57 protein-coding genes (2 of these 57 cut by a window edge) are annotated in these 57,671 nt (G+C 53.2%); 30 read left to right on the top strand and 27 right to left on the bottom strand.

Annotated features, from left to right (window positions below):
• A protein-coding gene (htpG, locus tag L971_RS01120; RefSeq protein WP_047373906.1) for a molecular chaperone HtpG crosses the window boundary here: on the bottom strand, positions 1-173 show its 5' portion. It extends 1,696 nt beyond the left edge of the window; 173 of the gene's 1,869 nt are visible here — the first part of the coding sequence; its start codon is at positions 171-173; the stop codon falls past the left edge of the window.
• A 277-nt stretch (positions 174-450) separates the two neighbouring features.
• Between htpG and L971_RS01115 the strand changes: the two genes are divergently transcribed.
• A complete protein-coding gene (locus tag L971_RS01115; RefSeq protein WP_047373904.1) occupies positions 451-831 on the top strand; it encodes a VOC family protein in 381 nt (126 codons plus the stop codon).
• Positions 832-856: 25 nt separating this feature from the next.
• Here L971_RS01115 and L971_RS01110 read toward each other — a convergent pair whose 3' ends face one another.
• Positions 857-1,483 carry a TetR/AcrR family transcriptional regulator gene (locus L971_RS01110; protein WP_047373902.1) on the bottom strand — a complete coding sequence of 209 codons (627 nt, stop codon included), beginning with the start codon at positions 1,481-1,483 and terminating at the stop codon, positions 857-859.
• Between the two features lie 121 nt (positions 1,484-1,604).
• On the opposite strand from L971_RS01110, the gene L971_RS01105 reads away from it, so the two are divergent.
• Positions 1,605-2,354, top strand: coding sequence for an SDR family NAD(P)-dependent oxidoreductase (locus L971_RS01105; protein ID WP_047373900.1), 750 nt, complete (start codon positions 1,605-1,607; stop codon positions 2,352-2,354).
• Positions 2,355-2,461: 107 nt separating this feature from the next.
• Positions 2,462-3,091 (top strand): DUF2185 domain-containing protein, encoded by a 630-nt coding sequence (locus L971_RS01100; protein WP_047373898.1) that lies wholly within the window; start codon positions 2,462-2,464, stop codon positions 3,089-3,091.
• Between the two features lie 28 nt (positions 3,092-3,119).
• On the opposite strand, the gene L971_RS01095 is transcribed toward L971_RS01100, so the two are convergent.
• Positions 3,120-3,446 (bottom strand): hypothetical protein, encoded by a 327-nt coding sequence (locus L971_RS01095; protein WP_024371024.1) that lies wholly within the window; start codon positions 3,444-3,446, stop codon positions 3,120-3,122.
• A gap of 122 nt (positions 3,447-3,568) precedes the next feature.
• Between L971_RS01095 and L971_RS01090 the strand changes: the two genes are divergently transcribed.
• Entirely contained in the window at positions 3,569-3,979 is a 411-nt protein-coding gene (locus L971_RS01090; RefSeq protein ID WP_052200207.1) for a hypothetical protein, read from the top strand.
• A 29-nt stretch (positions 3,980-4,008) separates the two neighbouring features.
• On the opposite strand, the gene rluF is transcribed toward L971_RS01090, so the two are convergent.
• The gene (rluF, locus tag L971_RS01085; protein ID WP_024371022.1) at positions 4,009-4,719 is read right to left on the bottom strand and encodes a 23S rRNA pseudouridine(2604) synthase RluF; all 711 of its coding nucleotides are present in this window, start codon (positions 4,717-4,719) and stop codon (positions 4,009-4,011) included.
• A 96-nt stretch (positions 4,720-4,815) separates the two neighbouring features.
• On the opposite strand from rluF, the gene L971_RS01080 reads away from it, so the two are divergent.
• Positions 4,816-5,634, top strand: a complete 819-nt coding sequence (locus L971_RS01080; RefSeq protein WP_047373894.1) for a hypothetical protein — start codon at positions 4,816-4,818, stop codon at positions 5,632-5,634.
• Here L971_RS01080 and L971_RS01075 read toward each other — a convergent pair.
• Positions 5,627-6,271 (bottom strand): C39 family peptidase, encoded by a 645-nt coding sequence (locus tag L971_RS01075; protein WP_047373892.1) that lies wholly within the window; start codon positions 6,269-6,271, stop codon positions 5,627-5,629. The genes L971_RS01080 and L971_RS01075 overlap by 8 nt on opposite strands.
• Before the next feature lie 74 nt (positions 6,272-6,345).
• Positions 6,346-7,725, bottom strand: coding sequence for a YjiH family protein (locus tag L971_RS01070; protein ID WP_047373891.1), 1,380 nt, complete (start codon positions 7,723-7,725; stop codon positions 6,346-6,348).
• Positions 7,726-7,995: 270 nt separating this feature from the next.
• Here L971_RS01070 and L971_RS01065 point away from each other — a divergent pair, with 270 nt between their 5' ends.
• Positions 7,996-8,988, top strand: coding sequence for an LLM class flavin-dependent oxidoreductase (locus tag L971_RS01065; protein ID WP_024371018.1), 993 nt, complete (start codon positions 7,996-7,998; stop codon positions 8,986-8,988).
• Positions 8,989-9,027: 39 nt separating this feature from the next.
• Here L971_RS01065 and L971_RS01060 read toward each other — a convergent pair whose 3' ends face one another.
• Positions 9,028-9,339, bottom strand: a complete 312-nt coding sequence (locus L971_RS01060; protein ID WP_024371017.1) for a hypothetical protein — start codon at positions 9,337-9,339, stop codon at positions 9,028-9,030.
• 156 nt (positions 9,340-9,495) lie between these two features.
• Between L971_RS01060 and L971_RS01055 the strand changes: the two genes are divergently transcribed.
• Genes L971_RS01055 through L971_RS01045 form a run of 3 tightly spaced genes read left to right on the top strand, consistent with a single transcriptional unit; the run spans position 9,496 to position 14,041 of the window.
• Positions 9,496-12,684: an EAL domain-containing protein gene (locus tag L971_RS01055; RefSeq protein WP_047373889.1), complete on the top strand. Its 3,189-nt coding sequence runs from the start codon at positions 9,496-9,498 to the stop codon at positions 12,682-12,684.
• A gap of 59 nt (positions 12,685-12,743) precedes the next feature.
• Complete coding sequence (locus tag L971_RS01050) at positions 12,744-13,604, top strand: MBL fold metallo-hydrolase (RefSeq protein ID WP_047373887.1); 861 nt, start codon at positions 12,744-12,746, stop codon at positions 13,602-13,604.
• Entirely contained in the window at positions 13,604-14,041 is a 438-nt protein-coding gene (locus L971_RS01045; protein WP_231557540.1) for a GNAT family N-acetyltransferase, read from the top strand. Before L971_RS01050 ends, L971_RS01045 begins: the two co-directional genes overlap by 1 nt.
• 29 nt (positions 14,042-14,070) lie before the next feature.
• On the opposite strand, the gene guaC is transcribed toward L971_RS01045, so the two are convergent.
• The 9 genes from guaC to L971_RS01000 all read right to left on the bottom strand — a co-directional run bounded on the left by guaC (position 14,071) and on the right by L971_RS01000 (position 29,975).
• A complete protein-coding gene (gene guaC / locus L971_RS01040; RefSeq protein ID WP_029333938.1) occupies positions 14,071-15,054 on the bottom strand; it encodes a GMP reductase in 984 nt (327 codons plus the stop codon).
• Positions 15,055-15,253: 199 nt separating this feature from the next.
• The gene (locus L971_RS01035) at positions 15,254-17,311 is read right to left on the bottom strand and encodes a sensor domain-containing diguanylate cyclase (protein WP_047373885.1); all 2,058 of its coding nucleotides are present in this window, start codon (positions 17,309-17,311) and stop codon (positions 15,254-15,256) included.
• A 111-nt stretch (positions 17,312-17,422) separates the two neighbouring features.
• Complete coding sequence (locus L971_RS01030; protein ID WP_029333936.1) at positions 17,423-18,607, bottom strand: MFS transporter; 1,185 nt, start codon at positions 18,605-18,607, stop codon at positions 17,423-17,425.
• Positions 18,608-18,746: 139 nt separating this feature from the next.
• Positions 18,747-19,997 (bottom strand): MFS transporter, encoded by a 1,251-nt coding sequence (locus L971_RS01025; protein WP_024371010.1) that lies wholly within the window; start codon positions 19,995-19,997, stop codon positions 18,747-18,749.
• 123 nt (positions 19,998-20,120) lie between these two features.
• Entirely contained in the window at positions 20,121-22,130 is a 2,010-nt protein-coding gene (locus L971_RS01020; protein ID WP_024371009.1) for a catalase, read from the bottom strand.
• A gap of 113 nt (positions 22,131-22,243) precedes the next feature.
• On the bottom strand, positions 22,244-24,328 hold the full coding sequence (locus L971_RS01015) for a heparinase II/III family protein (RefSeq protein WP_047373883.1): 2,085 nt from the start codon (positions 24,326-24,328) through the stop codon (positions 22,244-22,246).
• Positions 24,329-24,424: 96 nt separating this feature from the next.
• Positions 24,425-25,087, bottom strand: a complete 663-nt coding sequence (locus tag L971_RS01010; RefSeq protein WP_047373881.1) for a hypothetical protein — start codon at positions 25,085-25,087, stop codon at positions 24,425-24,427.
• A gap of 42 nt (positions 25,088-25,129) precedes the next feature.
• Positions 25,130-26,356, bottom strand: coding sequence for an FAD-binding oxidoreductase (locus L971_RS01005; RefSeq protein ID WP_047373879.1), 1,227 nt, complete (start codon positions 26,354-26,356; stop codon positions 25,130-25,132).
• 100 nt (positions 26,357-26,456) lie between these two features.
• A complete protein-coding gene (locus tag L971_RS01000; protein WP_047373878.1) occupies positions 26,457-29,975 on the bottom strand; it encodes a chitobiase/beta-hexosaminidase C-terminal domain-containing protein in 3,519 nt (1,172 codons plus the stop codon).
• A gap of 397 nt (positions 29,976-30,372) precedes the next feature.
• Between L971_RS01000 and L971_RS00995 the strand changes: the two genes are divergently transcribed.
• From L971_RS00995 to L971_RS15100, 12 genes are all read left to right on the top strand, one after another.
• Positions 30,373-31,128: a carboxylesterase gene (locus tag L971_RS00995; RefSeq protein WP_047373876.1), complete on the top strand. Its 756-nt coding sequence runs from the start codon at positions 30,373-30,375 to the stop codon at positions 31,126-31,128.
• Between the two features lie 136 nt (positions 31,129-31,264).
• The gene (locus L971_RS00990; RefSeq protein WP_052200206.1) at positions 31,265-32,956 is read left to right on the top strand and encodes an alpha-glucosidase; all 1,692 of its coding nucleotides are present in this window, start codon (positions 31,265-31,267) and stop codon (positions 32,954-32,956) included.
• 444 nt (positions 32,957-33,400) lie between these two features.
• Entirely contained in the window at positions 33,401-35,809 is a 2,409-nt protein-coding gene (locus L971_RS00985) for a Na+/H+ antiporter subunit A (protein WP_024371002.1), read from the top strand.
• Positions 35,806-36,243 carry a Na(+)/H(+) antiporter subunit B gene (locus L971_RS00980; RefSeq protein WP_024371001.1) on the top strand — a complete coding sequence of 146 codons (438 nt, stop codon included), beginning with the start codon at positions 35,806-35,808 and terminating at the stop codon, positions 36,241-36,243. The genes L971_RS00985 and L971_RS00980 overlap by 4 nt, the downstream gene beginning before the upstream one ends.
• A complete protein-coding gene (locus L971_RS00975) occupies positions 36,243-36,581 on the top strand; it encodes a Na(+)/H(+) antiporter subunit C (RefSeq protein ID WP_024371000.1) in 339 nt (112 codons plus the stop codon). The genes L971_RS00980 and L971_RS00975 overlap by 1 nt, the downstream gene beginning before the upstream one ends.
• The gene (locus L971_RS00970) at positions 36,574-38,064 is read left to right on the top strand and encodes a Na+/H+ antiporter subunit D (protein WP_024370999.1); all 1,491 of its coding nucleotides are present in this window, start codon (positions 36,574-36,576) and stop codon (positions 38,062-38,064) included. Before L971_RS00975 ends, L971_RS00970 begins: the two co-directional genes overlap by 8 nt.
• Complete coding sequence (locus L971_RS00965) at positions 38,061-38,537, top strand: Na+/H+ antiporter subunit E (RefSeq protein ID WP_024370998.1); 477 nt, start codon at positions 38,061-38,063, stop codon at positions 38,535-38,537. Before L971_RS00970 ends, L971_RS00965 begins: the two co-directional genes overlap by 4 nt.
• Complete coding sequence (locus tag L971_RS00960) at positions 38,537-38,812, top strand: Na(+)/H(+) antiporter subunit F1 (protein WP_024370997.1); 276 nt, start codon at positions 38,537-38,539, stop codon at positions 38,810-38,812. The genes L971_RS00965 and L971_RS00960 overlap by 1 nt, the downstream gene beginning before the upstream one ends.
• Positions 38,799-39,158 (top strand): monovalent cation/H(+) antiporter subunit G, encoded by a 360-nt coding sequence (mnhG, locus tag L971_RS00955; RefSeq protein ID WP_024370996.1) that lies wholly within the window; start codon positions 38,799-38,801, stop codon positions 39,156-39,158. The genes L971_RS00960 and mnhG overlap by 14 nt, the downstream gene beginning before the upstream one ends.
• 38 nt (positions 39,159-39,196) lie before the next feature.
• Positions 39,197-39,529, top strand: a complete 333-nt coding sequence (locus L971_RS00950; protein ID WP_024370995.1) for a hypothetical protein — start codon at positions 39,197-39,199, stop codon at positions 39,527-39,529.
• 64 nt (positions 39,530-39,593) lie between these two features.
• Positions 39,594-39,797, top strand: coding sequence for a YwbE family protein (locus L971_RS00945; protein ID WP_024370994.1), 204 nt, complete (start codon positions 39,594-39,596; stop codon positions 39,795-39,797).
• A gap of 1 nt (position 39,798) precedes the next feature.
• On the top strand, positions 39,799-39,966 hold the full coding sequence (locus tag L971_RS15100) for a hypothetical protein (protein ID WP_167601150.1): 168 nt from the start codon (positions 39,799-39,801) through the stop codon (positions 39,964-39,966).
• A gap of 50 nt (positions 39,967-40,016) precedes the next feature.
• On the opposite strand, the gene L971_RS00940 is transcribed toward L971_RS15100, so the two are convergent.
• The gene (locus L971_RS00940) at positions 40,017-40,988 is read right to left on the bottom strand and encodes a hypothetical protein (RefSeq protein WP_047373873.1); all 972 of its coding nucleotides are present in this window, start codon (positions 40,986-40,988) and stop codon (positions 40,017-40,019) included.
• A gap of 421 nt (positions 40,989-41,409) precedes the next feature.
• Between L971_RS00940 and L971_RS00935 the strand changes: the two genes are divergently transcribed.
• Complete coding sequence (locus L971_RS00935; RefSeq protein WP_047373871.1) at positions 41,410-42,882, top strand: sodium:alanine symporter family protein; 1,473 nt, start codon at positions 41,410-41,412, stop codon at positions 42,880-42,882.
• Between the two features lie 42 nt (positions 42,883-42,924).
• On the opposite strand, the gene L971_RS00930 is transcribed toward L971_RS00935, so the two are convergent.
• Entirely contained in the window at positions 42,925-43,725 is an 801-nt protein-coding gene (locus L971_RS00930; RefSeq protein ID WP_047373869.1) for a formate/nitrite transporter family protein, read from the bottom strand.
• A 95-nt stretch (positions 43,726-43,820) separates the two neighbouring features.
• Positions 43,821-44,207, bottom strand: coding sequence for a VOC family protein (locus L971_RS00925; protein ID WP_024370990.1), 387 nt, complete (start codon positions 44,205-44,207; stop codon positions 43,821-43,823).
• 81 nt (positions 44,208-44,288) lie between these two features.
• On the opposite strand from L971_RS00925, the gene L971_RS00920 reads away from it, so the two are divergent.
• The 3 genes from L971_RS00920 to L971_RS00910 are packed head-to-tail and all read left to right on the top strand — an operon-like array spanning position 44,289 to position 47,551.
• Positions 44,289-45,407 carry a GTPase gene (locus L971_RS00920; RefSeq protein ID WP_024370989.1) on the top strand — a complete coding sequence of 373 codons (1,119 nt, stop codon included), beginning with the start codon at positions 44,289-44,291 and terminating at the stop codon, positions 45,405-45,407.
• Positions 45,408-45,419: 12 nt separating this feature from the next.
• A complete protein-coding gene (locus L971_RS00915; protein ID WP_047373868.1) occupies positions 45,420-46,562 on the top strand; it encodes a YcjF family protein in 1,143 nt (380 codons plus the stop codon).
• Between the two features lie 26 nt (positions 46,563-46,588).
• Entirely contained in the window at positions 46,589-47,551 is a 963-nt protein-coding gene (locus L971_RS00910; protein WP_047373867.1) for a D-glycerate dehydrogenase, read from the top strand.
• A 38-nt stretch (positions 47,552-47,589) separates the two neighbouring features.
• Here L971_RS00910 and L971_RS00905 read toward each other — a convergent pair whose 3' ends face one another.
• The 4 genes from L971_RS00905 to mgsA all read right to left on the bottom strand — a co-directional run bounded on the left by L971_RS00905 (position 47,590) and on the right by mgsA (position 50,166).
• Positions 47,590-48,201 (bottom strand): general stress protein, encoded by a 612-nt coding sequence (locus tag L971_RS00905; protein WP_047373865.1) that lies wholly within the window; start codon positions 48,199-48,201, stop codon positions 47,590-47,592.
• A gap of 13 nt (positions 48,202-48,214) precedes the next feature.
• Positions 48,215-48,730, bottom strand: coding sequence for a general stress protein (locus L971_RS00900; protein ID WP_024370985.1), 516 nt, complete (start codon positions 48,728-48,730; stop codon positions 48,215-48,217).
• A gap of 118 nt (positions 48,731-48,848) precedes the next feature.
• The gene (locus L971_RS00895) at positions 48,849-49,658 is read right to left on the bottom strand and encodes a hypothetical protein (protein ID WP_047373863.1); all 810 of its coding nucleotides are present in this window, start codon (positions 49,656-49,658) and stop codon (positions 48,849-48,851) included.
• Between the two features lie 94 nt (positions 49,659-49,752).
• Entirely contained in the window at positions 49,753-50,166 is a 414-nt protein-coding gene (gene mgsA / locus L971_RS00890) for a methylglyoxal synthase (RefSeq protein ID WP_029333915.1), read from the bottom strand.
• Between the two features lie 212 nt (positions 50,167-50,378).
• Between mgsA and L971_RS00885 the strand changes: the two genes are divergently transcribed.
• Complete coding sequence (locus tag L971_RS00885; protein ID WP_024370982.1) at positions 50,379-52,160, top strand: mechanosensitive ion channel; 1,782 nt, start codon at positions 50,379-50,381, stop codon at positions 52,158-52,160.
• 118 nt (positions 52,161-52,278) lie between these two features.
• Entirely contained in the window at positions 52,279-53,757 is a 1,479-nt protein-coding gene (locus L971_RS00880) for an HD-GYP domain-containing protein (protein ID WP_024370981.1), read from the top strand.
• 43 nt (positions 53,758-53,800) lie between these two features.
• Here L971_RS00880 and L971_RS00875 read toward each other — a convergent pair whose 3' ends face one another.
• Both L971_RS00875 and L971_RS00870 read right to left on the bottom strand, forming a co-directional pair.
• The gene (locus L971_RS00875) at positions 53,801-54,103 is read right to left on the bottom strand and encodes an AzlD domain-containing protein (RefSeq protein ID WP_024370980.1); all 303 of its coding nucleotides are present in this window, start codon (positions 54,101-54,103) and stop codon (positions 53,801-53,803) included.
• Positions 54,100-54,831, bottom strand: a complete 732-nt coding sequence (locus L971_RS00870) for an AzlC family ABC transporter permease (RefSeq protein WP_029333911.1) — start codon at positions 54,829-54,831, stop codon at positions 54,100-54,102. The genes L971_RS00875 and L971_RS00870 overlap by 4 nt, the downstream gene beginning before the upstream one ends.
• Positions 54,832-54,944: 113 nt before the next feature.
• On the opposite strand from L971_RS00870, the gene L971_RS00865 reads away from it, so the two are divergent.
• Complete coding sequence (locus L971_RS00865; protein ID WP_029333910.1) at positions 54,945-55,646, top strand: CBS domain-containing protein; 702 nt, start codon at positions 54,945-54,947, stop codon at positions 55,644-55,646.
• Here L971_RS00865 and L971_RS00860 read toward each other — a convergent pair.
• Both L971_RS00860 and L971_RS00855 read right to left on the bottom strand, forming a co-directional pair.
• Positions 55,629-55,964, bottom strand: a complete 336-nt coding sequence (locus L971_RS00860) for an antibiotic biosynthesis monooxygenase (RefSeq protein ID WP_024370977.1) — start codon at positions 55,962-55,964, stop codon at positions 55,629-55,631. The two genes, L971_RS00865 and L971_RS00860, sit on opposite strands and share 18 nt — an antisense overlap.
• An 81-nt stretch (positions 55,965-56,045) precedes the next feature.
• Positions 56,046-56,882, bottom strand: a complete 837-nt coding sequence (locus L971_RS00855) for a M15 family metallopeptidase (RefSeq protein WP_024370976.1) — start codon at positions 56,880-56,882, stop codon at positions 56,046-56,048.
• Between the two features lie 200 nt (positions 56,883-57,082).
• Here L971_RS00855 and L971_RS00850 point away from each other — a divergent pair, with 200 nt between their 5' ends.
• Both L971_RS00850 and L971_RS00845 read left to right on the top strand, forming a co-directional pair.
• Positions 57,083-57,301, top strand: coding sequence for a hypothetical protein (locus tag L971_RS00850; protein WP_024370975.1), 219 nt, complete (start codon positions 57,083-57,085; stop codon positions 57,299-57,301).
• A gap of 58 nt (positions 57,302-57,359) precedes the next feature.
• Positions 57,360-57,671 carry the 5' portion of a hypothetical protein gene (locus L971_RS00845; protein WP_024370974.1) on the top strand. It continues 165 nt past the right edge of the window, so 312 of the gene's 477 nt are visible here — the first part of the coding sequence; the start codon lies at positions 57,360-57,362; its stop codon lies beyond the right edge, outside the window.

The following is a 57,671-nucleotide window of genomic DNA, read 5'->3' as shown; positions in this document are numbered from 1 at the left end:
TCCTTGTTGAAGTCGAGTGCCTCGTCCGAGAGGGCCCGGTAATACATCTTGTCGATGGCGTCACTCGCGTTCGAGATGAGCTCACGGAGGAAGATGTCCTTATGCGTATAGATTGAGTGGACCATCAACTCTAAAATTCGTTTCGATTCGGCTTGAAACTGTTTCTTTGTCATGATCGTTCTCCTTTATTCGTTCGATTTTGGCACTCTGTATATAAGAGTGCTAACACTATTGATTATCCTAATTTTTAGAAAGATGTCAAGACGCATCAAACAAAAGATTGACGCGGGGCTCGGATTCGCCTATAGTTGAGTACATGCGATGAGCTGGTCTATGTAAGACGGCGGACATTCCTTTTAGGAGCACGTTGTGGAGCGTGGTTCGACGCGGTAGACTTTTCGAGAGCACCTCTAGTGAGAGGTGCTCATTTTTTGTATATGGGGGATGACTATGAAGCTACATACCATCCATCACGTGGCGATTATCGCCACGAACTATGAACAGGCGAAACGGTTCTATGTCGACATCCTCGGATTCGACGTCATCCGCGAACATCATCGACCGGATAAAGGCGACCATAAGATCGACTTGCATCTTGGTACCTATGAGCTCGAACTGTTCATCAAACCGGATAGCCCGAAGCGACCGAGCTTCCCTGAGGCGTGCGGGCTGCGCCATCTCGCCTTCAAGGTCGACGACATCGAGGCGGTCGTCGCAGAACTGAATGCGCATGGCGTCACGACGGAACCGATTCGTCGTGACACGTTCACGGGCGAGAAGATGACGTTCTTCTTCGACCCGAACGGTCTGCCGCTCGAATTGCATGAATAAACCCCTTCAGGCGAAGGGGTTTTTGTTATGGCCGTACATAAGCGAGGAGCATCTCTTTTAACACCCGCTGCTGAATGAACGGTTCGATGTCCTCTTCTAAGTAGCTGATGTGCGACTTTAAGATGATATTATTGCCGAACGTCCCGAACGCGTTGATGATCGTGACGACAGTCGCTTTCACGTCGAGGTTGCCTCGAAGCGACCCGTCCGTCTTCCCGTCTTCGATGAGCGGCTCGAGCGTCTTCATAATCTCACACTGTAAATCGATATAGTCGTCGATGTCCGGTAACGGACTCGTGACGAACGAGGCATAGCTTTCGAACGCCTCACGGAAGCGGGAATGGTTCGTCTGTTTCATCTGTTGCTCGAGCAAGTAATCAAGGATTGCCTCGAGTCGCGTATAGGCGTCGCCAGGCGTCGTCGTCAGTTGTTTGAATGTTTCGAGTGTCGGGGCCAAGTTGCGTACAGCCGCAGCGACGATCAGTTGGTCTTTCTTAGGGAAGTAGCGGAACAGCGTCGCGACGCCGATTTCGGCCGCATCGGCGATATTCTGCATTTGCACCCGTTCAAAACCGTCCTTTAAAAATAGGAGTTCGGCTTGCTCGATGATGCGATTCAATCGTTCTTCTTTGTTTTGTTGTCGTTTGTTCATACGATCACCTCTTTGTTGTGTAGCTATTATACCGTGTCCAGGCAATTTCGTTGAGATTCAAATGTGCACCGACTAATATAGTGATAGTTATACTATCAAAATAAAGATTGGGGATATTCACATGCGTTTACGAGGGAAAGTTGCGGTCATCACAGGGGCAGGTAGCGGTATGGGCGAATCGACGGCCAAGCTGTTTGCGAAAGAAGGGGCGACGGTCGTCGCGACTGATATTAATCTAGAGGCAGTGCAAACTGTCGTCGAGGCGATTCGGGCAGCTGACGGGGAGGCACTGGCGATTCAACACGACGTGACGTCACGTACGGATTGGGAGAACGTCTATGACGAAGTGCAGGCGACATGCGGGAAGCTCGATATCCTCGTTAATAACGCCGGCATTGCCCTCGCGAAACCGTTCTTGGAACAGACGGAGGAAGACTGGGCCCGGACGTACCGGATCAACATCGATGGTGTCATGCTCGGGACGCAATATGCCATCCCGATCATGGAAGCGAACGGTGGCGGCTCGATTGTCAACATCTCATCGATTTCGGCGCTCACAGGCATGGCCGGTGCGGGTGCCTATACGGCTTCAAAAGGCGCGGTTCGTTCTCTCACGAAAGCAGCGGCCGTGGATTATGGGAAGCAAAACATTCGGGCGAACTCGGTGCACCCGGGCTATATCGTGACGCCGATGAGCGCACCGCACATGGAGCATCCGGATTATAAACAACATTTCTTGAATCAAATCGCTTTGCCGCATCTCGGTCAGGCCGATGAAGTGGCGGCAGCCGTTCTCTTCCTCGCGTCAGACGAGGCGAACCATATCACCGGCATCGAACTTCCGGTCGACGGGGGCGTCACGGCGAAATAATAGGATTGGGGATTTAGTTCTTACAAGGACTAAATCCTTTTTTGCCTTTCGTGTGTAGCAACTCTTATACTGACTAGAGGATACGTTCACGATCAAGGAGGGGTTGGATGAATTGGTATTTAGATGACGTGCGCGAGATGCACGAGGCTGCACCGTATACGTTTTACATCCCGAGCGAAGAAGTACTTAGTCAATTGAAAGTCGGTGACTTCGTAAAATTGATTTTCACGAACGAAGAGGCTTCGTCTGATGGCTATCGGGGTGAACGGATGTGGGTGAAAATCACAGCCATTCATGGCAATCAGTTTGAGGGTGTGCTCGACAATGAGCCATATTACTTACCAATCGAAGTCGGCACAGAACTTTCATTCGGGATGGAGCACATTTGTCAGACCGAGTATGAGGAGCCGGACGGGGACAAACGGGATTATTATACGGATACGTTCGTGATTATCAGTGCGGACGTGTTGGAACGAGAAGAGTTTCGTTTCATGTTGCGGGACGAGCCTGACGAGGAAGGAGATCCAGAATGGTCTTTCTTGAGCGGGTATGAGGACGATGAATATTTAAGTGATACCGAGAATTTTCTCATCGTGTCGATTGGAGTCGTGTTGAATATGGATGACTCCATCCTACCAATTCTCCAACAACCCCCGCTTTGTGCATACGAACGGGATGAGGAAGGAACGTTTCAAGAAATCCAAGACTACGATTGGGATGGCTATTTGAACGGCTAACAAAAAGGAGCGCCAGGCTCCTTTTTGTCTACTCTAAAATTCCGACGAGTTCCATGACGAGCAGGACGAACAGTCCCGAACCGAGGACGGCGGCGAAAAATACGAGCACGGCGTACTCTTTTTGTTTCAGGATGGCCCACCAACCGGTCACGAACGCCCCGAGTCCTAGCGCCGAAAACGTGGTCATGTAGCTGAGTCGAAGCATGTGTGCCGTCGTATCACTCCATAATGTCGACGTGAACGTCGTATCGAAGTTATCGAGCAACAGGAACGGCACGTACATGGCGAGGAACAAGCCGATGAGCAGGATGGACCACTTTCCGACCGAGGTGCGGGGGAACAAGGCGCCATTCATGACGATTCACCTCTTTTCCGTGCAACATCATCTGTACCTTATCTATTCCCGTTTTTGCCCAAAACGATTGGTCGATTCACTGAATTGTCATGGTATAGTCAGAAAAAAGAGGTGATGGGTTGATGCATCAATTGAAGTTGAAGCGGATGTGGGAAGATGCGCTCGAGATAGATATCGTATTGACGCTAAAGGCGAAGTGGTGCGAGGTCACGGTGAACGAGTACGTCACCATAGCCGATATAGAAGCGCTCGTTTCCTCATTACAAGCGTTTAATACATACAATGGAAAATCACCCAAGAGGTGGACACTCGATGTCCCGCTCGTCCATGTTTCCTTGGCATTCGAACTTGCGAATGCACGAGGGACCGTTCAAGTTAACGCCGTAGTCGAACAGATGAAAGGAGATGGCGGAGATATGAAGGCTGCTTTCTCGTTCGAGACGACGATGGGCCAGCTCGATGACTTGAGCAACCAAATTAAACGTTTCATCCGTCGTGAGATTGATCATGTCGAATCACTTCGGCCCGAATAAAAGTAGCCTGAGACATCTCAGGCTACTTTTTAGTACCATTCTTTCGGTTCGTAATTCAATTCGCGGAACAACTGCTCGCGCTCTTTCTTCGAGAGATCGCGCCACTGTCCGGGTGGGAGTTTGCCGAGTGTGATGTTCATGACACGGACACGTTGAAGGCGATACACCTCGTAGCCGAGCTCTTCACACATGCGACGGATTTGGCGGTTCAGTCCTTGCGTGAGCGTGATGTTGAAGTCGAACTTCGACAGCTGGTGCACTTTACACGGCAACGTCTTCTGGCCGAGGATTTTGACGCCGGCTTCCATCTGCTCGACGAATTCCGGTGTGATCGGTTTGTCGACCGAGACGATATACTCTTTCTCATGTTCGCCCTCTGCGCGAAGGATCTCGTTGACGATATCTCCGTCGTTTGTCATCAAGATGAGCCCTTCCGAATCTTTATCGAGCCGTCCGATGTTGAAGATGCGGAGCGGGTGGTTGACGAGGTCGACCAAATTCCCTTTTACTTTCTTCTCGGTCGTGCTCGTGATGCCGACCGGTTTATGGACGGCGATATAGACGTTGTTGCGTGCGACACGGGCGGCTGATCCGTTGACGAGCACCTCGTCCCCAGGCTTCACTTGGTCGCCGATTTTCGCTTTCTTCCCGTTGATGGTGACCCGACCCTCTTCGACGAGGCGGTCGGCTTGGCGGCGGGACGCCTTGCCAGATTCACTGATGAATTTATTGATACGCATAGACCCACGTCCTTTACTTGGCTTCGTCCTCTCACTATAACGTATTTTACATATGGCTGAAAGCGGGAAACGAACGGAGAGAAAGGATGTGACACGATGGAGATGGCACGAGATCTATTAAAAGACGCGATTCGGTTTCAAGAATGGCTCATGACGTCGTCCTTTCAAGAGGAGCTGATCGATGGGGCATCGCCAATTCTCTGGTATGGTAGGCCAGGTCAAAATCAATGGCTAACCATCGGGACGAATCCATCGCGAGGCGAGTTTTTTGAACGGAACGGCACCGTCAGAAGAGGGGACGCGCAGAAGTTCTATTGGCGTGGCCGATTCTTTGAGACGTATCGACAGGACGAAACGGCGCTCGAGGCGACACTTGACTACGCAGCGTCCTATTTCGAGGCCGAACGGGCGACGACGAGCTGGTTCGGCAAGCCGGGCGGGGCGAAGCTTGAAGCGCTCCTTGAAGGGATGGACCGATCATTTTACGACGGGTCCGCCATTCATATCGATTTTTTCAAATACGCGACATATCGACAAATGGGACAGATTCGAGACGGGCGTCGCTGGATGGAACATCCCGATTCGCTTGCACTCCTAGACCGGACGATTCGTCACATCCGACCAGAACGTATACTCGTGCTCGGTCGCGACAACTGCGTGGCCATGAGAGGATTTACCGAAAAACGGACAATTGCAGACTATCCGAGCGCGGTCTACGAGCTCGGCTTTCACCTAGCGGGCATTCCGATGGTCGGCCTGCACTTCAAACCGTCCGAAGTGTTCGTCGGCCTCGGAAACGGCGTCGACTTGAACGGGTTGCATCACGGGTCGTACGCGAAGCGGGAGCATTTGCTGCGAATCGGGGCATACTTACGTCACGAGATGGACCGATTCTTTTCACAACGCCTCATTTAGCGGGCGGGTGGACGCGCGTGATGCTGCCCCAAAAGTTGAACTCGTTGAAATCGATGTAACGGATATCTTCGGATCGGTTGTCGAGCACCTCGAGCAAGACGACGTCAGCGTAGCCGGGCTTTTTATAGATGATATAGCCGATCCCCGTGACCGAATGATTTTTATAGAACCCGTTCGCCATGTTCAAGATGAACGGACGATTGGCGAGGAGCTCGCGCTCGAACGTCGACCATTTCCATAAATAGCGGGAACTGCCCCGCCCGGTGTAGCCGTATCGTTCCCACAGTTTCGTCACGATCGCACCGATACGCGTTGGCGGTGTACCTTTCTCGTCTTTGAACTGATGTCCGACGGCGATGTCGCGGGCATCTTGTTGGATCACAAACACGTCCTCGGGGATGTTGGGATAACCGTGGTCCCGGTAATAGCGGAAGATTGCCGTGATCGAGGTAAGGGTGCAGTTATTTTTCCCGCCGTTGAACGTGCGTTGCAACAGAGCCGGAACCCCATCGATTCGTTTCTCCTCTTTTACGGTCCAATGGCCGTGATAACGGTCATCTACATAAACTTGTGGGTTAACGATGCCTGCATAGCCTTTCTTTGCGGTTTCCAATTGTCCGGCAAAGTGCTCTTCCACGGTCAATCCCTCCTTTTCTTTCATTATACAAACAACGCCTCTTCCCAGGAAATAAGAGAAGAGGCGTTCTGTCGTCAAAAGACCAAATGGGCGATCCCGACGATGATCGGGAGCGTGATGAACGTCCGGAGCAAGAAGATGAGGACGAGGTCGACGAATGAGATCGGAAGTTTTGAACCGAGGAGCAATCCACCGACTTCCGACATGAAGATGAGCTGTGTGACCGAAACGGTCGCGATGATGAAACGAGTCATCTCGCTCTCGATGCCGCTACCGAGGACGGCCGGCAAGAACATATCGGCGAAACCGACGACCATCGTTTGGGCGGCGGCTTCCGCTTCTGGTACTTGGAGCAACATCAAAATCGGTTCGAACGGTTTACCGAGAATCGTAAAGAGCGGCGTATACTCTGCGATGACGAGTGCGATCGTCCCGACGGCCATGACGATCGGCAAGATGCCAAGCCACATGTCGAGCACGTTTTGAAAACCGTCTTTCAGCGTGGCGATGAAGCTCTTACTTGAGCGGGACTTGAGCAACGCTTGGCGAAGTGCCCATTTTGGCATCGAGACGTTTGCCGGGACAGGCTCTTCCGGTTTCAGCTCGGTCTCTTCGTAAGGTGTGTCCGCCTTCTTCGACAGCGGATAAATGCGCGGCATGATGAGCGCTGCGACGATACCGGATATGATGATGGCGCCGTAATACTGCAAGAAGTAGGCGTCGAGTTCCATGTACGACAAGATGACGATCGTGAACGTGATCGAGACGACCGAGAACGTCGTGGCGATGACGGCGGCTTCCCGCTTCGTATAGTAGCCGTTCTCATATTGTTTCGTCGTCAACAGGATCCCGATCGTCGCATCCCCGACCCAAGACGCGAGCGAGTCGAGCGAAGCGCGGCCCGGCAGTTTGAAGAGCGGGCGCATCACTTTGATAAGCATCGTCCCGACGAACTCGAGCAGACCGAAGTTCAAAAGGAGCGGGAGCAACATCCCGGCAAATAAGAATGTCGCGAACAAGATAGGAATCAAGTCGTACAGCAATAGTCCGCCCGTGTATTCGGATGTGATCATCGCCGGACCGATGACGAGCAGCGTCATCACCCCGGCGATGAAGCCGACGACCCGCATCCCGAACCAGAACGGTGTGATGTTTAACAGTGAATTGAAGTGCGGCCGTTCGAGGACAAACGCCGGTTTGGCCATATACGTCCAAAGTGAACCGAGCACCGAGATGCCCATCATGATGACGGCGAGTGTCGGTACGACACCGCCAATCAAGTCAATCAGCTGATTGGATAAGAAGGCGACCGGGATGGTGAATCCGTCATCGGTCGGGATCGGCACGATGAAGAACATGAGACCGATCAAAGATGGAATTAAAAATTTCAAAAAATCATTGGACGTGAATGACGAGGTTCCGTCCTGGCCAGGCCTGTTTGGTGGCTGATTCATGTTGTTTACCCCTTTTCCCCGAGAGTATTGTGGGCCGCTCACGTGTCCCCATCACGCGTTCGGCGACTTGCTATGAAGGAATAACGTCTTCTCATTCATTATAGAGAAGGGGAAGCTGGACAAGCAATAACTCGTTGCAATTTTCTGAAAAAAGAACGTTGTCTTTTTGAGCGTCCGACTCGTATTCTTTTCCACACTTTAGTATGATGACGGCGAGTCTTACAAATTCGAGATATTCACCATATATACTATAGAAGTGGAGAGATGGACATGAGATTAAGTGTACTCGATCAAGCACCGGTCACGTCCGGGCATACGTCAGAACATGCCCTAGAAAGCGCGGTCGAGCTCGCGCAAGTAGCCGAAGAGCTCGGTTATCACCGGATGTGGATGGCCGAACATCACGGCGGCATGTCGTTTGCGAGTTCGGCACCGGAAGTGATCAGCGCCTACATCGCGGCCAAGACGGAGCGGATTCGGCTCGGTTCGGGCGGAATCATGATGATGCATTACTCACCGCTCAAGATGGCCGAAGTGTTCAAGACGTTGAGCGCGCTCGCGCCAGGACGCATCGACTTTGGCGTCGGACGGGCGCCGGGTGGAGATGCCAATGCCATCTACGCCATGTCGCAAGGCCAGAAGCCGATGATGGACGGGCTATACGAAAAACTTGAGACGACGCTTCAGCTCATCAACGACGAGACGCCGGAAGAGCGCTGGTATAAACACACCCCGGCTGCGCCGACCGGTGTAATTCGTCCGGAGGCTTGGCTGCTCGGGTCAAGTGGGAACAGTGCCGTCCAAGCCGGGCGGATGGGCGTCGGCTATTCGTTCGCCCAATTCTTCAATGGAGAATTGAGCACCGATGCACTGGATGCGTACCGGCACAACTTCCGTCCGTCGGCGTTCATGGAGAAACCGGACATCAACGTGACGTATCTCGTCACGACGGCCGAGACGGAGGAAGAAGCGGAATATTTGGCCCGTCCGTCTGACCTGTCCCGCTTGTTCTTGATGCGCGGTCAGCTTCGTCAACTGTTAAGTCCGGAGGCGGCGCACGAGTATCCGCTCACCGAAGTCGACAAAATTCACATCGCCAACAACCGGGCGATTCACCTCGTCGGGACGCCGAAGCAGATCGCGACTCAGCTTCAAGAAGAAGCGGAGCGCTATGGATTCGATGAGGCGATGATTTGCAGCATTCAACACCAACAGTCCGACCGGTTGAATGTCTACCGCCTGCTCGCGAACGAATTACTCTGACGAAACGCTCCTTCTCGCATTGGGAAGGAGCGTTTTGAGTTAGCGGAACAGTTGCATGAGCACGAACAAAGCGACGAGCCCCCCGAGCGACGCGGTGAAAAAGACGGCGACCGAACGCTCTTGGTTGCGAAGGATCGTGTACAACCCGACACCGAAAGCGCCGAGCGCGGCAGCTAAAGCCGCCATCGACCCGATGGTCGCCCACGTGTTGTCGAAAAGCGCATTGAAGTTGAACGGTTGGCCTGACTGGACGATGAGGGCAGAGGCGATCAAGAGAAGAAACACGGCGAGCAACAATCCGACCGACCATTTGCCGGGACGGGTCTGTGGATAGACGTTTCGACTGAGCATGATGGTTCACCTCGCTTCAGGACTAGATTCATTACTCTTTACCCGATTTTCGGGGGAAACGTTGAAAAAAGTTTCCCCTTTTTTGAAACGGTTTTGTGAACAAAACGAGTTAAAAGTTCTACACTAGAGGAAACAGACATTGCTTGGAGGTACAGTATGCAACAGATGAAGGCCGACCCGCATTATTTATTCGATGTATTCGTTCGTTTGTATCGCATGGTCTTTTTAATGGAAGTGACGCCAGTCGGATATCGTTATGTCCGTGTCAGTGAGCAAGGGAAGCTCGCCTCGATGCTACCAGACGATGTGGCCGGCAGCTACTTGCACGAGATGTACCCGGCCGACGTCGCGGATGAACTGATCGCGCACTACGATGCGGTGACCGTCACACGTGAACCGGTTTATTTCATGTCGAAGATGAACATCGATTCGAACACGGCCCGTTTCGCCTCATCTGTCCTTATGCCGCTCGAAGACATACACGGCGAGGTTCGTTACGTCCTCGGTTTGACGACCGATTTGTCGGAAGAAGCGGAGATGAAGCTATTGTCGAGTATCGAGCACATCGATTATTTGACGGGAATGCCGAACTTGATGAAAGTGAAGCTCGAGCTCGAGAAGCTGTTCACGCAGGAGAACGGACGTGAACTGACGAGCATCATCCGGCTTCACATCAACCGCTTTAAAATCGTGCTCTCGCTCCAAGGGATTGAACAGTCGCATCAACTCATCAAAGACATGACGCGCCGTCTGTCGGATATACTACCCGTAGGATCGATCATCGGGCGGGTCGACGGGGAAGATTTCATCGTCGTGCTGCCGCACACGCCGATTGAGACGGCTTACCATCACGGAGAGTGCTTGCTCGCCGCCATTGCGGACTACACGTACGAGGTGGCCGAGACCGAGTTCGCGCTTTCAGGTTGCATCGGGCTCAGTGCCGGATATGAGAATGCGGACCGTGTGATCATGAACGCGTCGACGGCACTGCTTGAGGCGAGACAAGCAGGCAAACAAATGATTCGGGTGTATGAAAAAGACGATTACGTCCAACATTATATCGACGAGATGACGATCGAGATGGAACTCGTCAAAGGATTGAAAGCGAACGAGTTGAGTGTCGTCTATCAACCGCGTATCAGTTGTCATGACGGGACGATCCATTTTGAGGCGCTCGTAAGGTGGCGTAGTGCCGCCCTCGGGAACGTCTCGCCGGAAACGTTCATCCGCATCGCTGAAAAATCGCTCTTGATCGAGGACGTGACAGGCTTCGTCATCGGACAAGTTTGCCGGGATATGATCGAACAGCCGGACGTATTCAACGGTCGCCGTGTCGCAATCAACATCTCCCCGATCGTCTTCCGTCAAACGTACATGCGTGACGTCTTGACTGTTTTGACGTCGCACGGCCTGACATCGGATCAATTCGAGTTTGAGATCACGGAGCATACGCTCATGCAGGAGCCGCTCGTCGGCATTCAGACGGTCGATTATTTGAAGACGAAAGGGTTCCGCATCCTTATCGATGATTTTGGCGTCAGTTATTCGTCGCTCAACTATTTAAAAATGTTTGATATCGATGGAATTAAAATCGACCGCTCGTTCATCAGTCAGCTCGATAAAGGCAACGGCTTAAAAGAGTACGAGATCGTCAAACTGATCATCTCGCTCGCTAAAAAGTTGAACCTCGAAGTCACGGCCGAAGGTGTGGAGACGGAAGAACAGTATCGTGCCATCGAGCGGCTCGGATGTGACGAGGTGCAAGGTTATTTCTTCAGTCGGCCACTGGCGCGATCAGACGTCCAAGCCGCGCTCGACGCACTCGAGCACCATTTCGCTCTGTTGCGTCACGACGCATCAGAACGTCAGGAGGCAATCACTTCGCTCGACGAGAGTGAGGCGGAACGGTTGAAGGCGGTCCTTCGTCTCGAGATCCTGCATTCACCTCGGGAAGAACGTTACGACCGCATCAGCCGACTCGTGGCGAGAACGTTCGATATGCCGGTCGCCCTCATCTCGATTTTGACGACGGACCAACAGTGGATCAAGTCGTGCCAAGGGGCGGCCCTTGATCGGCTGCACGTCGATCGCAAGTTCACGCTCTGCGACCGCGTCGTGCTCGGGAAAGAAGCGCTCGTCATCGAGGACGTCGAGTCAGCCGAATCATCGGATGACAATCCGCTTCTTGAAGGCGTCGGGTTTTACGCCGGGGTGCCGCTCATTACACGAAGCGGTCATGCCATCGGAACGCTCTGCGTCACGGATCAGGTGGCGCGCACGTTTGACAGGGAGGCGCTGCGGACACTTGAGGATTTCGCACGCTGGGTGATGGCTGAAATCGAGCTGACGGAACAGACGAGGGCGGAGACACGGCGTCAACAGACGCTCGAATCGCTTTACGAAGTGACCGCGCTCCATGCACCGTTCCCGGAAAAGCTGAAGCGGATTCAAGTGTTGTTGCGGGAATGGATCGGTTATTCCCATGCCGTCGCGTTTACAGTGGAGAGCGGCTATCACATCCTTTCGTCAGACGGGGACACGTTACTCGAATGGACCGACGAACGTCTCCATCAAGTCGAGGAGCTCGTAAAAAACGGGCATCAAAAGTTAGGACGCGCCGAGCTCGTCATCGATGGCGTCGAACTCTCCGCGATGATCAGCGTGCCGCTTGTGAACGAAGGGAAGACGTTCGGGTGGTTCGTCTTTCTTACCGAGCAAGGAAGCCTTGAGGACGTCATCGATCAAGTCGCAAGGCAAGAGATGACGGACACGATCTTGCTCGTGACGCGTTGGATGGAGAACGAGATTCGACGCGAACGCAAGCACCAGGAAGTCATCGAACTCATCACGAAGGACGGATTGACGAAGCTCGGAAACCGGCATTCACTCATGGCGGATCTGCGTCAAAAAATGAACCGCAAGCAGGCCGTCGCGCTTCTGTTCATCGATTTGGACGACTTTAAGCGAATCAACGACACGCATGGGCATCTCATCGGGGATGAGGTGCTCGTCGAGACGGCGAAACGGATCCGTTCGTTCAGTCGTTTCCATGACGGCAAGGCGTATCGCTTTGCCGGCGATGAATTTTTGATCGTCATCGAGGGAGAACAGAGCTCGCTAGGGAATGAGGTGTTTGAACAGTTGACCGCTTTGATTTCCCAGGAAATATTGGTCGAGGACGAACTTTTCCTCCGCTTGTCGGCGAGTATCGGGGTCGCTTATTCATCGGCAGAACTCTCGTCGCTCGATGCGCTCATCCATCACTCGGATGCGGCGATGTATGTCGCCAAAAATTGTGGGGGCGATGGGTTTTACGTGTATGATTCATTTCAAGAGTACGACTGAGCGGACCGCCAGGCGAACGCCTGTCTGAACTGGTCCGACGAGTGAGGAGAGGATTTGATTTGCAGAAGTTAGAGAGACATTCGCCGCGTTTTTGGTATATGACATCTGTCGCGGAGACCGATCGGCCGATTTTAGGAGTCGTCGTCGGTGATACGCACACGTTGTTGATTGATGCCGGAAACTCTGAGTCCCATACGAACACGTTGCTAGACGCCTTGGCCGAGAATGGGCTAGATCGTCCGACGATCGTCGCGTTGACACATTGGCATTGGGATCATATTTTTGGACTTTCGGCGTTACCTTGGACCGTCTCGATCGCGAGTGTGGAAACGAAGAACAAAATGCAACGGCTACTGCCGTATGAGTGGGATGATACGTCGCTCGATGAACGCGTCGAGAGCGGGATTGAGATTCCGTTCTGTGCCGACGCCATCCGCCTTGAGTTCGGGGAGGCACGCACGATGCGCGTCGTCATGCCGACTTTGACGTTCGACGATTCGCTCACACTCGACCTCGGCGGCGTGCACGTCATGTTGAAGCATGTCGGCGGCGACCATTCACCTGATGCTGTCGTCGCGTATATCCCGGAAGAGAAAGTATTGTTCCTCGGAGATGCGCTCTATGCCAATCTATACGCACCGTCCTGGCGGATGACAGCGGACGAGACGCTCCGGCTGCTCGCCTTGTTGGACATGTTTGACGCGGATGCGTATGTGTGGTCGCACGGCCGTGTCGTCTCACGTCCAGAATATGAGAAAGATCGTGATGTGTTGCGCGCGTTGGCAACGATCACGCTAGATTTCCCAGGAAATAAAAAGGCGATAACGGCTCAATACGAACGCCTGACAGGTCGTGCTGTCGAGGAAGAAGAAGCGGAACTCATCACGTTCTTTGTGAACGGTTCAAGGAGGGACACATGATGGAAATCGAGCAGGTCGTGGCGGAAGATGAGTCATTCCAACAGTTGTTGACGGAGCGTCTGCGCGCCTTCAACGACACGCATTCGGTCCATCATCGAGCTATTCGGAATGCCGACGTCCCGGTCGTGCAATTCAAAGTGGAGCAAAACGGTGAAGTGATCGCCGGGTTGTTCGGAAGCGTCTATTGGGGCTGGTTCGACCTCGACCGGCTGTGGGTCGACTCGGCTCACACCGGTACGGGTCTTGGATCACGGTTGCTCGAGGCGGGGGAACGTGAGGCGATCGCCCTCGGTGCGACCCGAGTGAAGCTGACGACGTTCTCATTTCAGGCGAGAACGTTTTACGAACGCTTCGGCTACGAGGTGGCAGGTGTCCTCCGTGACTATCCGCCCGGTTCGGATTACTTCATGATGACGAAGCAGCTAACGGATGATTGAAAAAAGGCGACTCACGCGAGTCGCCTTTTTCAATATACTTTATCCCCGTTAAAGATTGAGTTTTTCACCATGACGTAATCGACAGTGCGCAACGCATCAAGATTGTCCCCACCCGAGTATGAGATGGCCGATTGGAGGTCTTGCTCCATCTCGGTCAACGTGTCCTGAAGCGCCCCTTTATGCTCCACGAACACTTTCTTGCCTTCGACGTTCTTCCGTTCCCCTTTTTGGAATTCAGATGCCGATCCGAAATACTCTTTAAGCAGCTTCCCGTCCTGCTCAAACGTCTCTCCCGGAGATTCGTCGTGACCTGCGAACAGTGAACCGATCATGACCATCGAGGCGCCGAAGCGAATCGATTTGGCGATGTCCCCATGCGTGCGAATGCCCCCATCCGCAATGATCGGCTTTGTTGCCGCCTTGGCGCACCAGCGGAGGGCGGCGAGTTGCCACCCGCCTGTCCCGAAACCGGTCTTGATTTTCGTGATGCATACTTTTCCTGGCCCAATCCCGACTTTCGTCGCGTCGGCCCCTGCATGCTCGAGTTCGCGAACCGCTTCCGGCGTCCCGACGTTCCCGGCGATGACGAACGATTGTGGCAGATGGTGTTTAATATGCTGAATCATCCGGATGACCGCGTTCGAATGCCCGTGGGCGATATCGATCGTGATGAACTCTGGCGTATGACCGGATTGAGCGAGCATCTCGATGAATCGATACTCGTCCTCTTTCACACCGACGCTGATCGAGGCGTAAAGACCGCGTCCGTGCATGTCTTCGATGAAGCGAAGCCGAGAGTCTGGGTTGAAACGATGCATGATATAGAAATAGCCGTTCTCTGCGAGCGACAACGCCACGTTCTCATCGACGATCGTCTGCATGTTTGCTGGAACGACCGGAAGGCGGAACGTGAACCCGCCGAGCGTCACGCTCGTGTCACATTCCGACCGGCTATCGACGACACATTTTGCGGGAATCAATTGAATATCTTCATAGTCAAACACTTTATCCATAGTCTAACACCCCTATTTACGAACATTTTAATTGATGATGTTGGAAATACTTCGTCCATTCGGTAATGTAACGCAAATATCTCATAAAGTCAAAGGGTTAGAGCAAGAAAGTTCGATTTTTCTTTATATTTAACCTTAATAAAGATTTAATGTTCGTGTTTCAGTCGATAACTTAAATGTTTCACGTGAAAAAGACCGCTCATAGGCGGTCTTGGAACAACGTATAGCGGTTTCTGCCGTTCGATTTGGCCTCGTACAAGGCGAGATCAGCTTGTTTCAATAATTGTTTCGGGGTCACCCCCATATCGCAACAGGCGATCCCGATGCTCGACGTCGTCACGAATGTATGCCCCTCGATGCGCCAAGGCTGCTTGAGTGAAGTCAGTAGCTTTTCAGCAACCCGGTGCGGTGCGACAGGATCGTTATAGCGAATCAACACGGCGAACTCGTCTCCCCCAAAACGCGCGACGACGTCTTGCTTGCGGAGGGCGGTTTTCAGGCGAGAAGCGAATTGGCGCAACAGTTCATCGCCGACATCATGGCCGAGGGTGTCATTGATTTGTTTGAAACGGTCGAGATCGAGCGAAAGGATCGCGAGCGCCTCTGTCTCCTCTTCGATCCGTGCGAGGGACTCCTCGAGATAAGCGAGGAAGTAACGGCGGTTCGGCAAGTCCGTCAACGTATCGTGGTAAGCCAAGTGGCGTAACTGCTTCTCCACGACCTTGCGCTGCATGATCTCCCGGGTGACCGTCAAATAGTGAAGCAATTTGCCATCCTCGCTATAAATCGCTTGAATCTTCGTCTCGAGCCAAATCCAACGACCGTCGTCATGGGCGTGACGAAATTCGAGCGTGAGCGGCTCGCTCCCATGCGCTGACGCGTGGAGTTGTAGGCGTGTCAGTTCGACGTCGCGAGGATGGATGAAGTCCAGTGTATTCTTCCCTTCGTAGAACGATGGGGGATAGCCGAGCACGTGGAGGTGGGACGGACTCGCATAACGGACCGTTCCGTCCGACTCGAGCATACAGACGAGGTCGCTCATATTCTCGGTGATCAACCGGTAGCGCATCTCGCTCTGACGGAGCGCTTGTTCAATGTCCCGCTTCTCCGTGACGTCGCGAAGGACGCTCAAGATGGCGGCTGTCCCTTCGTAGTCGATGACGAGGCTGGCGACGTCCATACGAAAACTTCGTCCATCGCGGGACGTGACGACGAGTTCCATCTCATGTACCGCGTCATCAAGACGCATCGAGGCGAGTCGCTCGGCAGCCGCCTCACGATACTCTGGCGCAATGAACGTGAAGATGGACATGCCTGTGATCGTGGATTCACCGATTGTCTCGAGCGCTAACGTATTGGCGTACACGATTTCCCCTTCCCGATGGACGATGATCCCTTCAGGAATCGTCTCGATCAATTGACGGTAACGTCGTTCACTCTCTTGAGTCGCTCGTTCCGCATCTTTCTCGGGTGTGTGGTCGATGATGATGGCGAACAGCCCGTTGATGTGACCACCGACCTCGATCGGGATATTCAGGATTGCCAGGTCGAGTGGCGTCCCCGACCGTCGGTGTCCCCGAATCTTATACTTGTGCGGTGATCCCGCCATGGCGTGCTCAAGCCCGGCTTGAACGGTATCACGTTCGGACGGGTCGACACAGTCGATGAATGAACGGTCAATCAAATCGGCCTCGGCATAACCGGTGATGGTCGTCACGGCTGGGTTGAGCGACTTGATGCGAAACTGATGGTCGAGGACGAAAATCCCGTGCGGGGAGTAACGTCGAAGTGATTCGTGTTGGTCATATAAGATGGTCAGTTCGAGCTCTCGGCGTTTTCGTTCCGTCACTTCCCGGACGACGGAAATGACGTGGGTGCACGTATCTCCCTCAAAGACGGGCGTCACTTCCGACTCGAAGTAATGAAGCGGCAGCGAAAGGACGTCTGTCGCTTCGAGCGTATCCGTAAAGAACGAATCGGCGAGACGATAGTCCTCGAAGACGACACTCTTTCGATCACGGACCGCTTCGTCGTAATGTCGTCTAATCAACAGCGCCGTCTCGGGCGGGACCAAATCCTCGATGCTTTTCCCGAGGTCGTCTTCTTTCCAACCGATGGCGCGTTGCCCTGGTTCGTTGACGAAGGCGTACCGATACGTCGGACCGTCGACTTCCATGAAGAACACGTAATCTGAAATTTTATCGAACGTTCGGAGCAAGGCGGCATAATGTTTATAAATCGTCTGGTCAGCGTGCATAATGTCCCTCATTTCAATCCAAAGCGTTTTGACACGTCATTTTTATATTACCGTAACCTCAATCCAAATGTGTGAACATTCAAAAAAAAGACAGGACTTTGGAAAGTCCTGTCATGCTGCCCGTCGCAATTGAGCCCGTTCCTGGCGCCCGTTCATGACGTAATATAAGAAAATCAAGAATGCCACGACGCATGCGAGTCCGAGATAAAGTGTCGAGAAGCCGGTCAACGGAATGATGAGTCCGATAAAATAAGGACCAAAACCGAGCCCGGCGTCGAGCGCGATGAAGAACGTCGAGGTCGCCATCCCCATCCGTGCCGGAGACGCCGCCTTGACGGCGATCGCTTGTGTCCCAGATTGAATATTACCGAAACCTAGTCCGATCAGCGCACCGGCGACTAATAAACCGACAGCGGTCGTCGTTTGGCTCAACACGAGCAAACCGACGGCGAAGACGGCGATGGCTGGATACATGACGATGTTCGCGCCGCGTGCATCCATGAGCCGTCCCGTGATCGGACGGGAGATGAGGACCGAGATCGAGTAGACGAGGAAGAAGACACTTGCCGCTTCGACGAGGTCGAGTTCAGTCGCGTAAAAGTTAATATAGGACAACACGCTCGAGAAACTGAGCGCGGCAACGGCGACGATGAGCGCGATCGGGAGCGCCTTCGGTTCAACGAAGGCGTTCAGCGAGAATCCGCGGATGACGGACGGATTGTGTGCTTCCGGCACGTTGACGAACAAAGCGCTCACGAGACTGACGGCACCGATGACGAGACAGCTGAGAAAGATCACCGAGAAGCTCGTGTACTGACTCATGAGCAGACCGACGAACGGACCGATGGCCGTCGCGAGTGTCGAACTCATGCTGTAATAGCCGATGCCTTCTCCTTTTCTCGAGGCCGGGATGACTTGGGCGACGATCGTTCCGGTCGCCGTGCTCGATAGTCCCATCCCGAGCCCGTGCACGAAACGGGTAAACAACAGGAAGCTGACTCCGAGGTCGACGAAATAAAGTAAAATCGTCGCGGTGAAAAACGTGAGACCGATTAGTAACGTTTTGCGTCGGCCGATCGAATCGATGAGTCGGCCGATGAAGAGACGGCCGACGAGCGTCCCGATGATGAAAATACCGGTGACGAGACCGGCCTCGCTTGTCGTCGCCCCGTATGTCGACACAGCATGGACCCCGATCGTGACCATGAGCAAAAAGAAGATGAGCGTCAAGAAGAAGTTGACGAGCGAGATGATGAGGAAGTCTTTCGTCCATAATTTTTGTGCGGTCAATTGCATCGGCGATGACGCCTCCTTATTTGTTCGAATCCGAATAGTTAGTAAACATAACTAAAGGAGTATAGCAAATTGAGAGGAGCTTGTCAGAGGCGACGCATTATGCATAAAAACCGATTCACGTGAGCGAATCGGTTCATCGTCAAATCGATTGGCGGCGATACCAAAGAACGAGTGGGACGAGGACGAGCGACACGATCCCGCCGAGGAGGGACAGCGTCAAATAGCTCGACTGGGATGCGATGACCCCGGACAACATGCCGCCCGATGCGCCCGACAAGGCAATCCACACATCGACCGACCCTTGCGTCTTCGCTCGAGTCTCAGGCGTCGTCGCGTCGACCAAGATGGCGGTCCCGCTGATCAAGCCGAAATTCCAACCGATGCCGAGCAAGACGAGACCGACAATTAGCAACAAGAGTGAGTCGGCAGGGGCGAAGGCGGCGACGATCCCTGCGAAGAACAACGTCACGCCGGAAGCGATGGCCATGATTTCGCGGCCGACTTTATCGACGAGCACACCGGTCACGAGCGACGGCAAGTACATCGCGCCGATATGAAAACCGATGACGAGACCGACCGCACTCAGTTCATGACCGTGATGTCGCATATGGACGGGGGTCATCGTCATGATGGCGACCATGACGATTTGGCTGAGTACCATGACGAACGCTCCGACATAGACGCCGCTTCGGTTATGTACGTCTTCCGATTGAGGTTGTGCCGCATCAATCGAGGCTTTCCGTTTCGATTCGATTGCCCGGGCGACGAGGAGCGGGTCTGGATGTAAAAAGATGAGCAGGATGAGTCCGGCCACGAAATAAGCGACCCCTGCCAATAAAAACGGTCCCGTGAGCGTGGGCAGTCCGATGCTGTCCGCGACACGTCCCATCGGTTCCACTAAGTTCGGTCCGGCGACGGCCCCGAACGTCGTCGACACCATGGCGATACTGACGGCTGTCGCTCGCTCGGTCGCATTCGCTAAATCCGTTCCGGCATATCGCGCTTGGAGATTCGTCGCCGTCCCGGCCCCATAGATGAGAAGCGCGGCGAACAGCAACGGCACACTTTCAAGCGTGGCAGCGAGGATGACGCCGAAGGCACCGAGCGCCCCCGTCATAAAACCGGTGGCGAGCCCGAATCGGCGACCGACACGCTGTGACATGAGACCGATCAAAAAGGCTGCCGCGGCAGAACCGAGCGTAAAGAGTGCCGTCGGGACCCCGGCGTAAGCGTCGGTGCCGAGCAAGTCACGGGCGAGCAACGCCCCGACGGTGATGCCGGCGGCAAGGCCGGCGCCCCCAAAAATTTGCGAGAGCACGACGACGAGGAGCGTCCGCTTATACAAACGCCGCTGTTGATCCGGGTCGTCTACGTATGACATATGTCTCATGAAGTGATTCCTCCCAGATTGATATATACCCCACCAAGTATAACGCGGCAGTATGAAAAAAGGAAAGGTACCTCAAAAAGGACTCGCCCGATTGAACGGGTCGAGTCCTTACATCGTTCACATTTACGCCCGATCCCAGAATCGGCCTTTGGCAATCCCGTCGATAAACGTATCGAATCCGTCGAGACTGTGTTCCGGGAATGTGAACACCCCGGGTTGGTCCGTCTTCACGCGGCATTTCGCGAGCGCTTCGTCGTGATGCAGATGCAACGCGAGCGGCTTGAAGTGCTTGTACGTGTTCTCGATAAACTCGAGGACGTCATCTTCGACCGTGGTCGTGGCACTGACGAGGAAAGCGGCGTCGAACAGGCTCGAGTCGACCGTGTCGTACGTCTCTTTCACTTTCATGTCGCCGAGCGTGTACGCTTTCTTGCCGACGAGACTGTAGTTCACTTTCTTGTCGGCAAGTTCTTGTACCCAAGCCTTCACTTGAGCGGCATCGACGTCGCCCGCTAAGAGCACGGCCACGCTCTTCGTGTCTGGTTTCATGACGGTGTCGGCCATGCTGAGAGCCGGAGACGCCTTGTCCGAGACGACTTCATTGTTCTCGGCCGGTAGCTCGACACCTAAGTTGTCGGCGACGACCGAGGCGAGCGAACGATCGATTCGGTTCAACAAGTCGACGGCGTTCTCTTTTACCATGTCCGAGTCACATTTGCCGAGCTCGAAGCTGTAGGCATCTTGGATGTGCTGTTTCTCGACGTCGGTCATGCTGTTGTAGAACATTTTCGCCTGTGAGTAAAAGTCGAGGAAGCTGTCGCTGCGTCCGCGAATCTTATGACCGTCAACTTTCTCTTGATAGTGCTCAAATCCGCCTTGGTCGGCTGGGACAGGTTCCGGCTGATTGTTGTTGAGCGCATTTTTATGGTAGCTCGTCTGGCCTTTGTGGACGGCCATTTGATGCATCCCGTCGCGCTGGTTGTTGTGGAACGGGCAGACCGGCTTGTTGATCGGGAGTTGATGGAAGTTCGGTCCTCCGAGACGTGACAACTGGGTATCCGTGTACGAGAACAGACGCCCTTGGAGGAGCGGGTCGTTCGAGAAGTCGATTCCCGGCACGAGGTGGCCAGGGTGGAACGCGACTTGTTCCGTCTCGGCGAAGAAGTTGTCGACGTTTCGGTTGAGCATCATCTTGCCGACGAGTTTGACCGGTACGTCTTCCTCTGGCCACAGTTTCGTCGGATCGAGGATGTCGAAGTCGAACTTGAACTCATCCTCTTCCGCGATGACTTGCAGCCCGAGTTCCCATTCCGGATAATCACCTTTATCGATGGCTTCATACAAGTCGACACGATGGAAGTCAGCGTTCTTACCGAGTGCTTTTTGTGCCTCATCCCATACTAGCGAATGGACGCCGAGCTTCGGTTTCCAGTGGAACTTGACGAAATGCGCTTTCCCTTCCTTGTTGACGAGCCGGAACGTGTGCACGCCGAATCCTTCCATCATACGCAGGCTGCGCGGGATGCCCCGGTCGCTCATCGCCCACATCACGTGGTGAGCCGTCTCATGGTTTTGGCCGACGAAATCCCAGAACGTATCGTGGGCGCTGCCGCCTTGCGGCACTTCCGTGTGCGGCTCCGGTTTGACGGCGTGGACGAGGTCCGGGAATTTGATGGCGTCTTGGATGAAGAAGACCGGCATGTTGTTCCCGACGAGGTCATAGTTGCCTTCATCGGTATAGAATTTGGTCGCGAATCCACGGACGTCGCGTACGGTGTCTCCCGACCCACGCGAACCTTGCACCGTCGAGAAGCGGACGAACACCGGTGTCACTTTCGACGGATCGTTCAAGAAGTCGGCTTTCGTATATTCGGCGAGTGGCTCATACACTTGGAACTCCCCGTGCGCCCCGACGCCGCGTGCGTGCACGATCCGCTCTGGGATTCGCTCGTGGTCGAAGTGCGTCATCTTCTCGCGGAAATGGAAATCCTCAATCAGCGTCGGTCCACGTCGCCCGGCTTTGAGCGAGAACTCATCCTCGGCCATCTTCAAGCCTTGATTCGTCGTCAGCCCTGCTCGTTGTTCGTTATCAATCGTATGTTGTTTCAACTGCTCTTCTTTTTTGTTCCCCATGTTGTTGCCTCCCCTTTAAGTATGCGCACACGTCGTAAGCCACGATTTGGCCTACTTACCGAGTTTTCCCTAACCGAACGAGAAAAAACCCTCTTTTGGAAAAGAGGGGAAAGTTAACGGAGCATCGACAGCGTCTTCGTCGTCCCGTCAGACAAGGTGTAGCGGACGAGATAGTGCCGAGACGTCGTCTCTATTTTATACGAGCTGATTTTTGTCGGTTTGTCGCCGAGGTGAAGGAGCGTCAAGTACGTCACACCCTTTCCGTGCTTCGTCGTCGCGACTTGGTTACGGCGTTGCCAGTCATAATCGTGATACGAGACGTGGCTCGAGCCGATTGCCAGTTTCGGTGTGGCGCCCACTTCAAGCTGCAACACATGGAGCGAGCGTCCTGCCGCATCTTTGAAGTAGGCGTAACGACTGCCGCTCTCGACCCGGTTCAGCCCGACACCGAGATGGAAGCGTTGGACGAACGAGGCGGTGACCGGACTCGTGATTCGATCATAGACGAGAATCGTGCCGTCTCGGTCGTAGGCAAGGCGCCGCGTGTGGGCCATGCCGTTTCCAATCAAATGGCTCGTCCCGGCAGCCGTCCACTGTGTCGAGGCGGCACCGACCGACGTGATGCTGCTCCGACCCAAGTTACTCGGCGTCAAGTTGAAGCTCTTGCCGGATACATGGACCGTATTGTGGGCGGCCGCGTGCAGGACGCTTTGGCGTTCGGGACGGTTCGTATAGGCGTAACGACCGCTCTCGACGATAAAGTCACGTCCGTAACCAGATACGTCGAGCGACAAGTCATCGGCATGTTTGTGGACGTTGCTATGATAGCCTGCCGTCATCATGACATGGACCGCGTCTTGGAACTTACCGGCACGTCCTCCCCAATGTTGACGGAAAAATGCGTATTGATCCGATAGTCTCCCGACACGTGTCGGCGGAGCCGTCCCGAGCGTCCCGCCGCTCATCGCGTAGCGAAGATGAGGATACCGCTCGATGTGGGGGATGGCCTCTGGCCGATGGACGAGAGACGGGGTGTCCCCAAACATCGGCAGCGTGCCGTTCGGTTTAAGCATGTATGTCAGTGCGTTCGGCATGTCCCTGACGTCCCGCATCCGGTTCGATAACGTGAAACGGTTGGCCGCCGCCCAATCGTTGAAGCGGCTGAGCGTATCATACATATAGATTTGATAGAACGGCGAGTGTTCGAGATGAACCCCGTCGGTGCTCAAACTATGGTTCAGTTGTTTCGTGAGCCGTGTCGTGGCGAGGGGACGCCAAGCGGCAGAGCGGTCGAACGATGGATGCGTCTCGGCGACCGCGGTCAACGCCATGTCTTGAAAGATACCGTGATTGTTGTTCGGCTTGTAAAAGCTAGGGGTCGATAGTAGTGTCGCATGCTCATATAACGTCTTGGCGAACAATTGGGAGAAGGCGGGGTCATCGTTCACGCGCGATGTCCGATAGACGTTCCAAAAGTTGAGCAGGTGAAACGTCCGAATGGCGGTCCCGTGGTCGTGATACGGCCACGGATGGCGTTTATAGTCCTCGACCGGATATTGTTTCGTCCAACTTAAGATGATTCGTTTCCCATAACGGAGATAATCGTCCCGCCCGTTTACCGTATACGCTTGGGTCAACTGGTTTAGTGTCGTGAAGTAATGAATTTGGAACTTGAACGAGTTCGAGTCGACGTTCGGAATCGAGGTGTCGAATCGGTATGTATCGATATTCGGGACGCGCAGTTCGTAAGGAGGGGAGGGGATATACCAACTCCCTTTCAGCGCGGCATCAGCCCGGATGACTGCGGTCGACGGTTTAAGCTCATCATAGGTGTAGGGGGTGTGGCCACGTGGAAGCGTACGCATATACTCGTGGGTCAGTCGCGCGTATGAATTTGCTGAAAGGATCGAGCGGGACAGGTTCGTCGCTTGAAGCGTGCCGTCTTGTTTACGGACGTACCACGTCGTCTTGCCGTCTAGCACACGGTAATAGCTGCCGGACGTCGTGACGGCATGGAACGTCTTGGCGCTTTTGAGCGTCGTCTTCGGAGTGAGCGTCTTGCCGACGAATTGGTAAAGGACAGCACCGGTGCGAACGTTCAGTTGATAAGGAGCGTTCGTGGCGGCTTCAGTGGTGGCCGGGGTGAGCGTCGAACCGATGAAAAACAGAGCGATCCATACGAACAAGTGTCTTTTCATAGATGTCGTCCTTTCTGCGTGAGCGGTGCACAAAAAACCTTCCCTTTACAGTTAGCCGAAAGGGAAGGAAAGTCCTGCATGTCATATGAAAGGGCGTCACAACGAAGCCCAGACGTTTTGTTTCAAGACGATATGCTGCACGTCTTCCGGTTCGAGCCCATACTTCGTCGAAATGGTACGGGTCACACGCGATCGAATGTCGGGATGGTCCGAATCTTTCTCTTCATAGACGTCGTTCCAGGCCCGCCAGACACGTACCTCGTCCTCGGACAGTTGCGTATCCCATTCCTTCTCACGCAGTTGCCATCCGAACGACATCTCGTCGTAATCCCCGGGTTCTACCGTGCCGGCAAGTCCCCAATCCCCTCCGGGACCGAAGACGGCTTGACCGAGCGGTGAATCCGTTCCGATATACGCCTCATGATCATAGAACTGAATCAATGCGGCTTGAAACGTGTCACGCGCTGTGACCTCGTCGATGACATCATGGCTGATCGCCTGCAACGCCTCGACGTCCGGTTGGCCGTGGACGACGACGTCGTACTCGTAACGGAGCGAATCAGTTTCTTCTACGGCCCGACGTTCTTTAATGGTATACGCCACATCGTTCGTCGCTTCAGACGTTTGGACCGTCTCAGTCTGTTCTGATGCGGGTTCGCTCGGCCAGGCGTAAATGGCGAAAGCGATGGCTGGGAGGAAGAGCAGCCCTCTCCGTAAGCGATATACCCAGCGTGGTTTTTGATTTCGATTGATTGTCATGTCGTTCACTCCTTGCCTATGTATAAAAAGATCCCCTGAGCGTCAGGGGAAGGTCGTGTCTGATTGACGTACCCGGTCGAGTCGGACGATGCGTGCATCTTCATTCTCGACACCGCGCACGGCGTCACTCAACATTTTAGATCCGAGCATACTATACACGGTGCCGTTGCCTCCGTAACCGAGCAAATAATAGAGGTGCGGTCGATCGGGATGCTCCCCGATGAACGGCAACTGATCGACCGATTCCCCGAACAATGCCACCCAAGCGTATTCAACTGTCAATTCGTACATCGGGAACAGCTCCTCGACCGCTTGGCGGATGCGCTCGGCCCGTTTTTGAATGAGCGCTTCGCTGTGCGGGGTCTCCGGCTTCTCCTCGTCGAGTCCTCCGGCGATGATGCGTCCGTCGGTGGTCGTCCGCACGTACAAGTACGGCCGTTTCGTCTCCCAAATGAGGGCGCGGCCGTCCCAGGAACGGAAATCATCGACCGGATTCGTGGCGATGGCGTACGAGCGGTTCAGCTCGAGCCGATGGGAGTCGAGCAGAGGAGAAGTCCCATACCCTGTCGCGAAGATGACATGGTTCGCTTTGAACATGGCCTCTGGCGTCACGACGAGCCAACCGTTCCCATCCGATACGACATCTGTGACGTCGGTCTCTTCGAAAATCGGGACGTTCGCCTGTGACAAGTGACGGACGACTTGACGACTGAGCGTGAGCGGGTTCACTTCAGCGTCGCCTTTCGTGACGAGGGCGGCCGGCTTGTCGAACGGGAAACGCGCCTTCAATTCGTCGCGGTCGAGCCATTCGGCCGCGAAACCATGTTTCGTTAGCATCTCATATTCACGTCTCAATTTAGTGACATCTTCGTCACAGCTGGCGAAACAGAGACTGTCCCGTCGGATGTAGACGTCTTTCGCACCGACCGTCTCGGCCACCTCGTCGAGTGAATCGACCGCCTCCGCGCAAAGCTTATAAAACCGGACGGCGTCGGCCTCGCCGATTTGTGCGGCGAGCTCATGTAACATGATGTCGTTCGAGTATTGGATGAGCCCGGTGTTCGCGGCCGTGCTCCCGGCCCCGACTTTTCCTTTGTCGAGGACGGCGAAATCGACACCATCTTGATGGAGCGTGTACGCGGTCAATGTGCCGGACATGCCGGCCCCGATCACGAGTACGTCATAGCGTTCTTTTTTTTGAGGTCGCGCGAGGACGACCTGTTCTGATTCTGTCTTCGGCCAATACAGTTCACCGTTGTGCATCTCCATCTTGTCTGCCTCCACTTCGTTCACATCTCCTTTTTAATCCCCGAATTTCAAAAAGAAAAACACAAAAAACCGCAGACGAGCTCGTCTGCGGTCAAATGCGTCATTTTGTGATAACGACTGTTTTAGCGGAAGCACCTTTCGTATACGTGATGCGCTTGACGTTCTCTGCGCCCCGAATCTCAGCGAGGTTCGTCCCGTCGACGATCACTTCTTTGACGGTCGCGCCTTTGAAGTCGATGATGGCACCGGCCTTCTCTGGCTTCACTTGCACGACGATGTTCTTGAGCGGGTCACCTGTCAATTCCGTGTGGACGCCACGGACGAAGATGCCGTTCTTGAAGTTCGTCCCTTTGCCGATCGTCACACCGATGTAGTCGTCTTGAAGGACGAGACGGGCGGCCGGGTGGTTCTCGACCGTGTAACGTTTCAACTCGACTTCTGGCGTTTCTGGCTCGGGCTTGAGGTCGATTTGAACGAGTACCGGATCGTGGTCACTCGCGCGGCCCGACATCTCTGTGAAGTCGGCGTTGACGTGGATCATGTCAATCTCAGTCGAAGCGGCGAGACGGTTCGACACGAGGATGTGGTCGAGCACTTGCGAGTTGCCTTGGTAGATGTACGAGTAACGGTCGACGGCCGGCACTTTCTCGACCATGTTCGTCATCAAGTCACCTTTGAAGATTTGCATGGCGTCTGAGAACTCGAAATCGTTGAAGTCACCGAGAGCGACGACGTTCGCATCCGGGTTGTCAGCTTTCACGTCCGCCACGAAGTCGTGGACGATTTGGGCGATTTTCTTACGTTGGACTTCACTGCCGAGCACGACCGGTTGCTGCGAACCGAAGAAGCCTGTGTCGCCGCCTTTCGAGTTCCAATGGTTGGCGATGACGATGACGTTCTCGCCTTGGAAATCGAACTGGGCCGCGAGCGGTTTACGCGAACTGTTGAACGCCGGGTTGAGCGGGTCGATCCGGCCCGGGTTGTGGGTCAACTTCCCGTTCTCGTAACCGACAGCCGTCGTCGCGTCACCTTCTGGCGCGCCTTCTGTGAGCGAGACACGCTCTGGGTCATACAAGAAGCCGACACGGATGTTGGCGTTCGGTGCGCCGCCATCCTTGTTGTTTTCGGGATCGATGTTGACGTATTTGTACGTCTTGCCGCCGACGGCGACGATGTTGTCGATCAAACGCTGGTAGCTTTGGTCAGCCGCCGCGTCTCCTGTGCTTTGTCCATTGTTGTCTTGGACTTCGGTCACACCGATGATGTCCGGGCTGTTCAACTCTTCGACGAACGCTTTCGCGAGCTTGAGCGCCTTGTCGTCCGACGTCTCTTTTATGTTGTTCGAGAAGTTCTCGAGGTTGTACGAGGCGATCGTCAACTTATCTTCTTCTGCTTGGATGAACGTCGTCTCACGTTTGGCATCGCCTTTGACGAAGGCAGACTTCATCTCGTCGAGACCGACTTGAATCTTATAGTTGCCGAACGAGTAACCGACGACACCGACGATCGGTCCGTTGAACAAGTCACCCGTCGCGACGTCGAACTCACGCGCTTCGACGTTCGGTTCGAGACGGAACTGGATCCGCTCGGCGTTAGCGTCATCTTTCTTCAATAGAATCCCGCCGTTGAACGTCTCTGTCGGTGCGCTCTCGAGTACGGTGACGAGGTCACCGTACTGTTGCGGAGCGACCGATTTGAGGTTCCCTGTCTCGACACGCATCCCTTCAAGGCTCTCCCAGAAGTCGATCGCATCTTTGTCCGGGTTGAAGATGGCGAGCGCATCGCTGTCGATGAACTCGGTCGGCAAGTTCGACTCGTCAATCTTGACCGGTGTCGGGAGTTTCACGCCGCTCTTCAAGACGTCGACTTTTCCGTTACGTGTGTCGATTTGCGTCATCTTCATGTCTGTCTGCTGGCGATCGCTGTAGCCCTCGATCGCATATTCGCTGACGAGACCTTTCACGCTGACGAGGTCGCCGACTTGAATGCCAGGAATCGATCGTCCGCCGTACAAGACGATGGCTTCAGACGTACGTGGGTCCTGGTCTGCTTCCATGTCTGGCGTTTGGATGTAGTAGTACGTCGTACCGTTTGAGACGAACGAGTACGTGACGATGCCTTCGACGCCTTCGACCGTCTGTCCGTTCATCGGTGACGTATGGCTTGCGCCTTGAATGTCGTGGATGCGAATCTTGTCCGTGATCTTATAGTCGTATGTCGTCACGGCGCTGAACGTATCGTTCGATTTGACGGCCGTCTTCAACGTCTTCGATGATTCGATGCGAATCGGTGCCGTGTAGCGCGTGCCGTTTACTTTCGGGTCCGAGCCGTCAAGCGTATAGTAAATCTCCGCATCGGCCGTCGTCGTCGCAAGCGTCACGTCTTGTGGCCCGATGAACGTGCCCGCACCTGGTGTCGCGATGGCTGGACGCAGGACCGAATTGTCGATCACTGTGTCGGCAGCGCTGCGCGGAATGATTTGATACGTATTGTCGAACTGCTGAACGATTCCAGTGATTGATGAATAGTTGACGTCCGTCTGGAGGTCGAGGATGCCACGCTCATCACGGACGACGAACTCTTTTGTGCCGTCTGTCGCCGTCAAGTTTTGCCCGCTTCCAGAGAGCGTCACGTTCTTGACGGTGACGAGTTCAGACTCGACGTCTTCATTGATCTGCTCGCCGGTCAACACTTGCGGGGCCGGTACGGTCGTCGTTTGCTTCGAGACGACGACGGCGTTGTTCAATTGAAGAAGTTCACGGTACGAACCGAGCGCGCCCGTGACGACAATTTCATCACCTACGTTGACCGCGAGAGACGTCGGGCGAATCGAGAGACCGCCTGTCTCGTCTTGGATGGAAATCGTGTTCGCTAGCTTCGCTGTGACCACGCCTTTGACCGTCACTGTCGCGCCATCAGCTTTTGTCCGGGCATCTGCGATTGAAATCGGTGTCGCTGGTGCCGGAGGCTCTTCAATTGTCCCGCCGTCACCGTATACGACGCCTTGGAACGTGTGCGACCCGAGGTTCGTGAACGTGTCGATTGGAAGGCCGTTCCACTCGTCGGCTGGTTCGAACGCGTCGCTACCGTTCGTGTCGCCAGTCGTAACCGTGTCTTTACGGACGAGCGTCTGATCGACAGATGAAACCGTTGTACCCCACTTCGGTGAAGGACGGAAACCGACTTGCCCGAACACGTCGAGGACGGTCGACCCTTTCTTCAAGACGAGTGCATCGTCACCATTGAAGTTTGTCACGCCGCTCGTGACATTCGCCTTCGCTTTAAGGGCATCGCTCGCGCTTCCGTTGACAATGACGTACGTCGCCCCTGGTTGCAACGTCCCCGTCAAATTCAACGTCGTCCCGACGGTCGCACTTCCGTTCGTATACAGTTCGAGCTTGTAGTCCGCAAGGTTGATGACCGAGCTCGTTCCGTTGAACAGTTCGATGGCTTTGTTGTTGCTCGAGCCCTCCACGTACTCCGAGATGAATAAGTCTGTCGCGTTAAGTCCTTCTGCTTGAACGTTGGCCGCGATCGGCGTCAAGCTGCTCGCGATGAGCCCTGCCGACAAAGCTAGCCCTGTCATTTTTTTGAATGAACGTTTAGGATGATTCCCCATGTTTTTTCGTCTCCCTTTGACTTATGTAAGATGTCCGATACGATGTCCCACTTCGTTGTCGTCGCTCGTTGAGTCGGTTAGCCCCCTCCATAAAAACACACAAGAAAATGATAGCGCTTACATTAATCAACTTGGCGATGCGCCGATGCGTTTACACTCCTGGATGGTTTGGTGTATTTCGCTATCATTTACCAACTTTTTAACTACATGTTAAACATAACCAAGCAGACGTCAGAACTCAATCCTCTTAACGCGAAGTTCATATTACATTTTGATGACAAAGGTAAATCGGTTTTTAGTTTGTCGAATAGTGTTGACGGAATCAAATGCAACTCTTACAATTCTCTAATACAAATTAAATGTATCGGTGAACTGAGGATTAAAAAGGAGGGCATGAATGACGACTACAACTTACCCGGTCATCCCGGGAGCTGGCGCATTTTATTATGAAGGAAACGAGACCGGTATCCTGTTATGTCATGGATTTAACGGGACACCCCAAAGTGTCCATGATGTCGCCCTCGACTTGATGGGAAATGGATTTACGGTGTACGCACCGCGTCTCACCGGACACGGCACCGACCCAGAGGAATTTAGACGGTCGACGCGGGACGATTGGTACGAGACGGTCATCGATGGGGTACGTCTTCTACGGGAACGATGTCGTCACGTGATCATCGTCGGACAATCGATGGGTGGAACGCTCGCACTGAAGGCCGCGCTCGCAGGTCACGTCGACGCCATCGTCACGATTAACGCCGCGTTGTCGGTACCGGGTTATGCCTGCCACGCCGCGGACGGGATTTGTCGATTTATCGACGAGGACGAACCTGACATTTTGGCGGAAGGAGTATATGAAATCGTCTACGACAAAGTGCCGACATCGGCGATTCGACAGCTGCTCGCGTTAATCGAAGAGGTCCGCCCGCACGTGTCGCGCGTGTCGGTCCCGACATACGTCATCCACTCTGCGGTCGACAACGTCGTTCCACCGGAAGATTCGATGTGGTTGCATGACCAGATTCGGGCGCCAAAGCGGCGAGACGTGCTCGAACGATCCTATCACGTGGCAACGATGGACCACGACCGTGAGCGGCTGTCACGCCTCATCGCGTCGTTCTGTGAACAAGTTGCGACTGTCACGAAAATGTAGTCTACGGACTGCATTTTTTTGTGCCGTCTCTATTTGCAAACGCTTGCACTAATGCTATTGTAGGATTAGATTCATGTAAAAACAGGTATGTACCTTCTTTATAAATCGACTACAATCTCTAGGGGGAAATTGACGTATGGAGACGGCGTTCAGACGAGTGGAGCAACAAAGGGTCACACGGGCATGGTGGAAAGAGGCGATCGCCTATCAGATTTATCCGCGTAGTTTCAAAGATTCAAACGGGGACGGCATCGGTGATCTTCGTGGCGTGATCGAGAAGCTCGACTATCTCGAAGACCTTGGCATCGACGTGATCTGGATTTGTCCGATGTATAAGTCGCCGAACGATGATAACGGTTATGACATCTCGGACTACCAAGATATTATGGAAGAGTTCGGCACGATGGAAGATTTCGATGCGCTTCTGAAAGCGGTGCATGCGCGCGGGATGAAGCTTTTGCTCGATCTTGTCGTCAACCACACGTCAGACGAGCACCCGTGGTTCGTCGAGTCGAAACGGTCGAAAGACGATCCGAAACGAGACTGGTACATTTGGCGTGATGGGGAAAACGGCGGACCGCCGAACAACTGGGCGAGCATCTTCGGCGGTTCGGCGTGGGAACTCGACCCGGAGACGGACCAGTATTATTTGCACGTGTTTTCAAAGAAACAACCCGACCTCAACTGGGAGAACGGGGAAGTACGCACGGCAATCTATGACATGATCAACTGGTGGCTCGAAAAAGGCATCGACGGGTTCCGCGTCGACGCGATCAGCCACATTAAAAAGAAGCCGACGGACACGATGCTGCCGTCGCCAGAGGGGAAGAAACACGTGACGGCGTTCTCGATGTATTCGAACATCGAGGGAATCCATGACTACCTCCAAAAGATGAAGCGCGAAACGTTCGCGAAATACGACATCATGACGGTCGGCGAGACGAACGGCATCGAGCCGGAAGCGGCGGATTTATGGATGGGGCCGGACAACGGGGCGATGAACATGGCGTTCCATTTCGACCACGTCGATATTATGCGCAAGTCGCGCCTTGCCCCGCTTGACGTCGTGGAGCTGAAGCGAATCTTCGATAAATGGCAGCAAGGGCTCCTCGAGACGGGGTGGAACGCCCTCTACATCGAGAACCATGACATGGTCCGTGCCGTTTCGCTCGTCGGGGACGAGAACCACTATTGGCGCGAGAGTGCGACCGCGCTCGGGATGATGTACTTCTTCATGCACGGGACACCGTTCATCTATCAAGGGCAAGAGATCGGGATGAAGAACGTCCCGCTCCCGTCCATCCATGATTATGACGATGTCGCCACGAAAAATGAGTACTTCGAGCGCATCGCGAACGGCATGAGCGAGATCGATTCGATGCAACAAGTGTGGGGAACGTCCCGTGACAACGTCCGGACCCCGATTCAGTGGGACGCCTCACCTTACGCCGGTTTCTCGACGGCAGCGCCATGGATGCCGGTCCACGAAGAGTATGAGACGCTCAATGTCGAGGCGCAGACGAAAGACGCCCATTCGATTTTGTCGTTCTACAAGGCGATGATTCGTCTTCGCCGTACCGAAGAGACGTTCACATACGGAAGTTACACGGACGTCTTACCGGACCATACGCAAGCGTTCGTGTATGAACGCACGTTCGAAAACACGCGCTTCATGATTGTCGTCAATTTGACGGCGAATCCGGCTATCGTCACGCTTCCGGACGTTGTTGATGCGACGCTCGTCTTGACGAACGAGACCGACCCGGAACCGATTGACACGGAAACGTTCACGTTGAAGCCGTTCGAGGCGAGATTGTATCGTCTTTAAACGAATAGAGAAGCACTTTCCAACGACGCGGAAAGTGCTTTTTTTGTTGAATGCAGAGAGTCTTAGGATGTAACAGGTTTGAAAATAAAAGATTTTAAAGAGCCATTTATGGTTTAAAGAGTAAAATAATTTACAATAAAAGGGTTTTAAAAATAGGCGAAAAAATAAAAAAATATTGCGTTTCTTCTTATTAACAAGGTCACGTGAATTTGAATCAGAGAGAGCGGGAGAGATGAAACAAACGAAAAAGTGAGCTATACTGGGAATCAACAACATATCGAGAGAGCATTCAAAATAATGTCCAAGGTTGAGGGGTTGAAAAATCGGGTATGAAAGTTTAGAAAACCGAAACGATCACCCGCTCCTTAGAAAAGGAATCTACATTCACTAATGTAAAAGATTACCTTACAAGGCATATTGAGAAAAGTTGAAGGAGGGAACACATTGTCCGCACTGCATTGGGTGATTTTATCGCCTTTTTTATTCGCGCTCATCATACCGTTTCTGTTTAAGTACGTCTCAAAGATTCACACCGGTTGGTTCGTCTGGCTGTTGCCGACGGCACTGTTCGTATACTTCATGAACTGGTTGCCGGTCATCTCGTCTGGGCAAGTCGTCGAGACGACCGTTTCCTGGATTCCGGCGCTCGGCATTGATTTCACCGCTTATTTAGACGGATTGAGCATGCTGTTCGTGTTGCTGATCACGGGGATCGGCTCGCTCGTCGTGCTCTATTCCATCTTCTATCTGTCTAAAAAAGAGCGTCTCGGTAACTTCTATGTATACTTGATGCTCTTTATGGGGGCGATGCTCGGTGTCGTCTTATCAGATAACTTGATCGTCTTGTACGTGTTCTGGGAAGTGACGAGTATGGCGTCAGCGCTTCTCATCAGTTACTGGTTCCACAAGGATAAGTCGACGAAAGGTGCTCAAAAGTCGATGCTGATCACCGTCGCGGGCGGTCTCGCCATGCTCGGTGGTTTCGTGTTGCTCTATCAAATGACAGGCACGTTCAGCATCCGGACGATTATCGCGAACGTCGACGTCGTCCAAGCGAGCCCGCTCTTCGTTCCGGCGATGATTCTCGTCCTTCTCGGGGCGTTCACGAAGTCGGCCCAGTTCCCGTTCCACATCTGGTTGCCGGACGCGATGGAGGCACCGACCCCGGTCAGTGCGTACTTGCACTCGGCGACGATGGTCAAAGCCGGGATTTATCTCGTCGCTCGGATGACACCTGTGTTCGGCGGCTCGAACGTTTGGTTTTGGACGCTGTCGATCGTCGGACTCGTGACGCTCCTTTGGGGCTCGATCTCGGCCGTCCGTCAAAAAGACTTGAAAGGGATTCTCGCTTTCTCGACAGTCAGTCAACTAGGTCTCATCATGTCACTCCTCGGTGTCGGTTCAGCGGCGCTGACAGGCGGTGCGGATGACCCGATTTACTCGCAAGCGATTCTCGTCGCGGTCTTCCACTTGTTCAACCACGCGACGTTCAAGGGCGCACTCTTCATGGCGGTCGGGATTATCGACCACGAGACGGGGACACGGGACATTCGCAAACTCGGGGGCTTGATGACGGTCATGCCGATCACGTTCACCGTCTCGCTCATCGGTCTTGCCTCGATGGCAGGATTGCCACCGTTCAATGGTTTCTTGAGTAAAGAGAAGTTCTTCTCGGCGATGTTGAACGTTCGTAATTTTGAAGCGTTCGACGTCGGCTCGCTCGGGTTCATGTTCCCGCTCATCGCCTGGATTGCGAGTATCTTCACGTTCCTCTACAGCTTGATCATGTTTTTCCACACGTTCCGTGGAAAATTTGAGCCGAGCAACTATGAACGGAAGGTGCACGAGGCACCGATCGGGATGCTCATCAGTCCGATTATTCTCGTCGTACTCGTCATCGTCTTCGGCTTGTTCCCGAACTTGTTGTCGTACTCGATCATCGAACCGGCGAAACAAGCGATTTTACCGACGGTCTTGCCGGAAGGTGAACAGTTCGTCGTCGACATTAAGATTTGGCACGGGGTCAACACAGAGCTTCTCATGACGCTCGGTGTCGTCTTGATCGCCTCGTTCTTGTTCTATCTCATGCACCGTTGGATGAAACTCGCGATCTACAACCGCGAGCGTGACCCGTTCAACTGGTTCTATGACAATGCGCTCACTGGCCTCACGTCAGGTTCACAGTGGATCACGCGTCTTCAAATGACGGGACTGTTGCGCGATTACTTCGCGTACATCTTCACGTTCATGCTGCTTCTCGTCGGTTACACGTTCTGGCGTTTCGATGCCTTTGCGATCGATACGGCGAACACGAGTGTGATTGAACCGTTCATGTGGATTTTGATCCCGCTCCTCATCGGGGCGATCGTCACAATCCCGTTCTTGAACCACCGCATCACGGCGGTCATCGTCGTCGGTGTCATCGGGTTCTTGCTCGCGCTCTTGTTGATCGTGTTCCGCGCACCAGATCTCGCCTTGACGAAACTGCTCGTCGAGACGGTGACACTCGTCATTTTCATGCTCGCCTTCTATCACTTGCCAGAGATGCGCAAAGAGAAGTTCACCCCGCGTTTGAACGTGGCCAACTTGTTAATCTCGATTGGCGTTGGGGTCATGATGACACTCGTCGCCCTTAGTTCGGCGGCGCTTGGAAACGAGGCAGGCTATGAGTCGATTTCAGATTACTTCCTCGAGAACGCGAAAGAACTCGCAGGCGGCTACAACGTCGTCAACGTCATCCTCGTCGACTTCCGTGGGCTCGATACGCTGCTTGAAGTACTCGTGTTGGCGGTCGCCGCCCTCGGGATTGTCACATTGATTAAATTACGCTTGAAAGGAGGAGAAGACGTATGAAGAGACATGTGAGAGCGAGCAACTTGATGCTCCACAGCATCACCCGGGTCGTCACATTTGTCTTACTCGCGTTTTCGATTTACTTGTTCTTCGCCGGGCACAACAACCCTGGCGGAGGGTTTATCGGTGGATTGATGACGGCGAGCGCGCTTCTCCTCATGTATTTGGGATTTGACATGAAGCGCATCAAAAAGGCGCTTCCGTTCAACTTTACGACGATGATTGCCGTCGGCTTGCTCGTCGCCTTGTTCACGGGTGTGTCGAGCATGTTGTTCGGTTATCCGTTTTTGACCCAGTTTTTTGACTACTACGACTTACCGGTCCTCGGGACGACCGAGCTGTCGACGGCGCTCCCGTTCGACCTCGGTATCTACTTGGTGGTCGTGGCCATTGCCTTGACGATAATTTTAGCGATTGCGGAGGATGATTCGTAATGGAAATACTCATGTCGATTACGGTCGGTGTCCTCTTCATGGTCGGCACTTACCTGTTACTGACGAAAAGCTTGTTGCGAATCGTGCTCGGTTTAATCCTCTTGTCGCACGGGGCGCACTTCTTACTGTTGACGATGTCGGGACTGCAGAGCGGGACGCCGCCGCTCCTTAACTTAAATTCAGAAGCTTATGCCGACCCGTTGCCGCAAGCACTCGTCTTGACGGCGCTCGTCATCAGTTTCGGGATGACTTCATTTTTACTCGTCCTGTCATACCGGACGTACAAAGCGTTCAAGACGGACGATTTAGAACAATTGAGGGGGTCGGCTGATGAATAACTTGCTCGTACTCCCATTCCTAATTCCGTTCGCTGTCGGAGCCATCTTGATTTTGTTCTCGAAGCGAATCGGACTACAGCGTTTCTTGAGCGGGTTGACGGCCATTCTCATGCTCGGCGTCGCGATTTACTTGCTCAGTGTCGTTCGGGCCGAAGGGGTCGTCGTTCTCGAAGTCGGGAATTGGTCGGCACCGTTCGGGATCGTTCTTGTCGCCGACTTGTTCGCGGCCATCATGGTGCTCATGTCAGCGATCGTCGGATTGCTCTGTCTCTTCTTCGCATTTCGGACGATCGCACCGGAGCGCGAGAAGTTTTACTTCTATCCGTTCTACTTCTTCTTGTTGACAGGGGTGAACGGGGCGTTCTTGACAGGTGACATTTTCAACTTGTTCGTCTTCTTCGAAGTGATGCTCATCTCGTCTTACGTGTTGATCGTCATGGGCGGGACGAACTATCAGCTCCGTGAGTCGCTCAAGTACGTCGTCATGAACATCTTCGCCTCAATCTTGTTCATCGCGACGATGGCGTTCACGTACGCCGTCACCGGTACGCTCAACATGGCGCAACTCGCCGAGCGTGTCGCCGAGCTTGAACAAGTCGGGGTGCTGAACGTCATTGCGATGTTCTACTTCATCGTCTTCGGGATGAAAGGGGCGTTGTTCCCGCTTTACTTCTGGTTGCCGCGTTCGTATTTCGGACCGCCGGCCGCAGTCGCCGCCTTGTTCGGCGGACTGCTGACGAAAGTCGGGATTTACGCGATCATCCGGACGTTCACGCTCATCTTCCCGCATAACCAAGAGTTCACACAGCCGATCCTCATTTGGGTCGGGGCGATCACGATCGTCATCGGCGGCCTCGGTGCCGTCTCGAACTTCGACTTCAAGCGCATCCTGTCGTACCATATCGTGTCGCAGGTCGGCTATATGGTCATCGGTCTCGGTCTGTACACGAGCCTGGCGGTTGCGGCGGCGATTTATTATATCGTCCACAACATCATCGTGAAGACGGCGCTCTTCCTCTATGCCGGGACGGCGCAACGCATCACCGGCACGACCGACCTGAAACAGATGGGCGGACTGTTGAAGACGCACCCGCTCCTCGGGTGGATGTTCTTCATTACCGGGATCGCCATCGCCGGCATCCCGCCGTTCAGTGGATTCGTCAGTAAACTGTCGCTCGTCGTCTCGAGTTTTGAGACGGAGCAATACGTCGTCGGTGGGATCGCGCTCGCTGTCGGCATGTTGACGCTCTTCTCGATGATCAAAATCTTTATGTACGTGTTCTGGGGCGAGCAAAAGCATACGAAAGCCCAAGGCAAGACGAAAGTCGGAGACTTGTTGCTGCCTGCCATCCCGCTCGTCATCTTGACGACGGTGCTCGGTGTCGCGGCCCAACCGATCCTTTCGTTCTTCCTCGAGGCGTCGAACCAGTTGCTCGACCCGTCGATTTATATTGATTCGGTCTTGAAAGGAGGGGGCGCATGACGTTCCAAGTCGTTTTAAACACCGTCATCGCCATCATGTGGGCGGTGCTTTGGAATAGTTACACCGGCGTCGATTTCCTGCTCGGCTACATCGTCGGGATTTTCATCTTGTTCGTCTTGCGTCGCTTCCTTCACTTCGACTTCTATATGCGCCGCGTCTTCGCTGCGTTCAAACTGATCGCCTTGTTCATCAAAGAGTTGATCATGTCGAACATCGATGTCGTTAAAGTGCTCCTTAGTCCGAAGTTCGACATCGAGCCAGGCATCATCGAAGTCCCGACCCAGCTCAAGTCAGATTGGGAGTTGACGCTCCTTGCTTCACTCATCAGTCTGACGCCGGGAACGTTATCGATGGATTTTTCAGAAGATAAGAAGTCGATCTTCGTCCACTCGATTCACGTACCAGACAAGGAACAGATGATACGCGAGATTCACGACACGTTTGAAAAAGCGATAATGGAGGTGACGCACTGATGTTTAAAGTGTTGCTTATGATCGCGTTGTTCTTCATGTCGATCTCACTTGTCATCTCGTTCATCCGGACCGTGAAAGGGCCGACGATGCCAGACCGTATCGTCGCGCTCGATGCGATCGGGATCACGCTCATTGGCGTCATCGGGATTTTGATGATCCTCCAAGAGACGATCGCCTACGCCGAGGTCATCCTCGTCATCGGGATATTAGCGTTCATCGGGACGATTGCCTTGTCAAAATTTGTGGAGAGGGGGGATATCTTTGACCGCGATTGAATGGATTGTTGCGATTCTTTGTCTGATCGGAGGATTCCTCAGCCTCGTCGGTGGAATCGGTTTTATCCGGTTCCCGGACGTGTACGGGCGGACGCACTCGGCGACGAAGAGCGCCACGCTCGGCGTCATCACTGTTATGGTCGGGACGTTCCTCTACTTCTTGCTCGCGGAAGGGATGTTCTCCGGAAAGATTTTACTGACGATTCTCTTCGTCTTCTTGACGGCCCCGCTCGCCGCACTGATGGTATCCCGGGCCGCATACCGGACCGGTGTCCCACTTTCTAAGTTGACGACACAAGATGACTTGAAGAAAAAATATCCGGAAGCACGAAAAGACGTACACTGACACTCTCCGTTTCGGGGAGTGTTTTTAGGAGGGGTTCGATGCATCAAATTGAAATCGGGAATGATGTGGAGACACATCGGTTGACGATCATACGAGCCAGCCGAGAAATCGTAGCCATCGAGATCTTCGGGCACGTCGAAGCCGTCACGACAACGGATTATGTCGCCTTTGCCCGGGCGCTCACAGAAGCCTATCATGCACTTGACGGCACGGCACGACTCTTCAATGTAGGCGGACAGGCGATTGTGACGTTGACGTTCAAACGCGGCGGCGTCGACGTCAGCATTACGCGTGGCGGAGCTGTTCGGACGTTTCGTACCGACCAAAGTTATATGACTCCGGCACTCGCTCAAGTCGGCGTCATCGAATAGGTTGTGACAAAAACGGGAAAAGAGCATATGATAGAGGTTGACTATACGGAAAGGGGTGTCGGGTATGGATGGCACGAAACGCGCGGACATTCGACCAGGGCTCCACGTCCAGATTGTCCTAAAACAAGATCAGCGGAGTGGGAAGTTGACGAAAGGCGTCGTCAAAGACATTTTGACGAACTCGCCGCGTCACCCGCACGGCATTAAAGTACGCTTAAGCGATGGACAGGTCGGTCGAGTGAAAGTGATCGAAGCTGGAGGTGAATGACATGAGTGAAAAGAAAATGAGTTTTCAAGAGGCGATGAAACAAAAACTCGCCGAGAAGAAGCAAAGTCAGACGAAAGTGCCGACAGGTCTTCATGGGACGAAGCAGAAACCGTTGACGAACCAGTTGACGAAGAAGCCGAACAACCAGAAGAAACGGACAGGCGTTTAAAAGGCAGCCGCTCAATCGAGCGACTGCCTTTTTTCTTCGTTCACACCTGTTCAGTCATGCGACGTACCGATGAAAAGCCCGTTATTGAAGTCATCGAGAAGTTTTTGGTAATACTTCATTTGGTCGATGTTTTTACTTGAAAGCGCTGCGTCCGCACCGGCAATCATCTCACCAACTGTCAGACCGACCTCGACTCCGCTGTCTTTGTAGACGAGATCAAGGTTTTGGAAATCAGCGTCGTTCAACAGGACGTTGATTTTCGCGGCCGTCAGCTGCATGATCAACCGTTTCTCTTCCGTCATCCCTTTTTTCGCGGGATCCATGAGAAGGGCGAGTGCCGCGCGATCGTGAATCACACTGTAATCTTTTCCATCAATGGTGATGACTGTGCCGTACGAGAACGTCACTTTGTCGAAATTGAAGATGTTTTTCCAGAATCCGATGGTGAACACATCATAGTCGTCCATTGGTGGCGGTGGTGTGCATTCTTCCACCGTCAACGTGACGTAGCGGACCCATGGGTTGCCGACCCCCGGATCACCCGGATAGGCGGTTTCGTCAGCGCCATTCACTACTGTGTCCAAGTGAAGGAAGACATTGAATTGGAAACCGTCAGAAAAGAGTGTCGAAACATCTACTCCGAGATAACTTGCGAGATCCGCATACGAAATCACCAAGTGTGTCGGATCGACGTTCGAGTACGTTTTAAAGTCGTATGCCCCTGGGCTTCCTCGTTCAAGGGAATCGCTCAACAGACGAAAATCAATCTTGACGTTTTCAGCGGCATCTTTGAGCATGACCCCGTCATTCAAATCAATGACGATTTTCAGCCCGTTTGCGACAAACTCAAAGTCGACCGTACCGATTGGAATGTGTTGTCCCGCATAAATCGTCTTATCCGACGTCGTCGAGACACACCATTGTTGACTACTCTCTTCCGCGACTACTCCTTTCATTGGTAACAGCGACAGCACGAACATGAGCACGAACAAAAGCGACCACCATTTGCGATGCTTCTTCATCTCATTCCCTTCTTTCTTCGTGATGACTGAACGTGGTGTTGTAGAAGGCGCGCACCTATAGTTATTTATTACCCGGTAGGTCGGGATTCATTCGAGAATCGGGAAATATTGTCATACTATATTGATAGAACGGCGATCAGATTCACAAACAAACCTATTCACAAAACGAATAGTATGAAACAAGTTGAATGAAATCCTCGAAATCAAGCCGGGAAATATAGATTTATAATTTCTTTTGAGACATTATGTAAGCGCTTCAAGTGTCGGTTTTTCGGGGTTCGTGTCGAATTTCATGTGAACTTTCTGTGAACCAACCTATAAAAAAATTATTGCTAATTGTCAGAATCTTTGTATAATTCAAAACAAGACATTATAAAAATCTTAACAACTTCAGATTCACACAACAGGGAGGAACTTATTCATGGAAGCCGTACAAAACTTATTGCAAGGAAGCGTCGACTTTTTAAACAACATCTTATGGACGTACGTGTTGATTGTGGCGCTCGTCGGAGCAGGGATTTATTTCACGGTCAAAACACGATTTATGCAATTCCGTTACTTAAAAGAGATGTTCCGTGTCGTCACTGACAAATCAGACGTCACACTCGCGAAAGATGGCAAGAGTATCAGCTCGGCGAAGTCGTTCTTCATCGGAGCAGCGACACGAATCGGAACGGGTAACTTGGCCGGTGTCACGGTCGCCATCACTCTCGGGGGTCCGGGTGCCGTCTTCTGGATGTGGATCGTCGCGCTTCTTGGTGGAGCGACAGCGATGATCGAGAGCACGCTCGCTCAAGTATACAAAGTGAAAGATGACGTCGCATACCGCGGGGGTCCAGCTTACTACATTGAAAAAGGTCTTAACAACCGCGTCCTCGGTATCGTCTTTGCGGTGTTGATCGCCTTCACGTTCGGTCTCATCTTCAACTCGGTTCAATCGAACACGATCGCGGCAGCGTTCGACAACGCGTTCGGTCTTGAAGCGGCTATCGGCGGAGCTGTACTCGTCGTGTTGACGGGTCTCGTCATCTTCGGCGGCGTGCAACGTGTCGCGAACTTCTCAGCAATCGTCGTACCAATCATGGCAGTCCTTTACTTGATCATCGCCCTTTACGTCGTCGTCGTGAACATCACAGAAATGCCAGCTGTTCTTGGTATGATCTTCCAAAGCGCGTTCGGTCTCGAGCAAGCGTTCGGCGGATCGGTCGGAGCTGCTATCATGATGGGTGTACGTCGTGGTCTCTTCTCGAACGAAGCCGGTATGGGTTCGGCACCGAACGCCGCTGCGACAGCAGAAGTGTCTCACCCGGCGAAACAAGGTTTCATGCAGACGCTCGGTGTCTTCTTGGACACGTTGATCGTCTGTACAGCAACAGCAGCGATCGTTCTTCTTTCGGACAGCTACGCGGCTGGTAACGGCGAAGGGATCGCACTCCTTCAAAATGCGTTGGCTGAACAAATCGGATCATGGGCACCTGCTTTCATCGCCATCAGCGTCCTCTTGTTCGCCTTCAGCTCAATCGTCGGCAGTTACTACTACGGTGAGACGAACATCGAATTCATCAAGAAGAGTAAAGGTGCCGTCTTCGGCTTCCGTCTTCTCACGATGGGCTTCGTCTTCCTCGGATCGGTCGCAAGTCTCGGCTTCGTCTGGAGTCTCGCCGACTTGTTCATGGCCGGCATGACACTCATCAACTTGGCGGCAATCACACTTCTCGGCGGTGTGGCCTTCAAAGTACTCCGTGACTACGAAGAGCAACGCGCTCAAGGTCTCAACCCACGCTTCTCGGCCCGTAAACTCGGCATCGAGAACACAGAGTGCTGGGACGTCGAAGAAGAAGAAGTCGCGCAAGGTACGGTCCAAGCGGCCGCAGCCGACTCATCAAAAGCATAATCATTACAACAACAGGGGCCCTGCTCATCGGGGCCCCTGTCTTTATGCGTTCTGGCGGATAGATTTGATGGTGGTCGAGGAAGATTGTGCGTTCAAATGGACATACGTGCCAGCGACGAACAAGGCGCCACCGACGATGTTACCGAGTGTGGCGAAGAGCAAATTATTCAAGGCGAGGCCGATGTTGATCATTTCCGAAGGCGCGTAATACAGTGCAAGCCCGAAGATGCCCATGTTGGCGATCGAGTGTTCGAAACCGGCGGCGAAAAAGACGACGACCGGCAACATCGTCAACATGATCTTCGCGACATCGTTCTGCGTCTTGAGCGGCATGAAGATGGCGATACAGACGAGGATGTTACACAGAATCCCTTTCAAAAAGATGGCGAACGCGTCACCACCCATTTTTTTGGCGGCGACGACGGACAGTAAATGATCACTTCCGACTTCACCCATACTGTGGGCACCGATGACGAGAACGACGAGTAAGAGCGCACCGACCAAGTTGCCGATCCAACTGATGCCCCATACGTTGACGAGATCACGCCACGCGACCCGGTTTCGTTTCGCCCCGGTGTACAAGTACATCGTGTTGCTCGTGAACAGCTCCCCGCCCATCCAGACGATGAAGACGAGAGCGACAGAGAAACTCATCCCGGCGAACAGCATCGTTCCAGGGACGTCGATGAACATGTTCCCGACAGAGAACGCGAAGACGACCCCGATCCCGATTAAAAATCCGGCGACAATCGAGCGGAGTGCGTATTGGCCAAAAGAATGACGCAACAGCGTCGCCTTTTTGTACGCCGCTTCTTCCATATACTCAACAACTTGTTTTTCCATTCGAAAAGACCTCCTTAGACACTTTTAAGTCTAGGAGGTCCGATAAAAGTTTGCAATTGTTTTCACAAACTTTCGTTAGGCGTCCGTGCAATCGTTCACATCGTTGCCACGAGTTCCACTTTCATCCGGTCCGGGTCCTCGAAGTAGAGGGCGATATAGTTCGGACCGCCGGCATGAGGGAAGCGGTCGGCATACAGCTCGGTGAACCCGTGGCGAGACAATTCTGGCCGCAGCCGCTCGAGCTGGTCGCGTGACTCCGCATGAAAGGCGATGTGGTTCAAACCGGTCTTCTTGCGATGGTAAGGCGGCTCGAGATGTGCGGCCTCGGTTTGGACGAAGACGAGATACGTGTCACCGAAGCGGTAGCTTTGGCCATGCTCCCATTGTTGATAGACGGTGTAGCCGAGTTCGGTGAGGAGCCAGTCCCAGGCTGTGAGGCTTTTTTTCAAATCGGAGACGTACAGTTCGAGATGGTGCAACATTTGTCTCATCCTTTCGTCGGACGTTTCAAACCTGTCCATTTAGTATAATGGTAATTATACGATGAAGGCAGGGGGAACGATATGGACAACACGGGGCTTGTCTCGAATATATTAATCGCGGGGAAGACCGGGGTCGGGAAGAGCGCGTTTTTGAACTACATTTACGGGCGTGACGTCGCCGAGTCGCGGGCCGGTAGACCGGTGACGGCTGAAGGGCTGCATGAGTATGAATATTATGACCTCGAGCGCGGAATTTTATTCCGCTTCTTTGATACATGGGGGCTTGAGGCGGATCGGTCGGACGAATGGCATGACGCGATTTTATCGATCGTCAATGAACGGGAAGGTGCGCTCGACATCGCGGACTGGTTTCATACCATCTATTACTTATTGTCCATCAACTCAGGACGTGTCGAGGCGTATGAGCTGGACTCGATTTTAAAGCCGCTCTACGCGAAACGGAGCAACGTCACAATCATTTTAACGAACTACAATCCAGACAGCGCCATGAACGTCGAGAAGGCGGAGGCGATGGAAGCTGTCTTGGTCCGTGAGCTCGGTGTGAGCAGTGAAGCGATCATTCGTGTCAACAGCGTCGAGAAGAAGTTACTGAGCGGGCAGGTCGTCCCGCATATCGGTTATGAGGCCGTATGGAACCGGAACCGGACGAATTTATGGCGCGACGTCGAACGGAAGTTGCCGCTCAATTTGACTCGACACTTATTGGACGAGCTCGATTCGTGGCGTCAACGAAGCTATCGCTCGGCTGAAACGATCCGGATGATCACGCCACAGGCGATGATCAGTTGGAAGGCGAGAAACATCGAGAAAGATTTAGAGCAGACGCTCGAAGCAGCCGCGGAGACGACAGAAGAGGCGATGGCGCAAGGGATCCGCCACTACATTCAACTGATGCAACGATATCCGCTCGTCGGGGCGCCGTCTGACCTCGTGTTCAACACACGTCGAGTCGAACTCGGGTTTGACTACTCGTTCAAGCGGACGATTCGCAAGATGGTGCTCGGAATGATTCCTGGTGTCCACTTCATCTATTGGGCGTTCAAACGACGAACGGCGGAGCGAGGGATTAAAAAGGCAGTCGATCAGCAATACGAATTGGTCAAACAGACGATTGAATTGGACGTCCGCCGCGGTTTCGAGGAAGAGATGCGCCGCCTTGGCCGGACGCTCAGTCAATGAGGAGGGACTTATATGGAGAAGAACATACCGTTCAACTTAGACACGTATGATTTAAAAGAAGAATTGGATCGGCTACGTGGAAAGGTGAAAAAGCCGAACATTTTAATCGCCGGGGCCACCGGGTCGGGGAAAAGTTCGGTCGTCAACCACGTGTTCGGACGGGATTTGACGAAAGTCGCGGCCGGTGAACCGGTCACACGTGGGATTCATCAGTTTATGAGTGACGATGTCGCCATCGTCTTGTACGACAGCGAAGGCTATGAGATCGGGAGTGCGCGGCAAGAGGCGTATGCGGACGAAGTCATCGGGTTTGTGGAGCGGGCACAGTCGAAAGGCGCTGCCGAACAAATCCATCTCGTCTGGTACGCCATTAACGCGTCGATGAAACGCGTCACCCCGCTCGATCGAGCACTGATCAAACGATTGAATGCCGTGACCGCGGTCGCGGTGTTGTTCACGCAAATCGATCAAGTCGACGTCGATGAGTTGACGGCGTTACGGGAGGAACTGACGGACATCGTCCCGGACGAGGCGGTGTTCCAACTCAGTGTCGCCGAAGAGCTGTTGCACGACGAGGAACTTCGCGCACATCTCGACTGGGAGCGTCTTGTCACATGGTCCGTCGATCAACTCGACCAGTCGCTTCAAGAAGGACTGCTTATGGAAATTCACGCCGAGAGCGAAGCGATGCTCAAGTTGAAGCGGAAAAAAGCGAACCGGATCATTTCGGGCTACGTTGCCAGTGCGGGGACAGCGGCCGCCGTGCCGCTCCCGTTCGCGGACGCGATCGCATTAACACCGATTCAAGTGACGATGAGCGTCCATCTGTTCCGATATTGGGGGGTGAAAGCGAACGACGACATGTTGAAGACGTTAATCGGGAGCACGATCATCCCTCAAATCGGACGGGCGCTATCAAAGACGATCTTACTGAACGTGTTGAAGTTCTTCCCAGGAGCGAACGCGGCGGCGAGTGTCATCAATGCGACGGTCGCTTCCGGGATCACATGGGCGATCGGTCTCGCCATCAACGAGATCGCTTTCCGGAATGCGATGGATTCATCGAAGACGATCGAACAGTTGCTCAACAGTGATTTCGGTTCGCTATTTGAACAGTTCATGGAACAGAATCCGGTGACGAAAAAGAAAGATTGAATAATATAGAGACGAGGAGCGATTGGATGAGAAAACGAATTTATATTACGAGACGCTTACCTGAAGAAGCGGTGGCCCCGCTACGAGAGGATTATGACGTACGGATGTGGGAAGAAGAAGCGGTGAGTGTGCCGCGTGACGTCTTGCTCGAAGAGGCAGCAGCGGCCCACGGGCTGTGGACGATGCTGAGCGATACGGTCGATCGTGAATTGATCGAGCAAGCCCCGCACCTCGAGGTCATCTCAAACTTGGCGGTCGGCTACAACAATATCGACGTAGATGCGGCGAAAGAGCGGGGAATCATCGTCACGAACACACCGGACGTGTTGAGCGAGACGACAGCGGACCTCGCCTTCGGACTGATGATGATGACGGCACGTCGTCTCGGTGAGGCCGAACGTGATTTACGGGCCGGAGAATGGAAGTCGTGGACGCCGATGGGGTACGTCGGGATGGATGTATATCGTGCCAAGCTCGGGATCATCGGAATGGGACGAATCGGCGAAGCTGTCGCGCGACGGGCCCGCGGTTTTGATATGGACGTGCTGTATCATAACCGGACGAGGCGGCATGAGTCAGAATCGATGTACGGTTTCGTTTATGCTGAACTCGATGAACTCCTCACCGATTCCGACTTTGTCATCGTGCTCGCGCCGCTCACGGAAGAGACGCGTGGCATGATCGGTGCCGCGGAATTCGGCAAGATGAAAGAGACGGCTGTGTTCATCAACGTCGCCCGCGGTGAAATCGTTGACGAAGAAGCGCTATACGACGCGTTGAACGAGAAACGAATCTGGGCGGCCGGACTCGATGTGTTCGCGAAAGAGCCGATCGAGATGGAGCATCCGCTGTTGACGCTTCCGAACGTCACGACGCTCCCCCATATCGGCAGCGCCTCGATTCGAACACGTCTCGCCATGATGGCACTTAACCGAGAGGCGATCATGAATGTGTTGGCAGGGATAGAGCCGAAAAATCGACTAACATGAAAAAAAGGAGTCTGACAGTTGTCAGGCTCCTTGCTTTGTTAGAAGCGACGGATGTTATCCGGGTCTTCATGGTCGTTACGAAGCGCCCGGTCGTCGAGACCACGGAGCTTCGCTTCTTTGTCGTTCAATTTCGCTTTTTCATCCAATTTGTCTTGCTCAGGATCAACGGCCCGGTTCGGATTGTCTCCGACCGATTCGTTGAACGGTTTCGAATCGATCTCGAGTCCGTCCGCCGTATGATGCCCTTGATGACTCGTGTCATGCTTTGAGTCGTTATATGGCGTCGAGTCGACCGTCAGTCCTTCATTGTGGCGACGTTCAAAGTCTTCATCGACATAGATCAGAATCTTTCCGTCTTCGACGTCGCGATAGTGGCGATTGACTTCTTCTTCGCTGAGTCCCATGTTGCGAAGGCCGCTATGGACATCTTCATGGCCGCTTAGGAAAGCGCGGACTTTGTCGAACCAGCCCGTCTCATGCGACGCTTCTGTGTGGACGTCGGTTTGTCGACGCAAAATCGAGACGCTATCCTCATGCTTGGCGACGACGTAAATGTCTGAATCCTTATATCCTTTGGCACGCAGTTCCTCGACTTTGCCGAGGGCTGACTGTTGGGTGTCGAACATGCTGATAAATCGTTTCTCACTCATGTGTGGATCCTCCTTATAATCGGCGATGGTCTTCTAGCCCGGAATGCCCGCGGACAATCGGGTCGTCTTTCGTACCGCGTGGTTCTTCATCGTGGTCGTTAAACGGTTTGGCGTCAAATGCGATGCCGTCCGCTTCTTCCCCTTTTTCATGGTCGAGCTCACTATCTTTTTTATACATATTCGGATAGCGATCGTAGGAATGCTTGTCGACGTAGAGCAGCAGTTTGCCGGCGTCGATCGCGGTGTAGTACTCTTCTGCCTCGGCGTCACTCAACCCCATATTGCGTAACTCGTCGCGAATCCGGTCGCTGCCATGAAGGAACGACTTGACGCGGTCGAGCCAGTTCACGTCGCGAATCCCTGCTTCGGCGTTGACGTCGGTATGGTAGCGCAATGCGGAAATTTCCCCATCCCGCTTGGCAACGACGTGCATGTTCTTCTCGGCTTCCCCAGCCGTTCGAAGCTCATCTACTTTGTCCATTACTTCTTGCTCGCTTGCAAACAGCCCGATAATTTTACGGTCAGACATATTGTGCCTCCTTCGTTATGTTGTCGTATTTTACAAATTGGCGTCACGCTATTAGTAATTTCCGTTCTTCGCTAGATTCAAACAAAAAACGCCTTCTCGTGAGAGAAAGCGTGACGTTTTAATAGTAGAGGATGATGTCGTCATTGCCGAGCCGGCAACGGGTATTTCGCCAGACGAACTCGATGAGGGTCCATAACGCCATGAATCCGCTAATACCGAGCAGGACGAGCGCGTAGATTGGGGTCAATTGGATCAAAAACGACCATTCGAGCGCCATGAGCAACGGTTGGGTCAAAATGACGAAGCCGATATAGACGAGCACGATGAAGAGCGCGAACAAGACGCGTCGCCCGAGCGTTTGAAACTGGTGACGGAAGCGGGTCAACATACCGAAGACGGCCCCGGTCAACAGAACCGGAAGCACGAACCCGAAGTAGTCGATCGCATACATAGCGGTCGGGGCGGTAAAGAGACGCAAGCTGAACAAATCGTCCATGACAAGCAACAGGTTCGCATAGGCGAAGGCGAGAATCATGCCGAGCAGCCATCCGAACTGATTCCAGGCACGGCGCGATGATTTCATCGCCTCGATTTTCGTGTAAGCGAGGAATGAGACGTCGCGCATCTCGATATCTTGCAACTTTAATTTCATCTCGTTCAAGCGGTCGATCGCCCAATCGAATTCGCGGGTGACTTGTGTCTTTTCGTAAGGCTTGAGTTCATCGGATTGTTCGACGATCGTATGGTATCGCCGTCTGAACTCCTCATTTGTGGATGGTTTTTCGACTAGAAATGCCGCGTATTCGCTCGGGTGCTGTTTTAATAGCCCCACAAGTGATTGACCGTTCTTCTCGGCTTGATGGATGTATCCGGCCAAGCTATCGAGTAACCGCTCTGCTTCTGCCTCGTCATCGACGAGCTCCAACAAATGAGTGCGGACTTGATCATAATAGGCTTGGAGGGCCGGATCGTTAAATACTGGTTGCTTCAGAATGATCCCTCTCTTCTTATCATTATATGTTTCATAGAGGCGGTTCGTCGTTATGGTGGAGCTGGCGCGCCTCGAAATCACCTTGTTCAATGCTGCGAATCAAAATCTCGCTTCCTCCCATGTTCGTGGCGAGAGGGATTGAATAGACGTCGCAAAGCCGCATGAGCGCACTCACGTCAGGTTCATGCGGTTGGGCCGTCAACGGGTCGCGGAAGAAGAGAATCATGTCCATCTCTCCACGCGCGACGGCAGCCCCGATTTCTTGGTCACCCCCGAGTGGTCCTGACTTAAAACAATGAACCGAAAGGCCGGTCGCCTCAGCGACACGTGCTCCTGTCGTGCCGGTCGCGAACAGTTGATGGTGCTCCAAAATATGGCTGTACGTTTTCACGAGTTGAATCAAATCATCTTTCTTCTTGTCATGGGCAATCAAGGCGATGTTCATTTTGACTCCTCCTAAAAAAGATTTTCCTACTCATTCGTACCACATTTGATTAGGAAAGACACGTCTTCTTTCTAATGAAAACAAAATCGATCATTCTTGAATCTTTATCGCGCTATATGAAACAGGAAAGGTTTAGGCGTCTGGAAATGTTGGTATTAATACAGAGAGTCAATGTTAACCAAAATTTAAAAGAGATAGGAGGAAGATGTTGGATGGATAATACAACATACAATTTCAACACGTTCATGTCATGGTTACCAGATCTTTTACTTGCACTTCTAGTCCTCGTTGTCGGTTTTATCTTAGCGAAAGTTCTGGAAAACGTGACACGTAAGGCGCTCCGTAAAGCTCGCCTTGACGAACGCGTTGGTGTCAAAAAAGAAGGAGAGCCAGGTAAACCTGGAAGAGAGGAGAAGCGGTGGACGCCTGAACGGATTATCGGCAAAGTCGTCTTCTTTGGAGTATTGCTCCTCGCCTTCTTAATCATCTTTGAATTTATGAACGTACCTGCAGTGACACAACCGTTCAGCCAAATCTATGCTGGACTCTCTGGTTTGATCACAGGAGTCGTTAAAGCGGGTCTCATCTTACTCGTAGCCTGGATTATCGCGACATTGTTGAAAAAAGCGATTCAAATGGCAGGTCATCGTCTCAACTTGAACAAGTTGATGGAAAAGACCGGACAAGAGTCGACGAGCGTCAATCAGACGAAATGGGTCGATACGGTCGCGAACATCGTCTTCTACCTCGTCTTGCTGTTAGCGCTCCCAGCCGTCCTTGACGCCCTCGGATTACGCGGAATCAGCGGACCGTTCGAAGACTTGTTGAACAGCTTCCTTGCTTTCATTCCTAAACTCGTTGCGGCCGCTCTCATCTTTGCGATCGGTTACATCGTGGCGAAGATCGTACGTGACATTTTGACGAAGTTCTTGGAGGCGGCAGGGTTAAACAAGTTTGCCGAGAAGCTCCACTTATCGGATTACGTCAAAGGGTCGAGCCTTGCGAAAGCAGTCGGCACGATCGTGTTCATCTTGATTATGATCCCGGTCACGATTTCAGCGCTTGAAGCGTTGAACATCCGCGGGATTTCAGATCCAGCGATTTCGATGCTTAACAACATTTTGGCGATGATTCCAAACATCATCGTTGCCATCGTCTTGATTCTCGTCGGTGTCTTCGTCGCCAAGTGGCTCAAAGGTGTTGTCGTTTCACTCCTTGAGAACTTAGGCGTCAACTCGCTCGCTGAAAAGATGGGCTTCGGTGGCCGTTCTACGTCATCGACGTCGGTCGCCCAAGTGATTGGGACGATCGTTCAAATTATCGTGATCTTGTTGTTCGTCTCTGAGGCGCTCCAAGTCGCTAACCTCGACTTCATGGCGTCACTTGCGACAGCGATCTTCGCTTACTTGCCAATGGTCATCGCGGCCATCATTATCTTGGCCGTCGGTTTCTGGCTCGCCAATATGGCAGAACGTCTCGTCGGCAGTGTGCTCGTCGATGGAGCAGGTCAACCGAGCGTTCTCCGTCACGTGGCAAAATATGCGATTCTCGGAATTGCCTTCTTCATGGCAATTAGCCAACTCGGCATCGCGCCGATGATTGTCAACACAGCATTCTTGCTCATCCTCGGTGCAGTCGCGCTTGCGTTCGGCCTTGCCTTCGGTCTCGGTGGACGTGAAACAGCGGCCCGTTACTTGAAGAAAGCTGAGAAGAGCATCGATGAGACAGAAGTCTCGAAAGAAGGGCTCGAGCAAGAAAAAGCACAAATGAATCAAGAAGCCGAAGCTGCAAAACGTGAGGCGAAACAAGGTTTGGATCAATCGAAACGTGAAGCGAATCAAACGAAACAAGAGTTGAAGCGTGAAGCGGATCGGACGAATATGCCGAACCAAACGAACGTAGACGGTCCAGAACCGAACCCGTTCCATGACAATATCACGCCGGATGAAAACAACCGGTCATTAGACGATAATGAAGGACCACTCCGTCCGTAATCAATCGTTGAACAGGTCTCTCACTGAGAGGCCTGTTTTTTTTCGTGATGGCATCAATAGTGAGGGGCGACCGGTCGATAGTATAGGTAATCAGTCGACAGAGGCAGGAGAGGGTTTCGTGTTTAAAACGTTTCAACGAACATTGCTATTGAATTATGTATTGGGGTCGAGTATCGCTGTCTTTGGGGTTGGTGGTTTGTTCATCTTTCAGACGCTCGAGTTGTCCCCGTCTGAAATGATGATTTTATTTTCCATCATGGTCGTGTCAGGGTCAATCATGGCGGCACTGGAGTTGTCCATGTATCGGAGACATGTGGCGCCGGTCCGTGCGGCCTGTTTAAACGAGGTCCCGAGTCGAGCGATGCTTCAGCAGGCGTTTGATCAGACGAGTCGTTTTCCGGTGCTCACGGTCAAACGGATCATGGGTCCCCACTTGTTCGGGCTATCGATTCCGGCGATGACATTGTCCGCAGTTGCCATTCAACGAGGTTGGGTCGACTTGCCGTACCGGATGATTGGACTTGCTGCCCTCGGTGCCGTATTGATCGCGATCCTTCATGCCCTGATCGAATTGTTTTTAACGTATCGTTCCGTTGAGCCGATGCTTCTTCATTTACAGAAACAGAATGAACAGTTGAATGAGCAGCCGCTGCACACGACGTATCATTCGCTCAGTGTCCGAACGAAATTGCTATTCAGTATGCTCGTCATCGGAACGTTCCCCATCATGTTGTTCATGCTCGCCTCAGGCGTGCAGTTGTCGAACATCGACCAGGTTGATGCGTATTGGGGATGGGCCGCCCTCATCCTAGTCGTCATCGTCTGTGTGGCCACATTCAGCAGCGTTTTGCTGTATGACAGTATTAAGCGTCCGCTCGGCGCATTGACCGCAGGGGTCGCCGCCATCGATGCCGGCACGCTCCAGCCAATCGCGAACCCATATTCCGACGAATTCGGTCGGCTCGTGACCGGGTTCAATCACATGGTCGAGAACGTGACCCGTCGAGAGGCCGAGAACGAACAATTGCTGAATAGTCTATTCGTCTTGTTTGCTGCGACGTTAGACGCTCGTGACTCTTACACAGCCGGACATTCGGAACGCGTTGCCGCGTACTCGGTCGAGTTGGCGAAGGCGCTCGGATTGCCTTCCCATCAAATTGAGTTGCTTCGTAAGTCGGCGCTCCTTCACGACATCGGAAAAATCGGTGTCCGCGATGACGTTTTATTGAAGGAAGACAGATTGACGGACGAGGAGTTCGCACAAATTCAACAACATCCGACGATTGGCATTCACATCTTGAATCAAATCACGTTGCCGGACTCGCTGCAACCGATTTTGGCAGGTGTGCGTTCGCACCATGAACGTATCGATGGGCGCGGGTATCCGGACGGCTTGGCGGGAGAAATGATTCCGCTCTTCGGTCGTATCATGGCCATCGCTGACGCCTATGACGCGATGACATCAGATCGTCCATATCGACAAGGCATGCCGCCTGACAAGGCGTTATCGATTTTAGAAAGCGGACGGGGAACACAATGGGACGCGGCGTTCGTCGACGTGTTCGTTCAATTGCGACGTGAAGCGATTTCCGCGTGAAAAAACAGGCCTGCCCCGATTCAATCGGGAGCGGGCCTGTTCGTCAAAGAAATGCTTCCATGACGTACACACCGGCAATTCCGCCGAGAACGACGAGAACGAGGTTCATACGCAATAAGGCGAGGGTGACCGCGACGACACCGCCGGCGACGGCCGAAGTCATGTTGCTCGTTGCATGCAATATTCCCGGGAAAATAAGGCTTGCAAGCACCGCGTAAGGCGTGAACAATAAGAAACGCTTCAAGAGCGGGGGAAGCTTCAATTCTTTGAGCCAGAGGAGCGGGACGAGCCTCGGAATATAGGTCACGACCGCCATCGCCAAGACGAGTAGCAATAAGCTGATCACGTTGTCCCCTCCTCACGATATAGAAGTGCTCCGGCGCCTGCCGCGACGAACGTCGCGATGATGATGCTCAACCCGGAAGAAAGTGGGAGGATGGGCATCACAACCCAATGTAGAAACCCTTGTGTCCATGCGGCGAGGAGAGCCACGACAACGACGGGTTTTCGTGTGAGTGACGGAACGAGCAGACCGATGAACATGGCGTATAAGGCGATGCCCATGCTCGCCTGAATCGTCGCCGGTAAACCGAAAGCGAGGAACACGCCGATCCACGTCCCGACGTTCCAAGCGAGAAACGCGATCATATTCAGTCCAAGGACGAAATGGCCGCGTGTTGCCTCGTTTCGTGTCGAGGCGACACTGAACGTCTCGTCTGTTACCCCGAAGGCAAGCGCCGCGAGGAAGCGATTCGATGTCGTCTCGAGACGTTGGGATAGCGAGGCGGACATGAGAAAATGTCGCAAGTTCAAAATGAACGTCGTCAATACGATTTCCCAATACATCGAGCCGGCCATGATCAATTGCACGCCGATGAATTGACTGGCTCCTGCGAAAATGAAGAGTGACATCGCGAGCGTGATTGCGTTCGGCATCTCGAACGACTTTGCCAAAAGACCAAAGGCGATTGCAATCGGAATATAGCCGACCGCGACGGGAATCCCGGCACGCATGCCAGAACGAAAAGCTTCTTTGTTGGATAAGCGTACCGTCTCATAGATTGAAGTCGCCATCGACTTTCCTCCTTTCAGAAGTTGGGATGTTCATTCATTCGATGTAAGGAGGTGTTATCCTGCTCGAATGGAGAAAAAAGCGGGTATAGAAAGGCGATAAGGAGAGTGAGCTTATGAGCAGAGCCGAAGAATTCATTGCTTCGTATCATCGGATTGAAGACTATTTGAGCCGGGAGCTCGGGGACGGGAAACATTTCAGTTTCAGCAACATGGTCAACCGTCTCGCCAAGAACAACCCGGTGATCGAGCGCTATAAAGAAGATTTGCATCAGATGAGTCAGTTGCGTAATGCCATCGTCCACGAGCGGCGTGAACCCGATTTCATCATCGCCGAGCCCCATGACTCAATCGTCGACTTGATCCTAGAAGTCGAGCGGGAACTGTTACACCCTCGGCAAGTCGTCCCGCTATTTCGAAAACGCGTGACGACGTTTCGGGCCGACGATCCGCTTCAAGACGTACTAAAGGAAATCCGTAATAAAAATTATTCACAATTTCCGATTTACAGCATCGACGGATCGTGGCTCGGGTTGTTGACGAAAAAAGGCGTGACGAGTTGGCTCGCCGAATCAGCACACGACTCCCTTGTCTCGCTCGACGGGGTACTTGTTAGCCACGTGCTACACCACGACCCGCACATTCATCGCTATCGCTTCATCGCCGCACATACGTCGGTCATCGAAGCGCATCACCATTTCGTGAACATGAAAGAAGGAGCGCGCCTCGACGCCCTCCTCATCACAAAAACCGGCGAAGAGAATGAGCCGCTTCTCGGCATCATTCGACCGCAAGACATCTTATACGTGATTGGTTGAGGCGCCGTGTTCGATGGCGACCTCGTATTGACTGACCGTATTCCCGAGGACGATCGGCTTCACGTCAGACGTGCCGTCGTCCCGTTTTTTATGGGCGTGTTTATACGCGCCGCTGTCACGCCAGTTCTCAAAGCTCGCAGCGTCACGCCAAGTCGTCATGATGACGACTTGATCTTTCGTCTCGTCCGAGGTGTCGGTCAGCACTTGCATACGGATGAACCCGTCCATCGACTCGATTCCTTTCGTCGTCTCGAATCGAGATTTGACCGCTTCGACTTTTCCTTTTTCTACGTCCAACTTGTTCATCACAATCCACATATTGCGTTCCTCCTTCGCAAGTATCGTACATCTTCTAGTATAGCGTGAAGTCGGCTCCGATTTATCGCTTCCTGCTCGGTGTCAACGCTTCGTCCACCACTCTTCAAACGTCCAATTGTTCTGTTTCATCGTTGTTGCCTCATTGACGCCGACGTAGCGCAAGTGCCACGGTTCATAGTTGTAGCCGGTGATTTTCTCTTTGCCTTTCGGATAGCGGATGATGAAGCCGTAACGGTGAGCGTTCGCTAGCATCCATCTTCCTTCCGGGGTCTGGTCGAACGAGGCGGCGAGCCCCAGTTGCATGCGCTGGCTCGTCATATCGACGGCGAGTCCGGTCTGATGCTCGCTATGACCTGGCCGGGCGACGTACATCGAGGCGTAAGCCGTCCCTCGAGCATTGACCCAATAATTGTAGAGCGATTTTTGGGTCGTGTAAGAACGATAGGCGCTGAGCGCGTAGAGCGTATGCCCTTGTTTCCGGCCATCATAATAAAGGCGGGCGAGTGCGTGGGCGGCCTCGGCGGCCATGAGCGTCCGTTCGCTTCCTTTCGCGTAGACGGTCGGGATTGTGAGGGTGACGAGTTGGGTGGACCGATAAGTGGATGCGAGTCCATGCTGCTTGTTGACGAGGCGAAGCCGTTCGGTCGAGGAAAGTTTCAGGATACCGGCTTTGAGGTTCGTGGATGGGGTGAAGTAGCGTGTGCTGCCGATGTAGACGTTCGACCAACTTCGGTTATAGACGGAATACTGTACCGGTGTGTTCTTTGGGAGCGTTTTTAAAACCGGTGACGTTTGCATGGCACGTCCATACAGTTTCGTCGATTGGATTGTATAGCCGGCGGTCGTTTTCGTTGCTGCTTCGGTGACATGCGTGCTGAACATTAGGCAGACGATGAGGAACGCGGCGATGAATTTCATGACGGTCATCCTCCTTCTCAATCGATAGTTCTATTTTCCCTTTTTTACAAATGTTGAAAAGAGAAACTTTTAGGGAATAGAGTACGAGCGTATCCGCCTCATGACCACATCTGGATACGGCCGCAGCCCGATGCGCCGTACCCATGAAAGCGATACACTTGAACTAACAAGAACGGTCGGGACGAGAAAGGAGTGATCGTATGGAACTCATCTTCGGCTTACCGCTTTTATTGCTCATTTTGTTCTTCGCCTTTTTGTATTTCAACATCAAAGGGTTATCGGACATGTGGAAAGATTACAATCGTACGAAGTCGATGATTCCGCTTGGATTCTTCGTCGTCGGGATTCTCGGAATCTTTACCGGGATTTGGACGTGGCTCGTCATCCTGATTTATTACGCGATTCGTCCGAAGTCGTGACCGAACACCGTATGCGGAGGCATACGGTGTTTTGTTATACTGAGGGCGAGGTGAAATCATGGAAAAGTTAATCAAGGCGTGGTTCATCATTACGCTGATCACATTCATTCTATTCAAACTCGGAGAGACGATGACGGCATCGTACACGGAGCCGGCTGCTGAAGGGAATCCATACGTGCTCGTCTTGCTCATCGGCTGGCCGTTCGCGCTATTGTTCGTTTGGATCACCATTCGGCTCGCGCGTCGAACGGTGCAAACGGTCCATCCGTTCGGCCGGGTCGGGCTCATCATCGGCGGCATCGGCATGGCGGCGTTCGCGCTGACGGTCAATGCCGATCAAGCGAGCGCACTCCGTGATGGGATTCAGGAG

This window comes from Exiguobacterium sp. ZOR0005, assembly GCF_000798975.1.
Taxonomy (GTDB): Bacteria; Bacillota; Bacilli; order Exiguobacteriales; family Exiguobacteriaceae; genus Exiguobacterium; species Exiguobacterium aurantiacum.
The sequence above is the reverse complement of the archived record's forward strand: the minus strand, read 5'-3'. Positions and strand labels throughout refer to the sequence as shown.

Coding starts and splice junctions, on each gene's coding strand:
- L971_RS01115 (WP_047373904.1), top strand. CDS start 451: ATGAAGCTACATACCATCCATCACGTGGCGATTATCGCCACGAACTAT.
- L971_RS01110 (WP_047373902.1), bottom strand. CDS start 1,483: ATGAACAAACGACAACAAAACAAAGAAGAACGATTGAATCGCATCATC.
- L971_RS01105 (WP_047373900.1), top strand. CDS start 1,605: ATGCGTTTACGAGGGAAAGTTGCGGTCATCACAGGGGCAGGTAGCGGT.
- L971_RS01100 (WP_047373898.1), top strand. CDS start 2,462: ATGAATTGGTATTTAGATGACGTGCGCGAGATGCACGAGGCTGCACCG.
- L971_RS01095 (WP_024371024.1), bottom strand. CDS start 3,446: ATGAATGGCGCCTTGTTCCCCCGCACCTCGGTCGGAAAGTGGTCCATC.
- L971_RS01090 (WP_052200207.1), top strand. CDS start 3,569: ATGCATCAATTGAAGTTGAAGCGGATGTGGGAAGATGCGCTCGAGATA.
- rluF (WP_024371022.1), bottom strand. CDS start 4,719: ATGCGTATCAATAAATTCATCAGTGAATCTGGCAAGGCGTCCCGCCGC.
- L971_RS01080 (WP_047373894.1), top strand. CDS start 4,816: ATGGAGATGGCACGAGATCTATTAAAAGACGCGATTCGGTTTCAAGAA.
- L971_RS01070 (WP_047373891.1), bottom strand. CDS start 7,725: ATGAATCAGCCACCAAACAGGCCTGGCCAGGACGGAACCTCGTCATTC.
- L971_RS01065 (WP_024371018.1), top strand. CDS start 7,996: ATGAGATTAAGTGTACTCGATCAAGCACCGGTCACGTCCGGGCATACG.
- L971_RS01060 (WP_024371017.1), bottom strand. CDS start 9,339: ATGCTCAGTCGAAACGTCTATCCACAGACCCGTCCCGGCAAATGGTCG.
- L971_RS01055 (WP_047373889.1), top strand. CDS start 9,496: ATGCAACAGATGAAGGCCGACCCGCATTATTTATTCGATGTATTCGTT.
- L971_RS01045 (WP_231557540.1), top strand. CDS start 13,604: ATGGAAATCGAGCAGGTCGTGGCGGAAGATGAGTCATTCCAACAGTTG.
- guaC (WP_029333938.1), bottom strand. CDS start 15,054: ATGGATAAAGTGTTTGACTATGAAGATATTCAATTGATTCCCGCAAAA.
- L971_RS01035 (WP_047373885.1), bottom strand. CDS start 17,311: ATGCACGCTGACCAGACGATTTATAAACATTATGCCGCCTTGCTCCGA.
- L971_RS01030 (WP_029333936.1), bottom strand. CDS start 18,607: ATGCAATTGACCGCACAAAAATTATGGACGAAAGACTTCCTCATCATC.
- L971_RS01025 (WP_024371010.1), bottom strand. CDS start 19,997: ATGAGACATATGTCATACGTAGACGACCCGGATCAACAGCGGCGTTTG.
- L971_RS01020 (WP_024371009.1), bottom strand. CDS start 22,130: ATGGGGAACAAAAAAGAAGAGCAGTTGAAACAACATACGATTGATAAC.
- L971_RS01015 (WP_047373883.1), bottom strand. CDS start 24,328: ATGAAAAGACACTTGTTCGTATGGATCGCTCTGTTTTTCATCGGTTCG.
- L971_RS01010 (WP_047373881.1), bottom strand. CDS start 25,087: ATGACAATCAATCGAAATCAAAAACCACGCTGGGTATATCGCTTACGG.
- L971_RS01005 (WP_047373879.1), bottom strand. CDS start 26,356: ATGGAGATGCACAACGGTGAACTGTATTGGCCGAAGACAGAATCAGAA.
- L971_RS01000 (WP_047373878.1), bottom strand. CDS start 29,975: ATGGGGAATCATCCTAAACGTTCATTCAAAAAAATGACAGGGCTAGCT.
- L971_RS00995 (WP_047373876.1), top strand. CDS start 30,373: ATGACGACTACAACTTACCCGGTCATCCCGGGAGCTGGCGCATTTTAT.
- L971_RS00990 (WP_052200206.1), top strand. CDS start 31,265: ATGGAGACGGCGTTCAGACGAGTGGAGCAACAAAGGGTCACACGGGCA.
- L971_RS00980 (WP_024371001.1), top strand. CDS start 35,806: ATGAAGAGACATGTGAGAGCGAGCAACTTGATGCTCCACAGCATCACC.
- L971_RS00975 (WP_024371000.1), top strand. CDS start 36,243: ATGGAAATACTCATGTCGATTACGGTCGGTGTCCTCTTCATGGTCGGC.
- L971_RS00970 (WP_024370999.1), top strand. CDS start 36,574: ATGAATAACTTGCTCGTACTCCCATTCCTAATTCCGTTCGCTGTCGGA.
- L971_RS00965 (WP_024370998.1), top strand. CDS start 38,061: ATGACGTTCCAAGTCGTTTTAAACACCGTCATCGCCATCATGTGGGCG.
- L971_RS00960 (WP_024370997.1), top strand. CDS start 38,537: ATGTTTAAAGTGTTGCTTATGATCGCGTTGTTCTTCATGTCGATCTCA.
- L971_RS00950 (WP_024370995.1), top strand. CDS start 39,197: ATGCATCAAATTGAAATCGGGAATGATGTGGAGACACATCGGTTGACG.
- L971_RS00945 (WP_024370994.1), top strand. CDS start 39,594: ATGGATGGCACGAAACGCGCGGACATTCGACCAGGGCTCCACGTCCAG.
- L971_RS15100 (WP_167601150.1), top strand. CDS start 39,799: ATGAGTGAAAAGAAAATGAGTTTTCAAGAGGCGATGAAACAAAAACTC.
- L971_RS00940 (WP_047373873.1), bottom strand. CDS start 40,988: ATGAAGAAGCATCGCAAATGGTGGTCGCTTTTGTTCGTGCTCATGTTC.
- L971_RS00935 (WP_047373871.1), top strand. CDS start 41,410: ATGGAAGCCGTACAAAACTTATTGCAAGGAAGCGTCGACTTTTTAAAC.
- L971_RS00930 (WP_047373869.1), bottom strand. CDS start 43,725: ATGGAAAAACAAGTTGTTGAGTATATGGAAGAAGCGGCGTACAAAAAG.
- L971_RS00925 (WP_024370990.1), bottom strand. CDS start 44,207: ATGTTGCACCATCTCGAACTGTACGTCTCCGATTTGAAAAAAAGCCTC.
- L971_RS00920 (WP_024370989.1), top strand. CDS start 44,289: ATGGACAACACGGGGCTTGTCTCGAATATATTAATCGCGGGGAAGACC.
- L971_RS00915 (WP_047373868.1), top strand. CDS start 45,420: ATGGAGAAGAACATACCGTTCAACTTAGACACGTATGATTTAAAAGAA.
- L971_RS00910 (WP_047373867.1), top strand. CDS start 46,589: ATGAGAAAACGAATTTATATTACGAGACGCTTACCTGAAGAAGCGGTG.
- L971_RS00905 (WP_047373865.1), bottom strand. CDS start 48,201: ATGAGTGAGAAACGATTTATCAGCATGTTCGACACCCAACAGTCAGCC.
- L971_RS00900 (WP_024370985.1), bottom strand. CDS start 48,730: ATGTCTGACCGTAAAATTATCGGGCTGTTTGCAAGCGAGCAAGAAGTA.
- mgsA (WP_029333915.1), bottom strand. CDS start 50,166: ATGAACATCGCCTTGATTGCCCATGACAAGAAGAAAGATGATTTGATT.
- L971_RS00885 (WP_024370982.1), top strand. CDS start 50,379: ATGGATAATACAACATACAATTTCAACACGTTCATGTCATGGTTACCA.
- L971_RS00870 (WP_029333911.1), bottom strand. CDS start 54,831: ATGGCGACTTCAATCTATGAGACGGTACGCTTATCCAACAAAGAAGCT.
- L971_RS00865 (WP_029333910.1), top strand. CDS start 54,945: ATGAGCAGAGCCGAAGAATTCATTGCTTCGTATCATCGGATTGAAGAC.
- L971_RS00860 (WP_024370977.1), bottom strand. CDS start 55,964: ATGTGGATTGTGATGAACAAGTTGGACGTAGAAAAAGGAAAAGTCGAA.
- L971_RS00855 (WP_024370976.1), bottom strand. CDS start 56,882: ATGAAATTCATCGCCGCGTTCCTCATCGTCTGCCTAATGTTCAGCACG.
- L971_RS00850 (WP_024370975.1), top strand. CDS start 57,083: ATGGAACTCATCTTCGGCTTACCGCTTTTATTGCTCATTTTGTTCTTC.